The sequence below is a fragment of the Kitasatospora sp. NPDC058492 genome (genome assembly GCF_042720685.1).
GTDB lineage: Bacteria > Actinomycetota > Actinomycetes > Streptomycetales > Streptomycetaceae > Kitasatospora.
Genome location: NZ_JBHXMU010000063.1, coordinates 1 through 50,820, shown reverse-complemented (window position 1 = coordinate 50,820; position 50,820 = coordinate 1). Strand labels below are relative to the sequence as shown.

Annotated in this window: 49 protein-coding genes; 30 read left to right on the top strand and 19 right to left on the bottom strand. The window is 73.4% G+C overall.

Annotation, left to right across the window (positions count from 1 at the left end):
• Positions 1-123: 123 nt before the first annotated feature.
• The 3 genes from ACFWPI_RS31970 to ACFWPI_RS31960 all read right to left on the bottom strand — a co-directional run bounded on the left by ACFWPI_RS31970 (position 124) and on the right by ACFWPI_RS31960 (position 3,314).
• Positions 124-1,227, bottom strand: a complete 1,104-nt coding sequence (locus tag ACFWPI_RS31970) for an SCO1860 family LAETG-anchored protein (RefSeq protein ID WP_380378122.1) — start codon at positions 1,225-1,227, stop codon at positions 124-126.
• 184 nt (positions 1,228-1,411) lie between these two features.
• The gene (locus ACFWPI_RS31965) at positions 1,412-2,089 is read right to left on the bottom strand and encodes a uracil-DNA glycosylase (RefSeq protein ID WP_063349566.1); all 678 of its coding nucleotides are present in this window, start codon (positions 2,087-2,089) and stop codon (positions 1,412-1,414) included.
• Between the two features lie 133 nt (positions 2,090-2,222).
• Complete coding sequence (locus ACFWPI_RS31960) at positions 2,223-3,314, bottom strand: amidohydrolase family protein (protein ID WP_063349565.1); 1,092 nt, start codon at positions 3,312-3,314, stop codon at positions 2,223-2,225.
• Positions 3,315-3,411: 97 nt separating this feature from the next.
• Between ACFWPI_RS31960 and ACFWPI_RS31955 the strand changes: the two genes are divergently transcribed.
• Both ACFWPI_RS31955 and ACFWPI_RS31950 read left to right on the top strand, forming a co-directional pair.
• Positions 3,412-4,497 (top strand): pyridoxal-phosphate-dependent aminotransferase family protein, encoded by a 1,086-nt coding sequence (locus ACFWPI_RS31955; protein WP_380378119.1) that lies wholly within the window; start codon positions 3,412-3,414, stop codon positions 4,495-4,497.
• A 253-nt stretch (positions 4,498-4,750) separates the two neighbouring features.
• Entirely contained in the window at positions 4,751-6,331 is a 1,581-nt protein-coding gene (locus ACFWPI_RS31950) for a phosphonate degradation HD-domain oxygenase (protein ID WP_380378118.1), read from the top strand.
• 36 nt (positions 6,332-6,367) lie between these two features.
• Here the strand turns inward: ACFWPI_RS31950 and ACFWPI_RS31945 are convergent, their stop codons facing one another.
• Positions 6,368-7,147 (bottom strand): GntR family transcriptional regulator, encoded by a 780-nt coding sequence (locus ACFWPI_RS31945; RefSeq protein ID WP_063349562.1) that lies wholly within the window; start codon positions 7,145-7,147, stop codon positions 6,368-6,370.
• Between the two features lie 369 nt (positions 7,148-7,516).
• On the opposite strand from ACFWPI_RS31945, the gene ACFWPI_RS31940 reads away from it, so the two are divergent.
• The 15 genes from ACFWPI_RS31940 to ACFWPI_RS31870 all read left to right on the top strand — a co-directional run bounded on the left by ACFWPI_RS31940 (position 7,517) and on the right by ACFWPI_RS31870 (position 19,845).
• Complete coding sequence (locus ACFWPI_RS31940) at positions 7,517-8,683, top strand: ABC transporter substrate-binding protein (RefSeq protein WP_063349561.1); 1,167 nt, start codon at positions 7,517-7,519, stop codon at positions 8,681-8,683.
• A 7-nt stretch (positions 8,684-8,690) separates the two neighbouring features.
• Entirely contained in the window at positions 8,691-9,740 is a 1,050-nt protein-coding gene (locus tag ACFWPI_RS31935) for an ABC transporter permease (RefSeq protein WP_380378116.1), read from the top strand.
• Positions 9,740-10,549 carry an ABC transporter permease subunit gene (locus ACFWPI_RS31930; protein WP_063351452.1) on the top strand — a complete coding sequence of 270 codons (810 nt, stop codon included), beginning with the start codon at positions 9,740-9,742 and terminating at the stop codon, positions 10,547-10,549. The genes ACFWPI_RS31935 and ACFWPI_RS31930 overlap by 1 nt, the downstream gene beginning before the upstream one ends.
• A gap of 78 nt (positions 10,550-10,627) precedes the next feature.
• Positions 10,628-11,713 carry an ABC transporter ATP-binding protein gene (locus ACFWPI_RS31925; protein ID WP_380378114.1) on the top strand — a complete coding sequence of 362 codons (1,086 nt, stop codon included), beginning with the start codon at positions 10,628-10,630 and terminating at the stop codon, positions 11,711-11,713.
• Between the two features lie 55 nt (positions 11,714-11,768).
• Complete coding sequence (locus ACFWPI_RS31920) at positions 11,769-12,524, top strand: HAD family hydrolase (protein WP_380378112.1); 756 nt, start codon at positions 11,769-11,771, stop codon at positions 12,522-12,524.
• Between the two features lie 5 nt (positions 12,525-12,529).
• On the top strand, positions 12,530-12,850 hold the full coding sequence (locus ACFWPI_RS31915; protein ID WP_063349558.1) for a multidrug efflux SMR transporter: 321 nt from the start codon (positions 12,530-12,532) through the stop codon (positions 12,848-12,850).
• A 102-nt stretch (positions 12,851-12,952) separates the two neighbouring features.
• Positions 12,953-13,441, top strand: a complete 489-nt coding sequence (locus tag ACFWPI_RS31910; protein WP_380378109.1) for a hypothetical protein — start codon at positions 12,953-12,955, stop codon at positions 13,439-13,441.
• 165 nt (positions 13,442-13,606) lie between these two features.
• Positions 13,607-13,903 (top strand): hypothetical protein, encoded by a 297-nt coding sequence (locus tag ACFWPI_RS31905; RefSeq protein WP_063349556.1) that lies wholly within the window; start codon positions 13,607-13,609, stop codon positions 13,901-13,903.
• Positions 13,900-15,219 carry a putative T7SS-secreted protein gene (locus tag ACFWPI_RS31900; protein ID WP_380378107.1) on the top strand — a complete coding sequence of 440 codons (1,320 nt, stop codon included), beginning with the start codon at positions 13,900-13,902 and terminating at the stop codon, positions 15,217-15,219. The genes ACFWPI_RS31905 and ACFWPI_RS31900 overlap by 4 nt, the downstream gene beginning before the upstream one ends.
• Positions 15,209-15,889 (top strand): hypothetical protein, encoded by a 681-nt coding sequence (locus tag ACFWPI_RS31895; RefSeq protein ID WP_380378105.1) that lies wholly within the window; start codon positions 15,209-15,211, stop codon positions 15,887-15,889. Before ACFWPI_RS31900 ends, ACFWPI_RS31895 begins: the two co-directional genes overlap by 11 nt.
• Entirely contained in the window at positions 15,886-16,545 is a 660-nt protein-coding gene (locus ACFWPI_RS31890) for a hypothetical protein (protein WP_380378103.1), read from the top strand. Before ACFWPI_RS31895 ends, ACFWPI_RS31890 begins: the two co-directional genes overlap by 4 nt.
• A 95-nt stretch (positions 16,546-16,640) precedes the next feature.
• Entirely contained in the window at positions 16,641-16,973 is a 333-nt protein-coding gene (locus tag ACFWPI_RS31885) for a WXG100 family type VII secretion target (protein WP_380378101.1), read from the top strand.
• 135 nt (positions 16,974-17,108) lie between these two features.
• Positions 17,109-18,500: a hypothetical protein gene (locus tag ACFWPI_RS31880; RefSeq protein WP_380378099.1), complete on the top strand. Its 1,392-nt coding sequence runs from the start codon at positions 17,109-17,111 to the stop codon at positions 18,498-18,500.
• A complete protein-coding gene (locus ACFWPI_RS31875) occupies positions 18,500-18,967 on the top strand; it encodes a hypothetical protein (protein WP_380378098.1) in 468 nt (155 codons plus the stop codon). Before ACFWPI_RS31880 ends, ACFWPI_RS31875 begins: the two co-directional genes overlap by 1 nt.
• A gap of 263 nt (positions 18,968-19,230) precedes the next feature.
• On the top strand, positions 19,231-19,845 hold the full coding sequence (locus ACFWPI_RS31870) for a hypothetical protein (protein ID WP_063349552.1): 615 nt from the start codon (positions 19,231-19,233) through the stop codon (positions 19,843-19,845).
• A 57-nt stretch (positions 19,846-19,902) separates the two neighbouring features.
• On the opposite strand, the gene ACFWPI_RS31865 is transcribed toward ACFWPI_RS31870, so the two are convergent.
• The 5 genes from ACFWPI_RS31865 to ACFWPI_RS31845 all read right to left on the bottom strand — a co-directional run bounded on the left by ACFWPI_RS31865 (position 19,903) and on the right by ACFWPI_RS31845 (position 23,910).
• The gene (locus ACFWPI_RS31865; RefSeq protein WP_380378095.1) at positions 19,903-20,577 is read right to left on the bottom strand and encodes a phosphonatase-like hydrolase; all 675 of its coding nucleotides are present in this window, start codon (positions 20,575-20,577) and stop codon (positions 19,903-19,905) included.
• Positions 20,578-20,588: 11 nt separating this feature from the next.
• Positions 20,589-21,710: a TIGR03364 family FAD-dependent oxidoreductase gene (locus tag ACFWPI_RS31860; RefSeq protein WP_380378093.1), complete on the bottom strand. Its 1,122-nt coding sequence runs from the start codon at positions 21,708-21,710 to the stop codon at positions 20,589-20,591.
• Positions 21,711-21,814: 104 nt separating this feature from the next.
• Complete coding sequence (locus tag ACFWPI_RS31855; RefSeq protein WP_063349549.1) at positions 21,815-22,330, bottom strand: pyridoxamine 5'-phosphate oxidase family protein; 516 nt, start codon at positions 22,328-22,330, stop codon at positions 21,815-21,817.
• Positions 22,331-22,573: 243 nt separating this feature from the next.
• A complete protein-coding gene (locus tag ACFWPI_RS31850) occupies positions 22,574-23,245 on the bottom strand; it encodes a phosphatase PAP2 family protein (protein ID WP_380378090.1) in 672 nt (223 codons plus the stop codon).
• Positions 23,242-23,910 carry a DedA family protein gene (locus ACFWPI_RS31845; RefSeq protein WP_380378088.1) on the bottom strand — a complete coding sequence of 223 codons (669 nt, stop codon included), beginning with the start codon at positions 23,908-23,910 and terminating at the stop codon, positions 23,242-23,244. The genes ACFWPI_RS31850 and ACFWPI_RS31845 overlap by 4 nt, the downstream gene beginning before the upstream one ends.
• Before the next feature lie 115 nt (positions 23,911-24,025).
• Between ACFWPI_RS31845 and ACFWPI_RS31840 the strand changes: the two genes are divergently transcribed.
• The 3 genes from ACFWPI_RS31840 to ACFWPI_RS31830 all read left to right on the top strand — a co-directional run bounded on the left by ACFWPI_RS31840 (position 24,026) and on the right by ACFWPI_RS31830 (position 27,410).
• Positions 24,026-24,505: a BlaI/MecI/CopY family transcriptional regulator gene (locus ACFWPI_RS31840; protein WP_063349546.1), complete on the top strand. Its 480-nt coding sequence runs from the start codon at positions 24,026-24,028 to the stop codon at positions 24,503-24,505.
• Positions 24,505-25,599, top strand: a complete 1,095-nt coding sequence (locus ACFWPI_RS31835; protein ID WP_380378085.1) for a M56 family metallopeptidase — start codon at positions 24,505-24,507, stop codon at positions 25,597-25,599. The genes ACFWPI_RS31840 and ACFWPI_RS31835 overlap by 1 nt, the downstream gene beginning before the upstream one ends.
• 287 nt (positions 25,600-25,886) lie before the next feature.
• Positions 25,887-27,410 (top strand): GAF domain-containing protein, encoded by a 1,524-nt coding sequence (locus ACFWPI_RS31830; RefSeq protein ID WP_380378083.1) that lies wholly within the window; start codon positions 25,887-25,889, stop codon positions 27,408-27,410.
• Here ACFWPI_RS31830 and ACFWPI_RS31825 read toward each other — a convergent pair.
• Positions 27,329-27,829, bottom strand: a complete 501-nt coding sequence (locus ACFWPI_RS31825; protein ID WP_380336124.1) for an SsgA family sporulation/cell division regulator — start codon at positions 27,827-27,829, stop codon at positions 27,329-27,331. The genes ACFWPI_RS31830 and ACFWPI_RS31825 overlap by 82 nt on opposite strands.
• A gap of 339 nt (positions 27,830-28,168) precedes the next feature.
• On the opposite strand from ACFWPI_RS31825, the gene ACFWPI_RS31820 reads away from it, so the two are divergent.
• The 4 genes from ACFWPI_RS31820 (at position 28,169) to ACFWPI_RS31805 (ending at position 32,710) form a co-directional block, all read left to right on the top strand.
• Complete coding sequence (locus ACFWPI_RS31820) at positions 28,169-29,503, top strand: hypothetical protein (protein ID WP_380378080.1); 1,335 nt, start codon at positions 28,169-28,171, stop codon at positions 29,501-29,503.
• Positions 29,504-29,742: 239 nt separating this feature from the next.
• Entirely contained in the window at positions 29,743-30,984 is a 1,242-nt protein-coding gene (locus ACFWPI_RS31815; RefSeq protein ID WP_380378123.1) for a TerD family protein, read from the top strand.
• Positions 30,985-31,159: 175 nt separating this feature from the next.
• Positions 31,160-32,122 carry an SGNH/GDSL hydrolase family protein gene (locus ACFWPI_RS31810; RefSeq protein ID WP_380378078.1) on the top strand — a complete coding sequence of 321 codons (963 nt, stop codon included), beginning with the start codon at positions 31,160-31,162 and terminating at the stop codon, positions 32,120-32,122.
• Between the two features lie 99 nt (positions 32,123-32,221).
• The gene (locus ACFWPI_RS31805; protein ID WP_380378076.1) at positions 32,222-32,710 is read left to right on the top strand and encodes a GNAT family N-acetyltransferase; all 489 of its coding nucleotides are present in this window, start codon (positions 32,222-32,224) and stop codon (positions 32,708-32,710) included.
• 9 nt (positions 32,711-32,719) lie between these two features.
• On the opposite strand, the gene ACFWPI_RS31800 is transcribed toward ACFWPI_RS31805, so the two are convergent.
• Positions 32,720-33,412 (bottom strand): RraA family protein, encoded by a 693-nt coding sequence (locus ACFWPI_RS31800; protein ID WP_063349539.1) that lies wholly within the window; start codon positions 33,410-33,412, stop codon positions 32,720-32,722.
• 149 nt (positions 33,413-33,561) lie between these two features.
• Between ACFWPI_RS31800 and ACFWPI_RS31795 the strand changes: the two genes are divergently transcribed.
• A complete protein-coding gene (locus tag ACFWPI_RS31795) occupies positions 33,562-34,155 on the top strand; it encodes a Uma2 family endonuclease (RefSeq protein WP_380378074.1) in 594 nt (197 codons plus the stop codon).
• A gap of 79 nt (positions 34,156-34,234) precedes the next feature.
• Here ACFWPI_RS31795 and ACFWPI_RS31790 read toward each other — a convergent pair whose 3' ends face one another.
• The 4 genes from ACFWPI_RS31790 to ACFWPI_RS31775 all read right to left on the bottom strand — a co-directional run bounded on the left by ACFWPI_RS31790 (position 34,235) and on the right by ACFWPI_RS31775 (position 39,010).
• Positions 34,235-35,164 (bottom strand): proline dehydrogenase family protein, encoded by a 930-nt coding sequence (locus tag ACFWPI_RS31790; RefSeq protein WP_063349537.1) that lies wholly within the window; start codon positions 35,162-35,164, stop codon positions 34,235-34,237.
• A 197-nt stretch (positions 35,165-35,361) separates the two neighbouring features.
• Positions 35,362-36,990 (bottom strand): L-glutamate gamma-semialdehyde dehydrogenase, encoded by a 1,629-nt coding sequence (gene pruA / locus ACFWPI_RS31785; protein WP_380375138.1) that lies wholly within the window; start codon positions 36,988-36,990, stop codon positions 35,362-35,364.
• 161 nt (positions 36,991-37,151) lie between these two features.
• Positions 37,152-38,417 (bottom strand): FAD-dependent oxidoreductase, encoded by a 1,266-nt coding sequence (locus tag ACFWPI_RS31780; RefSeq protein ID WP_380375139.1) that lies wholly within the window; start codon positions 38,415-38,417, stop codon positions 37,152-37,154.
• Positions 38,414-39,010 (bottom strand): PadR family transcriptional regulator, encoded by a 597-nt coding sequence (locus ACFWPI_RS31775; protein WP_063349534.1) that lies wholly within the window; start codon positions 39,008-39,010, stop codon positions 38,414-38,416. Before ACFWPI_RS31775 ends, ACFWPI_RS31780 begins: the two co-directional genes overlap by 4 nt.
• A gap of 142 nt (positions 39,011-39,152) precedes the next feature.
• Between ACFWPI_RS31775 and ACFWPI_RS31770 the strand changes: the two genes are divergently transcribed.
• Positions 39,153-40,790, top strand: coding sequence for a PucR family transcriptional regulator (locus tag ACFWPI_RS31770; protein ID WP_380375142.1), 1,638 nt, complete (start codon positions 39,153-39,155; stop codon positions 40,788-40,790).
• A 30-nt stretch (positions 40,791-40,820) separates the two neighbouring features.
• On the opposite strand, the gene ACFWPI_RS31765 is transcribed toward ACFWPI_RS31770, so the two are convergent.
• Together ACFWPI_RS31765 and ACFWPI_RS31760 are read right to left on the bottom strand one after the other, a co-directional pair.
• Complete coding sequence (locus ACFWPI_RS31765) at positions 40,821-42,311, bottom strand: alkaline phosphatase PhoX (RefSeq protein WP_363368945.1); 1,491 nt, start codon at positions 42,309-42,311, stop codon at positions 40,821-40,823.
• Between the two features lie 264 nt (positions 42,312-42,575).
• Positions 42,576-43,664, bottom strand: coding sequence for a hypothetical protein (locus tag ACFWPI_RS31760; protein WP_380375144.1), 1,089 nt, complete (start codon positions 43,662-43,664; stop codon positions 42,576-42,578).
• A 320-nt stretch (positions 43,665-43,984) separates the two neighbouring features.
• Here ACFWPI_RS31760 and ACFWPI_RS31755 point away from each other — a divergent pair, with 320 nt between their 5' ends.
• Positions 43,985-44,428 (top strand): VOC family protein, encoded by a 444-nt coding sequence (locus ACFWPI_RS31755; RefSeq protein WP_380375146.1) that lies wholly within the window; start codon positions 43,985-43,987, stop codon positions 44,426-44,428.
• A gap of 46 nt (positions 44,429-44,474) precedes the next feature.
• Here the strand turns inward: ACFWPI_RS31755 and ACFWPI_RS31750 are convergent, their stop codons facing one another.
• Entirely contained in the window at positions 44,475-46,124 is a 1,650-nt protein-coding gene (locus tag ACFWPI_RS31750; RefSeq protein WP_380375147.1) for a hypothetical protein, read from the bottom strand.
• A gap of 345 nt (positions 46,125-46,469) precedes the next feature.
• Here ACFWPI_RS31750 and ACFWPI_RS31745 point away from each other — a divergent pair, with 345 nt between their 5' ends.
• Positions 46,470-47,801 carry an MFS transporter gene (locus tag ACFWPI_RS31745; RefSeq protein ID WP_380375149.1) on the top strand — a complete coding sequence of 444 codons (1,332 nt, stop codon included), beginning with the start codon at positions 46,470-46,472 and terminating at the stop codon, positions 47,799-47,801.
• A 60-nt stretch (positions 47,802-47,861) separates the two neighbouring features.
• On the opposite strand, the gene ACFWPI_RS31740 is transcribed toward ACFWPI_RS31745, so the two are convergent.
• On the bottom strand, positions 47,862-48,536 hold the full coding sequence (locus tag ACFWPI_RS31740; protein ID WP_380375151.1) for a Uma2 family endonuclease: 675 nt from the start codon (positions 48,534-48,536) through the stop codon (positions 47,862-47,864).
• Positions 48,537-48,669: 133 nt separating this feature from the next.
• Here ACFWPI_RS31740 and ACFWPI_RS31735 point away from each other — a divergent pair, with 133 nt between their 5' ends.
• Entirely contained in the window at positions 48,670-49,875 is a 1,206-nt protein-coding gene (locus ACFWPI_RS31735) for a helix-turn-helix domain-containing protein (RefSeq protein ID WP_380375153.1), read from the top strand.
• Between the two features lie 98 nt (positions 49,876-49,973).
• Entirely contained in the window at positions 49,974-50,408 is a 435-nt protein-coding gene (locus ACFWPI_RS31730) for an ATP-binding protein (protein ID WP_380375154.1), read from the top strand.
• Positions 50,409-50,820: the final 412 nt, after the last annotated feature.

The window sequence follows — 50,820 nt, the reverse complement described above, 5'->3', positions numbered from 1 at the left end:
GTCGCCCCGGCCGCCGACGTGCACACCGGGCGGGGCGCGTGTCTCGGGCGGGTGGTTTGTGCTGGCCCCCGGGTCGGGGGGAGGGGCCGGGGGGGCCGCCCCCCCACCGCGAGGGGCCGGGACTCAGCTCCGGCGGGCGTGCGCGGCCCGGCGGCGCCGGGTGGCCCACAGGGCGCCGGCCCCGCCGGCGACGAGGGCCGCGGCCCCGGCGGCCAGCGGGCCGGTGGCGCTGCTGCCGCCGGTCGCGGCGAGGCCGGCGGTCGGCTTCTCCGACGGGCCGGGCTTCTCGGTCGCGGCCTGCGGGACGACGGCGCGGGTGGTGGTGTCGGCGACCGGCTGGGCGGTGGCGGCGGTGCCGGTCGGCGCGGGCGACGTCGGGGCCTGGGTCGCCTGGGTCGGGGTCGCACTGGCGGCCGGCGCGGAGGGCTTCTCACAGCTCACCGAGGCCACGGTGATCTTGCCGGTGACCTTGGCGACGTTCAGGTTCAACGGGTTCACCTCCACCTGCACCTCCAGGGCGGAGGCGGCCGCGGTGGTCGAGGTGGTGCTCTTCTTGGAGAGCTCCACCGACACGCTGCCGATCAGCGGCACGTCCACCTTGGTCGGCCCGTACAGGCCGATGGTGACGGGCTTGCCGAGCACCGTCAGCTTGGCGGGCGCGACGACGTCGGCGGTCGGCTGCCCGTCGACGGGGCAGGTCGCCTCGGCGCTCATCGCCTCCAGGCCGATCAGCGTGGTGGCGGGCAGGCCGGGGGCGTGCACGTCGGCGTTGACCAGCTTGACGGAGGCGGCGGTGCCCTTGGCGTCGATGCGGGTCACGGCCGTGCCGATGTCGGCCTTGACCAGGGTGACCGGGCCCTGCTGGTCGACGCCGTCGACCTTGGCGGTGAGCAGCGAGCCCTCGCGCTGGGCCGGCGTCTCCACCTTGTTGAGCGCGAGGTCCACCGGGACGTCGACCGTCTTGTTCAACAGGCTGACGTCCAGGGCGAGTTCGGCGGTGACGGCGCGTGCCTTGCCGGGCGAGGCGGCGGACGGCTGCGAGGACGACGCAGTGCCCGCCGGGGTGGCCGCCGGCGCGGCCGGGGCGGCGTACGCGGGCGGGACGGTGAGCAGCGTGCAGGCCGCGACCACGGCGGCGGCGGAAGCGGCTCGGCGGACGGAACGAGCGGAACGGGTGGAATGGGCGGAGCTGGTGGAACTGGCCGAACGGGTGGAACGAGAAGACATGGCGGTACCCCCACAGGTGCTGTTGATCCGGAGCGCGCCCAGACGTCACCCGCGACAGGCGGGGAGGGGCCGGCGTTCCGAACGGTGAGCCGCCAGTCTTCTCGAACAGTCCGTCACAGGAGCCACACAGAACGTCATTTCACTCGTTGGAGTGAGATTGACGTCTGCCGCTGACTCCGGTCTGCTACGGCAGTCGCCAGTCCACCGGCTGCGCCCCCTGCCGCGCCAGCAGCTCGTTCGCCCGGCTGAACGGCCGCGAGCCGAAGAAGCCGCCGCTCGCCGAGTACGGGCTCGGGTGCGCCGACTCGATCGCCGGGATCTCCCCGAGCAGCGGCCGCAGGTTGCGGGCGTCGCGCCCCCACAGGATCGCCACCAGCGGGCCGCCGCGCGCCACCAGCGCCCGGATCGCCTGCTCGGTGACCTCCTCCCAGCCCTTGCCCCGGTGCGCGGCGGGCTTGCGCGGCGCGGTGGTCAGCGCGCGGTTGAGCAGCAGGACGCCCTGCTGCGTCCACGGGGTGAGGTCGCCGTTGGACGGCTGGGGCAGGCCGAGGTCGCTGCCGTACTCCTGGAAGATGTTGATCAGGCTGGCCGGGATCGGCCGGGTCTCCGGCGCCACCGAGAAGCTGAGCCCGACGGCGTGGCCCGGGGTCGGGTACGGGTCCTGTCCGACGATCAGCACCCGCACGTCGGCGAAGGGCTGTTGGAAGGCCCGCAGCACGTTCGGCCCGGACGGCAGGTAGGTACGGCCGGCGGCCAGTTCGGCGCGCAGGAAGTCGCCCATGGCGGCGACCTGCCCGCCGACGGGCTCCAGGGCGGTGGCCCAACCGGGCTCGACGATCTCGTTCAGTGGACGCGGTGCCATGGTGGCCACCCTATCGGCCTACGCCGACAGCGCGTTCAGCGGATGATCATGCATGCGAACCCGGGGCCGACTGGCCCACCAGCCACGCACCCCACGGCCGCCCACGACGGGTCGCCCGCCACCGGCCACCCGCTCACCCCACCGGCCGGCCGCGCAGCACCACCAGCCGCGGGTCGGCGAGCACCCGGACGTCCGCCCGCGGGTCCTCCCCGTACACCACGAAGTCGGCCGACTCCCCCTCCTCCAGCCCCGGCCGCCCCAGCCACTCCCGCGCACCCCAACTGGCCGCCGACAGCGCCTGCGCCGGGCTCAGCCCCGCCTTCACCAGCTCCGCCACCTCCTCCGCGACCAGCCCGTGCGCCAGCGAGCCGCCCGCGTCCGTGCCGACGAACACCGGGATGCCGGCGTCGTGCGCGGCGCCGACGGTGGCGTAGCGGCGCTCGTGCAGCCGCCGCATGTGGGCCGCCCAGGCCGGGAACCTGCCCTCGCCGCCGGCCGCCAGGCCCGGGAAGGTGGCGATGTTGACCAGCGTCGGGACGATCGCCACGCCGCGCTCGGCGAAGGCCGGGATCAGCTCCTCGGTCAGCCCGGTGGCGTGCTCGATGCAGTCGATGCCGGCCGCCAGCAGGTCCGGCAGCGACTCGGCGGCGAAGCAGTGCGCGGTGACCCGCGCGCCTTCCTCGTGCGCCGCCGCGATCGCCTCGGCCAGTGCGTCGCCGGGCCAGCAGGCGGCGAGGTCGCCGCGCTCGCGGTCGATCCAGTCGCCGACCAGCTTCACCCAGCCGTCGCCGCGCCGGGCCTCCGCACGGACGTACGCGGCGAGGTCGCCGGGCTCGATCTCGTGCGCGTAGTTGCGGATGTAGCGGCGGGTGCGGGCGATGTGCCGCCCGGCGCGGATGATCCGGGGCAGGTCCTCGCGCTCGTCGATCCACCGGGTGTCGGCGGCCGAGCCGGCGTCGCGGATCAGCAGGGTGCCGGCGTCACGGTCGGTGAGCGCCTGCTTCTCGCTGGTCTCCGCGTCGACGGCGCCGTGCGCGTCCAGGCCGACGTGGCAGTGCGCGTCCACCAGACCGGGCAGCACCCAGCCGGTCACCGTCCGGACGTCCTCGGCGCCGGGCGGGCGGGTGAAGCTCACCCGGCCGTCCACGACCCAGAGTTCGTCCCGGACGTCCTCCGGACCGACCAGCACCCGACCCCGGACGTGCAGCACCGCGCCATCGCTCATGGCCCGCACTCTACCGACGGGCGTGTTCCCTGTAAGCAGCAAGAATGCGGCAGACTCGTGCCGACACCCATCACCTCATGCCCGAAAGGCCGCCACCGTGAGCCCCTTCCTCGACCTCCCCCCGCTCAGCGCCGCCGAGTTCGCGGCGATCGAGGACCAGGTGGCCGCACTGCTGCACACCACCGCGGACGTCATCGTCACCCAGGGTGAGGCGCTGCTGCCACTGGAGGCCGCGATCCGCGGCGCCGCGCACCCCGGCTCCACCGCGCTCAACATCGTCACCGGCCCGTACGGCCAGACCTTCGGCAACTGGCTGCGCTCCTGCGGGGTCGAGGTCGTGGACCTGGCCGTCCCCTTCGACAGCGCGGTCAGCGCGCAGCAGGTCGCCGACGCCCTCGCCGCCCACCCGGCCGTCGACTTCGTCTCCCTCGTCCACGCCGAGGCCGCCACCGGCAACACCAACCCCGTCGCCGGAATCGCCGCCGCCGTCCGCGAGCACGGCGCCCTGCTGATGCTCGACGCGGTCGCCTCCGTCGCCGCCGAGCCGCTGCTCACCGACGAGTGGGGCGTCGACCTGTGCGTCATCGGCGGCCAGAAGGCCATGGGCGGCCCCGCCGGGGTCTCCGCCGTCTCCGTCTCCCAGCGCGCCTGGGAGCGGATCGCCGCCAACCCGGCCGCCCCGCGCCGCTCCTACCTGTCCCTGCTCGACTGGAAGGAGCGCTGGACGGACGCCGGGCGCACCGTGCTCCCGCACGCCCCCGCCCAGTTGGAGATGCTGGCCCTCGGCGCCTGCCTCGACCGGATCGCCGCCGACGGCCTGCCCGCCGTCATCGCCCGCCACCGCGCCGCCTCCGCCGCCACCCGCGCGGGCGCCCGCGCGCTCGGCACCCTCGCCCCGTTCGTCACCAAGGACGCCCACGCGGCCCCCGTCGCCACCACCCTGCGCACCCCGGCCGGCGTGCACGCGGCCGAGCTCGCCGCCCGCCTCGACCCCGCCCTCCCCGTCCAGCCCGGCGGCGGCCCCCTCGCCGCGTCGATGCTCCGCGTCAACCACTACGGCCCCGCCGCCGCCCTGCCCACCGTCCACGCCTGCCTCACCGCCCTCGCCACCGCGACGGACGCGGACCCGGCCCCGGCCCTGGCCGCCGCGGAGGCGGCCTGGACGGCAGCCGTCCAGGGCTGACACCACGGCGCCGTCGAGGCCCGATCACGCGGAGCGGCCCCCGGGACACCCGGTCCCGGGGGCCGCTCCGTCTCACCCTCGGACAGGACCTGGTCCCACGCGGCGCGGCGGGTTTCGGCCATCGGCTCCCGGCACAGTTCCCGCAGCGTTCATCTGCGCGGCACGCCGATCTCACCGGGGGCAGGCAGGCTCCGGCCAGGGGTGAAGTTGGCTATACAACTTCACCCGGGACGCCGCCGAGGAGGAGACCACCGTGACCGAGCTGCCGCCGTACTGGCTGCGCGACAACTGCCCGTGCGCCGAGTGCCGGGACCCCAGGAACGGGCAGAAGCTGTTCCAGATCGACGACCTGCCGCAGGACCTGGCGGTCGCCGCGAGCACGGAGACCGACGGGGGCCTGGAGGTGCTCTGGTCGGACGGGCACCGCTCGCGGTACCCGCTGGAGTGGCTCGGCGCCGAGCGGGACGGCGACGGGCGGACGGAGGAGGGCAAGCGGCTCTGGGTGGCGGCGGACTTCGCACACGGGATCCCCGAGGCGCGGTGGGAGGCGTACCTGGCCGACCCCGCCGAGCAGGCCGCCGTCCTCACCGCCGTGCGCCGCAGCGGCTTCGCGGTGCTGCGCGGGGTGCCGACGGTGGAGCGGCAGGTCCTCGCGGTGGCCGAGAGCTTCGGCTACGTCCGGGTCACCAACTACGGGGAGCTGTTCGACGTCCGGGTCGAGCCGGATCCGAACAACCTGGCGTTCACCAGCGTCGCGATCGCGCCGCACACCGACAACCCGTACCGGGACCCGGTGCCGACGCTCCAGCTCCTGCACTGCCTGGAGAACTCCGCGACCGGCGGCGACTCCGGCCTGGTGGACGGGTTCCGGGCCGCGGCGCTCCTCCGGGAGGAGGCGCCGGCGGACTTCGAGACGCTCACCCGCACGCCCGTCCCGTTCGTCTTCCGCGACCGCCGCACCGAACTGCGCGCCGACCGCCCGCTGATCGAGGTGAACGCCCTCGGCCGGATCCGCGAGGTGCGGTTCAACAACCGCTCGATCGGCACCCTGCGCGGAAGCTCCGGCGAACTGACGGCCTTCTACGCCGCGTACCGCCGCTTCGCCGCGATCACCCTGCGCCCCGAGCTCCAGCTCGCCTTCCGCCTCGACCGCGGCGACTGCCTGGTCTTCGACAACACCCGGCTGCTGCACGCCCGTACGGCCTTCCAGCAGGACGGCCACCGCCACCTCCAGGGCTGCTACGCCGACCTGGACACGCTGGGCAGCACCCTCGCCGTGCTGCACCGGCGCGCCGCCGCGCTGGACGCGATCGCCGGGCTGTTCGCGGGCGAGGGCGCCGGGGAGTACCTGGGCGAGGAGGTCACCATGGCCGAGCACATGCTCCAGGCCGCCGCTGCCGCCGAGGCGGCCGGGGCGCCGGACCACCTCGTCGCCGCCGCACTGCTGCACGACGTCGGACACTTCCATGGCGCGCTGCACGGACGCGACTTGATGGAGGGTCAGGACAACCGGCACAGCGACACCGGCGCCGACTGGCTGGCGCGGTGGTTCGGCCCGGAGGTGACCGAGCCGGTCCGGCTGCACGTGGCCGCCAAGCGCTACCTGTGCGCGGTGGAACCGGACTACCGGCAGCGGCTGTCCGAGGCCTCGGAGTACACCCTCACCGTCCAGGGCGGCCCGATGGACGAGCGGCGGGCCGCCGCGTTCGCCGAACTCCCGGGCGCCGCCGACGCGGTGGCCGTCCGCCGCTGGGACGAGCAGGCGAAGACGGCCGGGGCGCCGACACCCGGATTCGAGCACTACCGCCCGCTGCTCGCCGCGCTCATGCGCTGATGGCGCCGGCCGGCACGCCCGGGAAGAGGGCCAGGCTCAGTCACCCTCCCGGGCGTGCCGCGAAAGCGCCGACGCGGCCAGCGAGTTGTGGATGCTGAACGCCACCGTCCCGGGCAGGTAGCGGTCCTGGGACCACTCCACCGGAGTGCCGGTCGGGTCCGTCGTGCGCCGCCGTTCGCGCAGCAGCGGGCCGCCGCGGCGGCAGCCGAGGAGCCGGGCGTCCTCGGCGTTGGCGGCCACGATGTCGATGGTGTGGTCGGCGTCGGTGAACAGGATGCCGTGCTCGCGCAGGACTTCGGTGTGCGAGACGACGTCCGCCGGCAGCTCGGCGACGATCTCGCCGACCCGCGGCGGGTAGATGGTCCGCTCGACCATCACGGGCGTGCCGGAGAGGGTGCGCAGCCGGACGGTCACGTACACCTCGGCGCCCGGCTCCAGGCGCAGTTGCTCGCGTTCGGCGGTGTCGGCGGGGCGGCGGACCAGCGAGTCCAGGATGCCGCCGGGCTCCTCGCCCATCGAGTACGCCCAGTGCGTGAAGCTGAGCAGTTCGGAGAAGCTCTGCACCCGGGCGCCCCCGAGCACGACGCGCCGGGTGCCGCGGCGGGAGGTGACCAGCCCGTCGGAGCGCAGGACGGCGAGCGCCTGGCGGACGGTGCCGCGGGAGACGCCGTACTGCTCGGCGAGCGCGCCCTCGGCGGGCAGCCGGCCGGCCTCGCCGTACGCGCCGGTGGTGATGGCCTCGCGCAGGTCGGCGGCGACCTTCCGGTACAGGGCGCCGGGAGCGCGCTCGGCGGGGCGCCCGGGCTCAAGTGCCACGTCAGTCAATGTCCCTCCTGGGGCGGTGTCCTGCGCAGCCGTACCGGCACGGACAGCCCGACCTTATCCCGCTGCGCCTTTGAAGCATCGCACCGAACGGATCACGCTCCGATGGCCGGATTCGACCGTTCCCGCAGCCGACCCCGGTTCTGGGCCGTCCGTTCACCTTCCCGTCATCGGACTCCGGCGTACTTACGTCCGTCAGCGAAGTTGGCTAGTCAACTCGGACGGCCTCGAACGGCTCCGGGCGGCTCCGAACGGCACCGGGCACCTCAGAACGGCTCCGAACGGCCACTCGCACGATCCCCCGATCAGACAACCCCACCGCAGCTCACCCCCTTGCAGTACACCCGATCAGGAGACTGACCCGTGTCCGTGCACCGCGCCCGTTCCGCCGCCTTCGCAGCGGTCCTGACCGCCGCCGCGCTGTCCCTCACCGCCTGCGGCTCCGCCGGCTCCTCCACCGCGAAGTCCGGCGACGCCGCGGGCGGCAAGAGCGCCAAGACCGCCACCTCGGTCGCCGACTTCGGCGGGATGGACGGCCTGATCGCCGCCGCCAAGAAGGAGGGGAAGCTGCACGCCATCACGCTGCCGCGCGACTGGGCGAACTACGGCAAGCTGATGGACGACTTCAAGGCGAAGTACGGCATCGAGATCGAGGACGAGAACCCCGACGGCGCCAGCCAGGACGAGATCAACGCGATCACCTCCCGCAAGGGCCAGGACCGCGCCCCCGACGTCGTCGACCTCGGCTCGGCCTTCGCGCTCAGCGCCGCCAAGCAGGGCCTGCTGGCCCCGTACAAGGTCACCGACTTCGACAAGATCCCGGCCACCATGAAGAACGCCGACGGCCTGCACTACAACGACTACGGCGGCTACATGTCGATCGCGTGCGACGCCAAGAAGGTGTCCGCCTGCCCGAAGACCTTCGCCGACCTGCTGAAGCCCGAGTACAAGGGCATGGTCGCCCTGAACGGCAACCCGACCAAGGCCGGTGCCGCGTTCGGCGCCGTCTACGCGGCCGCGCTCGCCAACGGCGGCTCGCTGGACAACATCCAGCCCGGCATCGACTTCTTCGCCAAGGTCAAGCAGGCCGGCAACTTCAACCCGGTCGAGGTCACCCCGGCGACCATCGAGAAGGGCGAGACCCCGATCAGCATCGACTGGTCGTACCTGAACGCCGGCTACGCCGACAAGTTCAGGAGCAAGGGCATCGACTGGCAGGTGACCATCCCCTCGGACGGCTCCTACGCGCAGTACTACAACCAGGCGATCAACAAGGACGCGCCGCACCCGGCCGCCGCCCGCCTGTGGGAGGAGTACCTGTACAGCGCCGAGGGCCAGAACGGCTTCCTGGGCGGCTACGCCACCCCGGCCCTGTTCGACGCCATGAAGACGGCCGGCACCCTGGACGCCGCGGGCGCCGCCAAGCTCCCGCCGGTCGAGAAGCCCTTCACCACCTTCCCGACCCAGGAGCAGACGGACACGGCCAAGAAGACCGTGACCGAGAACTGGGCCAAGGCGATCGCGGGCTGACCTGACGATGACCACGGCTCCCACCCCGGTGCCGGCCCCCGCCTCCGCCGCCCAGAGCGGCGGGGGCGCCCCCGGCCCCGCAGCAACCACCCCCGCCACCGCCGACGCCACAACGGCCAAGGCCACCGACACCGCGGACACCACGGCCACCACGGCCAAGAGCACCGAGACCGCCGAGACCGCCAGGGCCCCCCGCCCCGGCAAGCCCCGGGCCGGCCGCGGCCGCGCCTGGCTGGCCGCCCTCCCCCTGCTCCTGTTCTTCCTGGTCGGCTTCGGCCTGCCCGCCGTCGCGATCGCCATCGGCGCGTTCACCACCTCGCCCGACGCCCCCGACGGCGGCGGCACCTTCACCACCGACAACCTCACCGGCTCGCTGCAGGGCGCCTACTGGACCGCCCTGTGGGGCAGCGTCAAGCTCTCCCTGCTGACCGCGCTGATCGCCACCGTGGTCGGCCTGCCGCTGGCCCAGGCCGTGGCCACCTCCCGGTTCCGGGTGTTCCGCGAGGCGGTGCTCTCCGCCTCCGGCGTGCTCGCCAACTTCGGCGGCGTGCCGCTCGCCTTCATGTTCGTCGCCACCCTCGGCAACGCCGGCGAGGTCACCAAGAAGTTCGGCCTCACCAGCCACGGCTGGAACCTCTACACCTTCACCGGCCTCTCCGTGGTCTACCTGTACTTCCTGGTGCCGCTGATGGTCATCACCATCACCCCGGCCCTGGAGGGCCTGCGCACCCAGTGGCGCGAGGCCGCGTACAACAACGGCGCCACCGTCGTGCAGTACTGGCGGCACGTGGCCCTGCCGGTCCTGGTGCCCTCGCTGCTCGGCGGCTTCGTGCTGCTGTTCGGCGCCTCCTTCGCCGCGTACGCCACCGCCGAGGCCATGGTGGGCAGTTCGGTGCCGCTGATCTCGATGCAGATCGGCGACGCGCTGTCCGGCAACGTCCTGGTCGGCCAGGGCAACCTCGCCCTCGCCCTCGGCCTCGACATGATCGTGGTCGCCTGCCTGGTGATGGCCGTGTACCTGCCCCTTCAGCGCCGGAGTGCCAAGTGGCTCGCCTGATCAATCGCATCCGTTTCGGCCGCGGCCTCGTCCTGCTGCTCTGCGGCGTCTACTTCGCCGTACCGCTGGCCTCCTCGGTGATCTTCAGCGTCGACGACAACAAGGGCGGCACCACCTTCCGGGCCTACACCGAGCTGCTGAACGCGCCCGGCTTCCTGGACAGCCTGGTGCTGAGCCTGGAGCTGGCCGGCGTCACGGTGGCGGTGCTGCTGCTCCTGCTCGTCCCGGCGATGCTCGCCGCCCGGCTCGGTGCGCCGAAGCTGCGCCCGGTGATCGAGGTGATGTGCTCGATGCCGCTGGTCGTCCCCGTGGTCGCGCTCACCACCGGCATCATCGGCGTGCTGCGCTGGGGCCCGGACTACCTCCAGGACACCCCGCTGTTCCAGACCATCGTGGCCATCCAGGACCCGAAGTTCCCGATCGTCCTGGTCATCGCCTACGTGCTGATGGCGCTGCCGTTCGCCTACCGGGCGCTGGACGCCGGGCTGCGCGGCGTGGACGTCGCCACCCTGGTCGAGGCCGCCCGCAACTGCGGGGCCGGCTGGCTGCGCGCGGTGTTCACCGTCGTCCTGCCGAACCTGCGCAGCGCGCTGCTGAACGCGGCCGTCCTCACCGTCGCCCTGGTGCTCGGCGAGTTCACCACCGCCTCCATCCTCGGCTTCGCCCCCTTCTCGGTGTGGATCAACTCCAACGGCAAGAGCGACGGCCAGATGTCCGTCGCCGTCTCGATGCTCAGCCTGCTGATCGTCTGGCTCGTCCTGCTGCTGATGTCCGCCGTCGGCCGCGGCCGCAAGGGCGCGCGGGCCTGAGACACCCCGCCGCGCGGCCGTCCCGCGCCCTGGCCGCACGGTCCTGAACCACCCCACGCTTTCCAGGAGTCACCAGCCATGACCACGGTTTCCGCCCCCGTCGCCGGTGCCGCGCTCGCCCCCGGCGGCGCCACCGTCGAGTTCCGCTCGCTGCGCCGCTCGTTCGGCGCCACCACCGCCCTCGACGGCCTGGACCTGACCGTCCACCCGGGCGAACTGCTCGCCCTGCTCGGCCCGTCCGGCTGCGGCAAGACCACCGCGCTGCGCATCCTGGCCGGCTTCGAGCAGCACGACTCCGGCGAGGTCCTGGTCGACGGGCAGGACATCACCGCGATCCCCGCCCACAAGCGCGACGCGGGCATGGTGTTCCAGTCGTACAGCCTCTTCCCGCACCTGAGCGCGCTGGACAACGTCGCCTTCGGGCTGCGGATGCGCGGCGCCGGCAAGGCCGAGCGCCGCAAGCGCGCCCAGGAGCTGCTGGAGCTGGTCGGCCTGCCGCACCGCGCCGAGCACTACCCGCACCAGATGTCCGGCGGCCAGCAGCAGCGCATCGCGCTCGCCCGGGCGCTCGCCCTGCAGCCGCGCGTGCTGCTGCTCGACGAGCCGCTGTCCGCGCTGGACGCCAAGGTCCGCCTCCAGCTGCGCGAGGAGATCCGCCGGCTCCAGCAGGAACTGGGGATCACGACCCTGTTCGTCACCCACGACCAGGAGGAGGCGCTGTCGATGGCCGACCGGGTCGCGGTGCTGCGCGCGGGCCGGCTGGAGCAGTGCGCCACCCCGTCCGAGCTGTACGGCCGCCCGGCCACCGCGTTCGTCGCCGAGTTCGTCGGCACCATGAGCCGCATCCCGTGCACCCGCACGTCCGACGGCGTCGAGGTGCTCGGCCGCCGGCACGCGGTGGACGGCGACCTGCCCGCCGACGGCGAGCTCCAGGTGCTGGTCCGCCCGGAGAACGTCACTCTGACCCCGTCCGAGACCGGCCCGGCCCTGGTGATCACCGCGTCCTTCCTGGGCGCCGTCACCCGGCTCACCGTCCGCCTCGACGACGGCACCGAGGTCAAGGCCGACCTGCCGACCGAGGCCGCCGCCGCGCTGCCGGCCGGCTCGCGCGCCGAGCTCCTGCTGCCGGAGCGTCCGGTGCTGGTGGACCGCCGCACCGTCTGAGAGCCTCGAACCCCATCTGCGTAGCACCATCTGATGAACCACCGAAGGTACCGCCATGCCTGAAGCCCTGACGCCCGACTCCGCTCTGACGCCCAAATCCTCCGTGACGCCCGACCCCCTGGCCCCCGGCGCCCCGGCGCCCGAGGCCCCCCGCCCCGCCGCCGTCCTGTTCGACATGGACGGCACCCTGGTCGACACCGAGCAGCTCTGGTGGCAGGCCGCCGCCGAACTCGCCGACGAGCTCCACCACGCGCTCACCGACCAGGACGCCCCCGAAGTGCTCGGCCAGGCCGTCGAGCACACCGCCGCCCACCTGCACAAGGTCAGCGGCACCACCCTCACCGAGGCCGAACTCGCCGCCCGGCTCGGCGAGTCCTTCGCCGCCAAGGTCGCCGCCGAGACCGTCCCGCGCCCCGGCGCGCTCGCCCTGCTGGCCTCCCTGCGGGACGCGCAGGTGCCCACCGCCCTGGTCTCCGCCTCCCCGCGCCAGGTGGTCGACCTGGTCCTCGCCGCCATCGGCCGGGACTGGTTCGCCGTCACCCTGGCCGCCGAGGACACCCCGCGCACCAAGCCCGCACCGGACCCGTACCTCGCCGCCGCCGAACGGCTCGGCCTGGACCCGGCCACCTGCGTCGCCGTCGAGGACACCCCGACCGGAGTCGCCTCCGCCGCCGCGGCCGGCTGCGCCGTGCTCGCCGTGCCGTCCACCGCGACGCCGATGCCCGACGGCGGCCGGATCACCCTGCTCGCCAGCCTGGAACAGGCCGACCTCGCCCTGCTGGGGAAGCTCGGCGCCGCCCGGGCCGTTTGACCGGCATGCCCTATCTCCTGCTCTCCCTCGCCATCCTGAGCGAGGTCTGCGCGACCAGCTGCCTCAAGCTCACCGAGGGGTTCACCCGTCTCTGGCCGAGCCTGGGGGTCGCGGTCGGCTACGTGCTGTCCTTCGTGCTGCTCGGGCGCGCGCTCAAGCACATCCCGGTCTCGGTCGCCTACGCCGTCTGGTCGGGGGCCGGGACGGCGGCGGTCGCCGGAATAGGCGTGGTCGCCTTCGGCGAATCGCTGGGACGCCTCCAGTGGCTGGGGATCGCCCTGGTGATCGTCGGAGTGGTCGTGCTCAACCTCAAGAACAGTCACTGACGGGCCGCCACCCCGGCCCACGGTGCTGGTCAACTGCCCTTTCGGAGCGGGAAGTCGGATGTGCCGACCGCCCGCTCCGAGCGGTTCGCTACCGTGGGCCCCATGAGCGACCCACGGCCCCACCACTACCGCTTCGTCCACCGCGAGCTCGCCCGCCAGGTCCTCGAATTCGGCCCTCGGCTGACCGTCCCGGACGCCGGCGGCAGCCTCCTGCCCGTCCTCACCGGCATCTGGGACGACCTCGGCCAGACCCTCCCGCCCGAGGACCGGCTGCCCAGCCACGGCCTGGACTGCCGGCACCTGCGGGCCGACGGCCACCCCCTGCTGCTCGTCACCCTCCCCACCCCGACCGGCGCCACCGAGGCCCACTTCGTCGCCGCCGTCCACCCCCAGGGCGCCAAGACCGTCCGCTACGTGACCCTGGAGCACGCGCTCAACCCCTTCGACGGCAGCCCCGGCACCGTCCTCGGCGAGTGGTCCTCCGAAGGCCACCTCAACCACGGCGAGGGCCCCTCCCCCGTCGCCGAACTCTTCGTCGCCGCGGTGGCGAAGCTCGTCGCCCCGAAGAAGCGCGGCTTCTGGCGCCGCTGACCCCGACGGCGCCCGGCCGCCTCCCGGCCGCCGCCGACGCCGCCGCGCGCTGGCGCATCGTCAAGATCCCGTCACCGCAACGTGAAGCACCCGTCACAACAGATCGCCCGCGCACCGACTGCGGCTATGCTCGGCCGGTCACGCCATCGACACATCGGGGGAGCAGTGGCCGACTTCACGGTCAGCACCGAGTTCCTCGCCAAGCTGGCCAAGGACCTCAAAGGCTGCGGCGACGAACTCGACCAAGGACTCAAGGCGCTCAAGGAAGCGAGTCGCAGCGGACTGGGCTACGACTTCCTCGACGAGGCCTGCGGACACTTCCAGGGCACGTGGGAGTACGGGCTGAAGAAGGTCCGCGAGTGCGTCAAGATCCTTGACGACGGCCTGGAGCAGGTGCAACAGGGCTACGACAGCACCGAACAGGACACCACCAAGGCCCTCACCCCCCAGGGGCGGTCGTGACCGCCCCCACGCCGGACTGGTCCGGCCTCGGCTTCAACCCGACCCCCGGCGACACCGCCGCGGTCACCGGCCTCAGCGGCAGCCTGCGCCGGGTGGGCCAGCACCTGACCGACGTCCACACCACGCTCTCGCAGCTCTCCGCCAACCAGGGCCAGTGGACCGGCGAGGCCGCCAAGGCCTTCGCCGGCCAGTTCGGCAAGCTCCCCAAGTACCTCCAGGACGCCGCCGAATCGATCACCGCCGCCTACCAGGCCCTCGACGTCTGGTACACGGCACTGACCGAACACCAGCCCAAGGCCGCCGAGTTGGCCCGCGCCGCGGTCGCCGCCAAGCAGCAGAAGGAGCAGGCCGAACAGGCGCACACCGCCGCGGCCGCCGCCCCCGACCTCAAACTCGCCGGCCAGACCTTCCCCGACGACGCCGGCCTCGCCGCCGCCGAGCAGCGCTACGCCAAGGCGAAGGACCACCTGGACGCGGCCGCCGCACTCGTCGGCAGCGCCGCCAACGACCTCACCGAGCTCCAGAAGCAGGCCCACGAACTCGCCGGGGGCCACAAGTCCGACGCCCACAAGACCGCGGCCGCCATCCGCAAGGCCGCCGACAGCAAGGCGCCGCCGGAGCCCGGCTGGCTCAGCAAGGTCGGCAACTGGCTCAAGAACCACGGCGCCGACATGCTCACCGTCGCCGCCGGCCTCTGCGGCGTCGCGGCGATCTTCTTCCCCGCCTTCGCGCTGCCGGCCCTCCTGCTGAGCGCCGCCGCCGCAGGCACGCACGCGACCAAGTACGCCCTTGAGGGCAAGCTGTGGCCGCCGCAGAAGAACATCGGCAACTGGCTGACGCTGGGCGGCGACGTGATCGGCGCGATCCCCGGGGTGGGCGTCGCGGCCAAGGGCCTGAACGCCACCCGGGGGGCGCGCGCCGCCGGTGGGAGCGTACGCGGCGCCATGAGCGCCGGTACGACCGAGGTCCGGGCCGCCGCCCGCGCCGTCGACCCGGCCAACCCGATCTTCACCACCGCGATCGAGAAGCCCGCCATCAAGCTCGGGGTCTCCAAGGCCACCGCGATGAACGTCTCCGACGGCGTCCAGGCCGCCACCACCTTCGGGCTCAACGTCCCGACGGCGTACGCCCTCAGCCAGGACAATCCGAGCGGCGGCCTCACCGACGCCGTCAACTACACCACCGGCGGCAACAACGTCATCGGGTCCGTCGGCGTCGGCACCGCCGGCGGCAAGGGGTCCGCCGTCATCGGCACCGTGTCCGCCGTCGGCAACCTGCTCGGCATGGGCGGATGGGCGGCCGGCTATGGCCGTTGAGACCACCGGGATTCCGCCGCTCTGGCTCACCCTGCCCGCGGGCTTCACCCCCCTCGACCTCGACGAGGACCTCGGCGACCGGATGGCCCGCACGGCGGAGGGCCTGGACGCGGCCTTCCCCGACGCCCGGCCCGAACAGAAGCTCGGCACCGTGATCGCCGCCGAGACCGCGCTGCAGACCCAACTGCGCGAGGGCGCGGTCCACGTCTCCAGCTGCCTCGTCCGGGCCGAGGACGGCGAGCCCATCCACGGCATGCTCACCGTCTTCGTCCGCCCGCAGGACCTCGGCGCGCCCGGCAGCTACCCCGCCCGAATCGCCGAACAGCTGGCCGAGGCCTGGCCGGACGCCGACGTCGGCGTGGTGGACCTGCCGACCGGCCGCGCCGCGCTCGCCGCCCGCGACCTGGCCGTCCCGGTGCCCGGCGCGGTGTTCGGCGTGCCCGAGTCCACCGTCAACACGGTGCGCCAGCTCGAACTGCTGATCCCGCACCCGTGGAGCCCGCACGTGGTCGCCGCCGTCTTCACCACCGAGGACCTCGACCACTGGGACGAGTGGCTGCCGCTCCTGGCCACCGCGTTCCGCGGCATCTCCTTCCACCCACCCCGGGACGAGAGCGCCGACGCGCTGCCACCCGACCAGTGGGACAACATCCGAAAGGCCTTCGGATGACGACCCTCCCACACGGCCAGGACACCCGCGACGGGCTCCGCCGCCTCCGCGGCACACTGGCCCTCATCGCCCTCTCCACCGCCATCCTCATCGGCGTCACGGCACTGAACGTGTACGTCAACTCGTTCGTCGCCACCATCGTGGGCTTCGCCTACCCCGTGGTCATGCTGCTCGCCCTCGCCCTACGACGCGACGCCGACAGCAACCCCGCGTTCCAGCGCAAGGCGTTCGCCTGGGGCGCAGGCATCGCCGCCGTCGCCTTCGTCGCCTACCTGTCGGGCTCCGTCGCCTGGACCAACCTGATCCTGGACTCGGGCCGGACGGTGCAGGCCGTAGTCCTCAACGAGAAGACGACCGACTCACTCCACGGCTCCGGACGGGCCTACGCCCTCGCCTCGACCGACCCGGCCGGCGAGATCCCCGGCGGCGACCTCGAAGAGAGCTCCACCCGGTTCAAACCCGGCGACGTCATCACCGTCCGCATCGACCCGGCCGGCCAGGTCGCCCCCAAACTCCCCGGCGAAGTCGACTCCACCGCCTACCTGTTGACATTCCTCGCCTGCAACGCCCTGATCGGCGGCACCCTGCTCTGGTCCGCACGCAGACCCACACCGCCACACGCCCCCTCCGACCCCGCGACCCGGATCGGTCCGTGACCCAGATCACTCCGTAGCCCGCAACCCCGCCGCTCCTCCGCGCATCTCTCCCTTCGCTCCTTCTCAACGCACGGACAGCACGGGGGGATGACGCCATGGCGGATGACGGACCGAAAGCCGGCGGCCCGGAGTTCAAGATCCGGCCGGGGGACCTGAAAGCGGCCGCGCCGACCTTCGAAGCCCAGAGCAAGGCACTCAAGGACGCCCTCGACACGCTCAAGCACACCCTCGCCGGCGCCGGCAGCCCGTGGGGCGACGACAAGCAGGGCAAGGAGTTCGCCCAGGCCTACAACGGCCCGCACGACCACGTGCTCTCCGCGCTGGACGTCCTGGTCAAAGGCCTCACCAGCATCCACGACGGGCTGAACGCCCACGCCGACAACCACACCGACGCCGACAACCACGTCCGCAAGGACCTCACGCCGTGATCGGCCGCCCGCCGCGGAGGGAGCCGGCGCGTGGGTGAGTCCGCGGCCGAGAAGATCGTCCGCAAGGTCACCGGTCTGTGGTGGCCCGACGCCGACCCGGACGAGCTCCGCACGGTCGCCGCCGCCTGGGACACGATGGCCACCGCCATCGACAACGTCACCGCGCCCACCCACCAGGCCGCCGCCGCCATCGTCGCCAACAACCACGGCCCCGCCATCGACGCCTTCGGCAAGTTCTGGGGCCAGTACTACGCAGGCAAGGGCAAGGGCTGGCTCCCCGATGTCGCCGCCGCCTGCCGCAACCTCGCCAAGGCCCTGCGCGCCTTCGCCGACGAGGTCGACAAAGCGCTCAAAAAACTCAAGGAAGAGGCCGCGATCGTCGGCGCGACCCTGGTCGCCGGCACCGCCCTCGCCATCTTCACCGCAGGCATCTCCGAAGCCGCCGCCGGCACCGCCGCCGCAGGCATCATCGCCACCGCCGCGGGCCTCGGCGTCGCCGTCTCCGAAACCATCGCCACCATCGCCGCCACCATCCTCACCGGCGTCGTCTTCGGCTCCGTCGAGGCCATCGCCGTCGACCTCGCCGTCGCCCAGCCGATCCGGGTCGAATTCTTCGACGACGGCGGCTACAGCCTCCAGGAAGCCGTCGACTCCGCCGAGACCGGCGGCGTGATGGGCGGCGCCGGCGGCGGCCTCGGCGCCGGCGGCCGCGTCGCCGCCAACGCCGCCGAGGGCGCCGAGAACGCCTCCGTCGCCCTCGCCGGCCTCGCCAAGGTCGCGGGCGCCGCCGACACCCTCCCCGGCCGCATGCTCACCGGCGCCGGCCTCACCTACGGCTACGACGCCACCTTCAAAACCGGCCCGGTCATGCCCCTCGACCTCATCCTCGGCGCCATCGGCACCGCGGCTGCTCCCAAAGGCGGCGGCCGCCGTCCGGGCGAGGCGCCCGACGGGTATCTCCCGAGAACCGGAGGGTCGGAGTACATCGACGGGGCGCAATCGAAACAGGCCGCGCAAGCGTACGAAAGGATTCGCAACACCACTGGCGACACGGATCGCATCGCCGCGAACACCGGTATCAGCCCGAACGTCCTCAACAGAGTCAAGGAGCACATCTTCGAGACGGTCCACAAGGACGTACCAGTACCCCCAGACGGGAAACCGATGACGGGCCGGTTCGCACCCTTCGACCACATCGCCGAAATGTGGACCAAAGCGGAATCCGGAACCCTATCCCCGGAGGAGGCCACGAAGTTCTATCGATGGGCCGCCCACGAAGGCGTCGAGAGTATACTCATGGCCCCGCCCCACAACATCCCGTATCGAGAGGGCAGGTGGGAAGAAGGGGTCAACTGGGCGACCGAGAACAGTTACGGCGCACATGATGTCGCACCGCATGAGAGCCACGCCGACCCATTCATAGCCTGGCCCAGACGCGGTCTTGAGAAGCCCGACTTCCCGCTGGCCGACGACCTGTCCAACCTTGACGAAATCGCCGCCCTGATCCTCGCGAAGAAGAAGAACTGATGGACATCGCAGACACTTTGGCCAACCGACTGCTCAACGTCGACTGGTCCCCTCTGGACACAGACCCTCGCCTGCGCATCTCACTCATGCGGGAATTCCTGTGGCGCTCGGCGCTGTGGGCTCACCAGCTCGGCTCTGATGCATGGCCGTTCTTCGATGTGGCCGCGCTGATCGACCCGTCAGTGCGCGCCGATCCCGACCTGGTCGAACAGGTCTCGAAGAGCTGCGCCCTTCAGTATCCGGCCGTTCAACAGGCCTGCGTAGGGGCGCTGCACTTCGCCGCTCTCCAGGGAGCATCCAAAGTCCCGTTCCAGTTGCCCAACCCGTTCGAACCGATCGTCTCCCTCTTCGAGAACGGTGGCGGCTTTACCCTCGACGGAACCGGGATGATCGACATCGATATCGACGCGAGCATGAGCAAAGGCAAGATGGAGGACTGGCTGGGGCGCACCTCGCCTGCGGCATGACGGACTTCAGCACCCGTAAGAGGCACCACGAAGCCTGAACTCGCCATATTCATCCATCGATATCTCGACATCGAAGTGGCTGTGAGAACGCCTGGATCGAATTCGAGACCACCGACGGCATGTAGGCCTACCTGACGAAGGTCCGCGCCGGCCTCTTCCTCCACCCCGAGGAAGTCCCCCTCCCGCCCGGCCAGCCCCCGTGGCCGGGGGCGAGGGGACGCGTCGTACTCTTCCAGCCCGATCGGACGCACGCGGGGAGAGTCATGGGTACGACCAGGGACCGTAGCCGGGCCACCGTGCTGAGCGCTGTCCTGGTCCTGGGCGTCCCCGTGGGGACGTTCGGGCTGGTGCTCGCGGGCACCTACCTCGGCGGGGGCGCCGCGTCGCTGCTCGGGCTGGTGCTGGTGGTGGCCTGGGTGGTGGGTCTGGTGCGGCTGCTGGGGCGGTGGGTGGGCTGTTGGGTGGCGCTGTTCGCCGTTCTCCTCGCGGGCCTGGCGACGGGGGCCGTGGCCATGGCGCGGGACGACGTGATCCTGCGGCTGTCCGGCGAGACGGTGACGGCCCGGGTCACCGGGGAGACGGACCGTCTCGCCGGGAAGCACCCGTCCTCGATGTACGACCTCGCGGCCGAGGACGGCACTGCGTTGCCCGGCGGCGAGTTGTCGACGGGGCTGCGCGCGCTCGCGGTCGGCGACCGGGTGACGGTCCGTTTCGATCCGGCCGGCCGCGCCGACCCGCAGCGCCCGGGGGACATCAGTCTTCCCCGGGATCTCGGGCTCGCCGTCGGGCTGACGGCCGCCCTGATGCTCGCCGTCGCCTGGCTGGGCCGCGAGTCGGCCCGGCGGCGAGGCGGCGGAGCGGCCGGGCCGGTGTCCTGACCTGACCTCGGGGAGCAGGAAGTCGGCCGGGCCGACTTCCTGCTCCGGGGGGATCGTTCAGCCCAGCAGTCCGGGCAGTTCCGCGACCGAGCCGAGGACGTGCGTCGCCCCGTCGGCCCGCAGCCGGGCCTCGTCGTGGGCGCCGGTGAGCACGCCGGCGACGACGGACGCTCCGGCCCGTACGCCGGTCAGCATGTCGTAGCCGGTGTCGCCGGCGACGGCGATCTGCCGCACCGACTCGACTCCGGTCCGCAGCAGCGCGGTGAGCGCGAGGTCCGGGTAGGGGCGGCCGCGGCCGGCCTCGGCGGGGCTGAGGGTGAGGTCGGCGACGGACTGCCAGCCGAGGGCGGTGAGGATGCGGTCCTGGGTGGCCCGGGAGAAGCCGGTGGTGAGGGCGACCTTCCGGCCCTGGCCGCGCAGTTCGGCGATGGCTTCGGCGGCGCCGGGCAGGGCGGCGCAGTGCCCGGCGTCGACGAGGTCGTGGTAGGCGGCCTCGAAGGCGGTGTTGGCCCGCTGGGCCTTGTCCTCGTCCCCGAAGAGGTGCCGGAAGACGGAGATCTTGGATTCGCCCATGGTGGCGCGGACGTGGTCCAGCATGGGGCCGAAGCCCGGGCTGCCGGCCTCGACGCCGAGCGTCCGGGCGGCGGCGGTGAAGGCCTGTTCGACGAGGCCGTCGTCGGCCACGGTGGTGCCGGCCATGTCGAGGACGACCAGGCGGATATCAAAGGACATGTCAACTACCCTTACAGGTTTGCGAGTTCGGCGGTGGTTTCGGCGATGGCCGGGGAGCAGGTCATGCCGCGGCCGCCGGGGCCGGTGACGAGCCAGACGCCGTCGCGGAGTCGTTCGCGGTGGACGACCCGGGTGGTGTCGACGCACTGCGCGTACACCCCGGCCCAGCGGCGGCGGACGCGCGGCAGGGGGCGGCCGAGCAGGTCCTCGGCCACGCCGACCAGGTGGTCGTACGGGTCCTCGACGACGTCGAAGCCGAACGGCTGGTCGTACTCGTGGGTGTCGCCGATGGTGAGGCCGCCGTCGCGCCGCTGGACCATGAGCAGCTGCATCTTGTGTTCGGCGGCGACGTCGGGCTGCGGCTGGGTGTCCCGGAGGCGGTCCAGGGCGGTGCCGGCGAAGGCCGGGTAGTAGCGGAAGCTGTCGCCGTCGGCGACGGAGGTGGTGAGGGTCTCGCCGAGCGGGTCGGTCTGCATCATCTGCAGCCGGACCTTGCGCACGGGCAGTGAAGGGGCGAGTTCGCGGACGAGGCCGCCGAGCCAGGCACCGGTGCAGAGGATGACGAGGTCACCGGTGTGGACGTCGCCGTGGTCGTCGCGGACGGCGTTCTCGCCGATCACGTCGCGGACCTCGCGGCCGGGCAGGAAGGTGTAGCGGCCGGTGGCCTGGAGGGCGGCGCGCAGCGCGGGCTGGGCGGTGCGGGGTTCGACGGCGGCGTCGCGCTCGCACCACAGGGCGCCGAGGAGTTCGCCGCGCAGGGCGGGGTTGGCGGCCCTGGTCTGGTCGGCGTCGAGCAGCCGGTAGCCGCGGGCTGCGGCGTCGGGCAGGGTGAGTGCCTGTTCGGCGACGGCGAGTTCGGCCTGGGTGCGGATCGCGGTGAGCGATCCGTTGGCGCGGAAGCCGAGGTCGGGGACGCGGGCGCCGATGCCTTCCCACAGTTCGCGGGCGCGCAGCGCGGTGTCCAGTTCCTCGCCCTGCGCGCGGCCGCTGACCCAGACCAGGCCGAAGTTGCGCACGGAGGCGCCGCGCGCCTCGGTCTCGCGCTCCAGGTGGACGACCTCGTGGCCGCGTTCGACGGCCTGCCAGGCGTGCATGGTGCCGAGCACGCCTGCTCCTACGACGATGACTCTCATGCGGCCAGGCTGGTGCGCCCAGGTGTCCTGGGGGCGTCCCGGTAGCGTCCCGCAGATGAATCACCCGAAAAGTTGTACAGACAACCCTGGGGACCGGGTAGGGCCTACGGCCGCAGCACCCGCGCCCGCAGGTAGTTGCGCCGCCCGAAGTTCGGCTCGTCCACCGCCGTCAGCTCCTCCACCTGGAACCGGTACAGCGCCGCCGCCCCGCCCCCGGTGAGGAACTGCCGCCGCACCTGCTCGTCCTGCGCGAAGGACGGGTACCGCCCCTGGTAGGCGGCCAGCGCCGCCTCGGCCTGCCGCCCCCAGGCCTCGCTCGCGCCGCCGGTCAGTTGCAGGCCGCGCAGCTGCTCGCCGAAGACCGGCGGCGGCAGGAAGACGGTGGCGGCGGCCCGGGCCTCCTCGGCTAGGTGGTGGCTGTGCCGGGTGGAGCGCTCGCTGACGAAGTACAGGACGAGGTCGTCGTCGTACGCGAAGAAGGCCAGGTTGGCGTGCGGGCCGTGCTCGTGGCCGGCGGTGGCGAGGGTGAGCACCATGGCCTCGGCGAGCAGGCCCTCGACGCCCTTGTGCGGCGACTCGCCCGGCCAGTCCCCCTGCGTGATGTCGAGTCGGTACGGCATTGGCACTCCCTCCGCTGGCACGCCCGGCGCTCCCGCGCCCCGGCACGACTGAGCCGGGCGGGTTCCCCGCGAAGGGGCCCCACGCCCGGCTCACATGCTCTACCCGCCACCCCGGCCAGACAAGGGTCGGACGGGCTACGGGGAGGCTACGGAATCAGCGCTGTCGGGTCTCGCCGCCAGTACTGCCGGCACCCGCCGTTCAGCGCTGCCGGCACCCGCCGCCAGTACTGTCGGCCGTCGCCGTCAGTGCTGACGCGTCCCGTACGCCGCGTGGCGGCCCGCCGTCGCCGGCACCGCGCCCGGACCGAGCAGCGGGCGCAGCGCACCCGCCCGCATCCGGTCCACCAGCGGCCCGCAGCGGCCGGCGAGCGGCGCCAGCACCACCGCGACCAGGAGGCCGACCAGCGCGCCGACGGCCACGTCGTGCGGGTAGTGCACGCCGACCCAGACCCGGGAGGCTCCCATCAGCACCGCGAAGATCCCGGCGATCCAGCCGAGCCGCCGGTCGGCGAACCAGAGTGCGGTGGCGGCGGCGAAGGCGATCACGGTGTGGTTGCTGGGGAAGGACCAGTCACCGGCGCCGGGGCAGGTCTCCAGCGAGATGCTGCCGGGGATCTGGGCGCACGGCCGGACTTCTTCGACCATGCCCTTGAGCACCGAGTTGACGCCGTACGCGACGACCACGATCACCGGCGAGGCGAGCACCTTGGCCATCACGGCCGAGTCGGCGCCGCGCGCCCGCCACCAGGCGTAGAGCATGAAGACCGCGAACAGGCCGAGGCCGAGCGCCGACCAGACCTTGATCAGCTCGTCCAGCCAGTGCGGGGCGGCTTGCGCCCACCCGTTCACCCGGGTGTAGAGGCTGCCGTCGATGCCGCTGCCGTCGTAGACGGCGAGAGCCCGGGAGGACGTCACTTGTCACCTCCGTGACGGTGCGCCTTACGGGCGCGGAACAGTTCGAGAACAATGGGGAGCACGGAGACAACTACTACCAGACCGATGATCGGGAGCAGATATCTGTCGATGCTGGGGATCGACGATCCGAGCCCGTACCCGGCGAGCACGACGCCGACCGTCCAGAGGGCGCCGCCGGTCACCTGCCAGAAGGTGAACGAGCGGACCGGCACTTCGAGCACGCCGCAGAGCGGGTTCAGCACCGTTCGGACCACGGGGATGAAGCGGGCGAGCACGATCGCCTTGCCGTGGCCGTACTTGCCCAGCAGTTCCTCGGCCCGCTCGACGCCCTGCAGCAGGCTCCTGCGCTCGGTGCGGCGCAGCAGCGCGCGGCCGCCGCGCTTGCCGATCAGATAGCCGACCTGGGCGCCGGCCAGCGCGCCGACCAGGGCGGCGGGCAGCACCTGGTAGAGCTCCAGCTGCGGGCCCTTGGTGGCGCCGGGCACGCACAGCAGGCCGGCGGTGAACAGCAGCGAGTCTCCGGGCAGGAAGAAGCCCACCAGCAGGCCGGTCTCGGCGAAGAGCACGACGGCGATGCCGAGTGCGCCGAAGGCGGCGAGCAGCGAGGACGCGTCCAGCGGGTTCACCGCGAGGTGAGCGGCCGGATCGGCGAGGAACTGAAGCAAGGCTGGCGGACCTCCCGTACGTTGGGGGGCGGTTCACAGCGGAACCCGCCCCGACCGTCTACAGTGACGTAGACGGTCTACATGACTGTAGACGAAACCTGGAGGAAGCGCCGCCATGTCCGACGTACCGTCCGCCCGCCGGCCTGCCGGGGAGCTGGAGGCCGAGGTGCTGGCCGCGCTCTGGTCGGCCCGGCAGCCGATGACCCCGCAGGACGTCCAGTCGGCACTCGGCGGGGACCTCGCCCGCACCACCATCGCCACGATCCTCGCCCGCCTGCACGACAAGGGCACCGTGGAGCGCACCCGGGCCGGCCGCGCCTACGCCTACATCCCGACCGTCCAGGACACCGCGGGCCTCGCCGCCCGCCGGATGCACACCGAGCTCGGCCGCGAGGCCGACCGCTCCACCGTGCTCGCCCGCTTCGTCTCCGACCTCTCCGCCGAGGACGAGCAGCTGCTGCGCGACCTGCTCGGCGACGGCGCCCCGGGCCTCGGCTCCGCCCCGGGCACCGACGGCGGCACCCCCGGTCTCGGCCCCCTCCCGGGCACCGCCCCCGCCCCCGGCCACCGCACCCCCGGGGCGGCCGGATCGTGATGATCGCCGTCTGGGCCCCGCTGCTGCTGCCGTTCCTGGCCGCCCCGCTGGCCCGCCGCCTCGCCGACGCGCTGCCGCCCCGGGCCGCCGCCTGGATGCTCGCCGGGACGTCCGCCGTGCTGGCCGGCGGCACCCTCTGCTCGCTCGGCCTGCTCGCCGCCGCCGGGCTGCTCCAGCTGCCGCCGGTCGCCGCGATCGGCCACCTGTCGCTGCCCTGGCTCACCGCCGCCGCACCCGACGCACCGGTGGCGGCCGCCGCGGCCGGCCTGGTGCTCGCCGCGCTGACCGCCCAGGCCGTCCGCACCGCCCGCCGCCACCGGCTGGAACTGCGCGAGGCCCGGGCCGCCCTCCCGGCCTGCGCCGCGACGGCCTGCCCCGCGCCGGCCGAGGGCCGGCATCCGGACGCGCGCCCCGGGCACGCCACCATGCGCCGGGCACGCACCCCGCAGGCCGTCCTGGCCGGCGCCCGCACCCTGCTCCAGCCGGGCGAGCACCCGCTCGCCGTCCTCGACGACGAGCGCGCCGACGCCTTCGCCCTGCCGGGGCGCCTGCCCCTCCCCGGCCGGCCCGGCGAGCCCGGCCGGATCGTGGTCACCTCCGGCATGCTGCGCATCCTCACCGGGCCCGAGCGGGCCGCCCTGCTCGCCCACGAACGCGCCCACCTGACCGCCCGCCACCACGTCTTCCTCGCCCTCGCCGAGCACGCCGCCGACCTCCACCCGGCGCTGCGGCCGCTGCGCGCGCCCCTCGGGTACCACCTGGAGCGCTGGGCCGACGAGGTGGCGGCCGCCCGGGTCGGCGACCGCACCGTGACCGCCCGCGCGGTCGGCCGGGCCGCCCTGGCCGCCAGCCGCTCCCCGTGGCCGGCCCGGCCCCGACTCGTCCCCGCCGCCCACTCCGGGCCGGTCCCGCGCCGGGTCGCCGCCCTGCTCCAGCCCCGCCCGGCGGCCACCACCACCGGCACCCGCCTGCGCGCGGTGGCGATCGCGCTGGCCGCCTGCCTGGCGCTGAGCACCGCCGCCTCCCTGGAGGCCACCGCCGACCTGCACCACACCGTCGAGGCGGCCCAGCGCGGCACCGGCGCGGAACGCTGACCGCCGAGCCTGCACCAGGCCCACATCAGGCCTCGCACCAGCACCGCACCAGGCCCACGCAAGGCCCGCATCAGGTCCCGCACCAGGCCTCGCACCAGGCCCGCGTCGGGCTCACACCAGGCCCACACCAGGACCCCCGCTAGTCATCACACCTCGGCATGTCCACGGTCATACCGTCCGGTATGCCGAGTTGGCAGACCCCGTCCCCAGACCCTCACCGCCCCCGTACGCTTTCGTCAGCGCGTCGACCCCGGCGCGGCCTCGAACGGCGGCGAGGAGCAACGCGAGTGCGGCAGACCGGACGGCAGTCCCGACGACCAGAACGCCGCACCGCGCCGAGCGCGGCCGAGCTGGCCAGGGTCCACGACCGCACCCTCGCCGAAGCCGCCGCCCGCGAACTCGTCCAGCCCCCCTACCCCGACCCCGGCTCCCCCGGCCGGCTCGAACCCCGCCCCGAGATCGGCGACTCCTGGGCCCGGCTGCGCCGCCTCGGGCTCGACCCCGACGCCGGCGCCGCCGCCGTCCACCTCGGCCCCGCCGAGATCGAGCAGCGCCGCCGCACCAGCGGCCTGGACGCGGTCCTGTCGGTGCTGCGCGACACCCTGCTCCAGCCGGTCGGCCAGAGTCCGCTGATCCTCGCCATCGCCGACGCCGAGGGCCACGTGCTGTGGCAGGAGGGCGAGCGCGCCCTGCGCCGCAGCGCCGACCGGATCGGCTTCCTCACCGGCGCCCGCTGGATCGAGGAGAGCGTCGGCACCAACGGCATCGCCGTCGCACTGCGCGCCCAGCGCCCGATGCACGTCCACTCCGCCGAGCACTACCTGCGCAGCCACCACTCCTGGACCTGCGTCGCCGCCCCCGTGCACGACCCGGGCACCGGGCGGCTGGTCGGCGCGATCAACCTCAGCGGCCCGGCCCGCAACGTCCGCCCGTACCTGCTGCAGCTCACCGCTACCGCCGCCCGGCTCGCCGAGACCGAGCTGCGCGCCCACCGGCTGGAGGCGCTGCACCAACTACGTACCCTGGCCGCCCCGATGCTCGCCCGGGTGGCCGGCCCGGCCCTGGTGGTGGACTCCGCCGGGTGGACCGCCGCCGCGGCCGGGCTGCCGCCGCCCGGCCGGCTGCGGGTGCCGGTCGGCGGCTGGGGAACCGCCGCCGTGCACTGGGTGCCGGGCCTCGGCGAGTGCGCCCTGGAACCGCTCGCGGACGGCTGGCTGGTGCGACCGGTCCGGCCGCCCGAGGCGGACGGCTCCGGCACGGTGACGGCCGAACAGGCCGAGCAGGCCGAGGGCGCCCGGCTCCGGCTCGACCTGCGCCGCCAGGACCGCCCGGAGCTGACCGTCCGGGGCGCGGCCGGCAGCTGGTCGCACCCGCTCAGCCCGCGCCACGCCGAACTGCTGCTCCTGCTCGCCACCGGACGCGAGGGCAGCACGGCCGCGCAGCTCGCGGAGGCGCTGTTCGGCGACCCGGGCCGGACGGTGACGGTCCGCGCCGAGCTGTCCCGGCTGCGCCGCTACCTGGGCGGCCTGCTGGCCCACCGGCCGTACCGCATCGCCGAGTCGGTGCTGGTCACGGTGGACGGGCCGGACGACCCGTACGACCTGCTGCCGGCCTCCTCGGCCCCGGCCGTCCGGCGGCTGCGGGCCGGGCTGGCCGCGGGGACGGTGCGGCTGCCGAGCGCGGCGCCCGTCCCGCCGCCGCGCGGGCCCGCCGGTGCCCCGACCGGGCCTCAGCCGCCGGCGAGCAGCGCGGCCAGCTGGGCGTCGGTCGGGCCGCAGACGCGCTCCGCCTCGGCGGAGACCAGCGCGTAGGTACGGTCCAGCCACGCCTGCACCCGGGGCTTGGAGGCCTCCAGCAGGGCGCTGCCGTGCGGTGATTCGAGCGCCAGGTGCAGCGTCGAGCCGTGGCACGGGCAGTACGCCGGCCACAGTTTGACGTCGCCCTGGCCGCTCAGCGCCTGCAGGCCGTCGCGCAGCAGCTCGCGCGAGAACACCCAGTCGGCCTCGTCCGGCCGCCCCAGATGGAAGGTCAGCAGCACCTCGTACGGGCGCGCGGCCTCGAACCGGAACCGGGTGCGCACCTCGCCGACCACCTCCTCGCCCAGCGAGATCCGCAGCATCAGCACCTCCTCCACCGCCGCCGGAGCGGCGGTGGAGCCGTCCCCATCGCCGCCCGTGGGGGTGGCGGCGAGGGGTGCACTGGAGGCTGCGGACAGCGGGTCGGGCGGCATGACGGTCTCTCCGGGACGGCGTGGGATGACCTCAGCCTGGGCCACTTCCGGCCGGGCGGGCAAGGGTTGCAAGGAGGTTGCATTAATCCCTGTCCGGGCAGCCCGGCCGCCATCGCCGACTTATCAGACGGATCGTCAACTTCCTTCCGTCGAACGGGTGTCCACGAAATGGATCAAAACCGTCCAGGCCACGACGAGCCGCTGGTACGCTCTCCCCCTCCCGGCGCGGGCCCCACCCGGACCCCGGCCGACCGACCCCGGGCGGCCGATGCCGGCCCGGTGGCAGCGCATGGGAGAATACCGCGACCGCGACGGCGACTTCGGGGAGGGAGGGGTCCGGTGGCTGCGCGCGAGGACACTGCGCGGGACGTTCGGCACGAGCCCGAACGGCACGGCCGGCACGGGCGGCCACGCCCGTTCGGCGGCCGGTTCCGGCTGCCCACCCTGCGCTTCTCCGGTGCCGCGATGGCGATGTCCACCGTCGTCGGCATCAGCATCGCCACCACCCTCCTGCTCAACGAGCAGCAGGGCGTGGGCCGGCGGGCCGGGGTCGCACGCGTCGGCACCACCCCGCCGCCCACCCCCGCCGCGGGCGACCAGGCCGAGGCCGCCGCCGACCGGGCCCCGACCGCGCCGAACCCGACCGCGCCGAACCCCGCCGACCTCCCGGCCACCGGCCGGCCGCCCGTACCGAGCCCCTCGGCGCACCACCCCGGGGCGGCGGAGGACACGGCCGCCACAGCCGCCTCGCCCAGCGCCTCTCCCCACGCGCCCGGCACCCGGTCGGCGCTCCCGGAGCCCACCGGCGGACAGGCCGCGGCCGAACCCATGGCCGACCACGGCCCCGGCGCCCGGCCGGCTGGCACCGGCGAGCCCGCCACGCCGGCCGACGCCGCCGCGCCCTCGCCGTCGGCCCAGCCCGTCGCGCCCGTCGCCGAGCAGCCGGCCGACCCCTCTTCGCCCTCCCCCTCGCCGACCACGCCGCACGCACCCGGACCCCGCCCGGCCGCCCCGGCCCAGCCCGCACCGCCGCCGCCGCCCGGCGCAGTTGCCCCGGGCACCGACGGCCCGACCGCCGGCGCCCCTGGCCCGGACACCGAGCCGGACACCGACCAGGCCCTGACCGGCGTCGCCACGGTCACACCGCTCGGCCGGGACGGCCTCCGGCACCAGCTCGACCTCGCCGTCACCGAGCCGCTCACCGCACTTCAGACCGAATTCCGGCTTGCCCCAGGCGAGTTGGCCCCCGGCAGCGGCACCGCCTGGACCGACCTGCCCGGCGCGGTCGTCACCGCCCAACAGGAGCGCGGCACCCTGGTCTACCGCTTCACCACCCCGGCCGGCACCGACGTCCCGCCCGGCCACTACGCCTTCGGCGTGCGCGGCACCCGCCCCGCCGCCGAACCCTCGGGGCCCACCGGCCCGTCCGGCCCCTCACTCCCGTCCGGTCGGCCCGCTTCGTCCGGCCCGGTCCGCAAGGCCGCCGCGGCGGAGAGCTGGAGCGCCGCCGCCTTCGGCATCGACCGGCCCCGGGCGGTCGCCGCCCTCGGCGCCTTCGGCCCGGTCGCACCGCAGCCCGTCGCGCCGCCGCCGGTCGCGCCGCCGCCGGTCGTGCCCGAGGCACCCGGGCTCCCGCCGCGCCCCAGCACGCCGACCGCCTTCGCGCCCCGCTGACCTCCGGCCGCGTTGTCCCGCCGCCTTGCCACCGTGCGGCCTTGCCGGGGCCTGCCACTCAACCCCGCCACCCAACCCCGCCGCCCGGCCGTACCGTCCGACGATCCGACAGGTCACCGCCCCGGCCGGGCTCATCCCGACGCGCCCGTTCGTTACTGTGGGCAGCACCCGGCCCGGCGGTCCCAGCGGCCCCGGCCGGCCGCCGTTCCGCACCCGAGGAGGAGTCCGTGTCCACCGTCCTGACCCAAGGCGGCAACGCCCCGCTGACCGCCGCGCGGGTGACTGTCGAGGTCACCGCGCCCAAGGCGCTGGACGTCTCCGGCCTGCTGCTGACCGACGCCGGAAAGGTGCGCTCGGACGACGACTTCGTCTTCTTCAACGCCCCGCACGGCCCCGGCGTCAGCCACCGCCCGGCCGCCGCCGGAGCGCCGGACGCGATCACCGTCGACACCCTGGCCGTCCCGGCCGGCATCACCAAGATCGTGGTGACCGCCAGCCCCGCCGACCAGTCCTCCACCTTCGCCGGGATGGAGCCGACCGCCACCGTCCGCGACGCCGACACCGGGCAGGCCCTGGTCACCTTCACCCCGCCGCAGCTGGGCCAGGAGACCGCGCTCATCGTGGTCGAGGTCTACCAGCGCGGCGGCGCCTGGAAGGTGCGCGCGGTCGGCCAGGGCTACGCCAACGGCCTGGCGGGCATCGCCACCGACTTCGGCGTCTCCGTCGACGACTCCCCGGCCGCGACCCCGGCCCCGGCCGCCCAGGCCCCCGCCCCCGCCACTCCCCCCGCGGCCCCTCCGGTCGCTCCCCCGGCTCCCCCCGTCGACCCGCGGATCGCCCTCGCCGCCACCCCGCCCGCGCCCCCCGCGCCCCCGGTCGCCCCGCCGGCCCCGTCCGCCCCCGCCAAGATCACCCTGGACAAGGGCCGGGTCAACCTGGTCAAGGGCAGTTCGGTCTCCCTGGTGAAGAACGGCCGTCCGTTCCTCTCCTCGGTCCGGATGGCGCTCGGCTGGGAGCCCGCCGGCCGCGGCCGCAGCGTCGACCTGGACGCCTCCTGCCTCGCCTTCGACGCCCAGCGCAAGAAGCTGGAGACGGCCTGGTTCATGAAGCTGACCGTCTTCAAGGGCGCGATCGCCCACTCCGGCGACAACCTCACCGGCGGCGGAGCCGGCGACGACGAGTCGATCACCGTCCACCTGGACGGCCTGCCGGCCGAGGTCACCGGCCTGGTCTTCGTCGTCAACTCCTTCTCCGGCCAGCGGTTCACCGAGGTCAAGAACGCCTACTGCCGCCTGCTGGACGCCCGGACGGAGGAGGAACTGGTCCGCTTCGACCTCACCCACTCCGAGCCGCACACCGGCGTGGTGATGTGCAAGCTGGTCCGACAGTCGTCCGGCGAGTGGGTGATGACCGCGATCGGCGAGTACGTCGACGCCAAGACCGCCCGGGCGATGGTCGATCCGTCCGCCGCCCTGCTCTGAACCGTCTCGCCACACCCCTCGCCGGCCCGCCCCGACGCCCAGGGCCGATCGGCCCAACGTCACGGCCGCACACGCGAATTCACCCTCCTGAGGGATCAAGTCGTCCACCCGCCGACTCGATCTACCTCTAGGGGGGTGAATCGCGCTCTCCCGCGCACTCGTTGAGGGAGAGACCGTGCCACGCTTCCTGTCCCGCCTCGCCGTCGCCGGCACCGCCGTCGCGCTCACCGCCGGCCTGATCACCCCGTCCGCCGCCCAGGCCGCCGCCGAACCGGCCGGCCGCGTCCGGACGCTCGCCTGGGCCGCACTGGGCGACTCCTACACGGCCGGCTTCGTCGAGGCCGCCGGCGCCGAGACCGAACCCCGCGACGGCTGCGCCCGCACCACCGGCTCCTACCCCGAGCTGATCCGCCGCGGCCTCGGCCCCCTGGTCGAGCTGCGCAACGTCAGCTGTGCCGGCGCCACCGTCAAGGACGTCTACCAGACCAAGGAAGCCCCGCCCGGCCGCCCGCTCCCGCCGCTCGGGACCAACCCCGGCGCCCCCTTCCCACCGGTCCCGTCGCAGATCGACGCCGTCTCCCCGGGCGCCGACGTGATCACCGTCGAGATCGGCGGCAACACCCTCGGCTTCGCCGAGATCCTCAAGGGCTGCATCGAACTCGGCGCCGCGGTCCTCGGCCAGGGCACGCCCTGCAAGGACAAGTTCGACGCGAGCCTGCCCGACCGCTTCAACCAACTGCGCGGCGACTTCGACCAGATGCTCGGCGCCCTGCACGCCAAGGCCCCGTCCGCGCGGCTGCTGGCCGTCGGCTACCCCCACCTCGTCCCCGAGGACGCCACCCGCTGCACCTACGGCAACCTGGAGCAGTTCGCCACCTTCACCACCGGCGACCTCGCCTGGGCGCGGACGGCCATCCTGGAACCGCTCAACGCGATCATCGCCCAGCGGACCGCCGCCCGCGGCGACGCCTTCGTCGACCTCTACCCCTCCACCACCGGCCACAGCGTGTGCGACCAGGACCACTGGCTGGACGGCGTGCTGACCAGCATCATCCCGCTGCGCTACGCCCTGGTGCACCCCAACGCCAAGGGCCAGGCCCACGCGGCCGCCCTGGTCGAGGACGCCGTCCTGAGCTGACCAGCCGCACCGGAAGCGGCCGCACCGCAAACGGTCGCGCACCGAGAACCAGTCGAAAACCAGTGGCAGGCCCCTCCCGCCGCGGATCATGCTGAGCGGATGCTCATCCGCGAAGCCACCCCCGAGGACTGGCCTGCCGTCTGGCCCTTCTTCCACACCGTCATCGCCGCCGGCGAGACGTTCCCCTACCCCCTCGACCTCTCCTCCGACCTCGGCCGGGAGTGGTGGATGCTCACCGCGCCCCATCGCACGGTGGTCGCGGTGGACGAGGCCGGCACGGTCGTCGGCACCGCCAACATGACCCGCAACCGCCCCGGCAACGGCGCGCACGTGGCCAGCGCCAGCTACCTGGTCGACCCGGCGCACCACGGCCGCGGCATCGGGCGGGCCCTGGTCGAGTACACCCTCGACTGGGCCCGCACCAACGGCTACCGCGCCATGCAGTTCAACGCCGTGGTCGCCAACAACCACCACGCCGTGAAGCTCTACCAATCCCTCGGCTTCGACATCGTCGGCACCGTCCCCGAAGCCTTCCACCACCCCGTCGACGGCTACGTCGGCCTGCACGTCATGCACCGGTCGCTGTAAGGGAGTTCGCTACTCCTCGATCGCCCCGCCGACCCGCCGCAGGTGCTGCCGGAAGCTGTACGAAGGATCGGCGGCGCGGCGCTCCAGGTACTCGTCGAAGGCGGTCTGCCGGCGCAGCGTGTCACCGGAGGCGATCCGCCCGGCCTGCGCACGCTCGGTCCCGGCGATCGCGGCGGCCGCCTCCAGCACCTCCCCGGCCCGGTCGGCCGGGACGAACAGCACCCCGTCCGCGTCGCCGAACACCACGTCCCCGGCGCCCACCAGGTGCGGCCCGACCCGCGCCGTCACCAGCGCCTCCGGCTCCCGCCCGTCCAGCCGAACCGGCCCCAGCGGCAGCGCGCCGTAACTGAACACCGGCAGCCCGATCTCCACCAGTTCGGGGGTGTCCCGGTGCAGCCCCCACACCACGATCCCGGCGATCCCGGCGGCCCGCGCCTCCAGCACCGCGAGGTCCCCGATGCAGGCCTCGTCGGTCCGCCCGCCGTTGTCGATCACCAGCACGTCGCCGTCCCGGGCCGCCCCGTACGCCTCCAGGAACACGTCCACGCTCCCGTAGTGCCGCACCGGCAGCACCCGCCCCGCGACCCGCCCCCCGGCCACCACCGCCGCCACCCCCACCGGCGCCGCCCTGAGCCCCACCCCCAACCGCACACACGCATCCGCCACCAACGGCGTCGACAGCCCCGCGAACTCCTTCAGCATCCCCAACTCCTCCCGCCAAAGCCCCAGTTCATCAGCATCGGGATGCTATGCCAGGCCTCAAACTCACACCATCGAGTGAAAACCAACCGTGCACGGCATAACTCCGTCGAGCACCGAATAGCGTGACGCATATCTGAAGGAGGGGCATCATGAGTGCTGTGGCGCATGAGCAACCGATCACGGACTCCCCATCGCAGGCTGACATCCTGCTGGAGAGCTTCCTGAGCCTGCACTCCCCCGAAGGCTTCCGAGCCGAGCTCATCGAGGGAGAGATCATCGTGGCACCACCGCCGGACGGCAACCACGAGGACTACATCGACCTGCTGATCGACCAGGTGAAAGCAAAGTCCCAGGTCCACATGCAGGCATCGGGCCATAAGGGCCTCCGTCTGGTGAGCGGCGGCCTCTGCCCGAAGAACCACGTCATTCCGGACACGACCTTCGCTCCAAGGGAACTCCGCCTCTTCCGCGACGCGCCGCCCTGGATGGAGCCCGACGGCGTCGCGATGGTCGCGGAGGTCACCTCCAGCAAGCCCGACCAGGACCGCATCGCCAAACGCCACTGCTACGCCCGCGCCGCGATCCCGCTGTACCTCCTGATCGACCGCGAGCGGGCCCAGGTCAGTCTCTTCAGCAATCCCCACCGCGACGAGTACACCGAGGTGCACCTGGCAGCCTTCGGCGAACCGCTCGCCCTCCCCGCCCCGTTCGAGTTCGAGTTGGACACCAAGGACTTCCTCTAGAAGTCCCGGGAACGCGACAAACGGCCCGCACCCCCCTTCCACCGGGGGTGCGGGCCGTCGTCGTGCGGGTGCGCGCGGGTCAGCCGCGGGTGGCCATGGCGCGCAGGAAGAAGGTGAGGTTGGCCGGGCGCTCGGCGAGGCGGCGCATGAAGTAGCCGTACCACTCCTGGCCGTAGGGCAGGTACACGCGCATGGTGTTGCCCTCGCCGGCGAGGCGCAGCTGCTCCTCGGGGCGGATGCCGAACAGCATCTGGTACTCGAAGGAGTCGCGCTTGCGGCCGTTCCACTGGGCGAGCTGGCCGGCGATCTTGATCATGTTGGGGTCGTGCGAGGCGATCATCGGGTAGCCCTCGCCGGCCATCAGGACCTTGAGCGCGCGGACGTACGCGAGGTCGACGTCGTGCTTGCCCTGGAAGGCGACCGACTCGGGCTCCTTGTAGGCGCCCTTGCACAGGCGCACGCGCGAGCCGGGGCCGGAGAACTCGCGGCAGTCGGCCTCGGTGCGGCGCAGGTAGGCCTGGAGCACGACGCCCAGCCAGGGGAAGTCGGCCCGCAGCTCGCGCGCGATGGCGAGGGTGGAGTCGGTGGTGGTGTGGTCCTCCATGTCGAGGGTCACCGTGGTGCCGGCGTCGGCGGCGGCCTCGCAGATGCGGCGGGCGTTCTCCAGCGCGATCTTCTCGCCGTCCACCGGGAGGAACTGGCCGACGGCCGACAGCTTGACCGACACCTCGGCGCCGGCCGCGAGGCCGGTCTCCTTGAGCGCCGTGAGCAGGTGCTCGTAGGCCTCGGCGGTGCCGGCGGCCTGGGCGGCGTCCTGGGTGTCCTCGCCGAGGTGGTCGAGGGTGACCTTGCGGCCGGTGGCGATCAGGTCATCGGTGGCGGTGACGGCGTCGTCGAGGACGTCACCGGCGACGAAGCGCTCGACTATCGCGTGGGTCGGCGGGAACTTCTCGACCACGGTGCGGACCTGCGGCGACCGGGAGGCCGCGAGAAGGGCGGAACGGAGCATCGTGACTCCTGGAGCTGGTGCTTCTAAGGGTGGCAGAAGGGGGGCCGGGGCGGCGGGCGGCGGGTACGTGGCACCGCCGCCCCGGCGGGCGACGCCCGGCTGCGGGGCCGGGCGTCGCGGGTGACCGGAATGGTCAGGCGACCGGAGCGGTCGGGTGACCGCAGTGGTCAGGCGACCGGAACGGTCGGGAGGGGCACTCAGCCCATGTGCGGGTAGCGGTAGTCCGTCGGCGGGACGAAGGTCTCCTTGACCGAGCGGGTCGAGGTCCACCGCGCCAGGTTCTGCTTGGCACCGGCCTTGTCGTTGGTGCCGGAGGCCCGGCCGCCGCCGAAGGGCTGCTGGCCGACGACGGCGCCGGTCGGCTTGTCGTTGATGTAGAAGTTGCCGGCCGCGAAGCGCAGCTTGTGCATGGCGTCCTGGGCGGCCGCGCGGTCCTGGGCGATGATCGCGCCGGTCAGGCCGTAGGCGGAGGCCGACTCCATCTGGGCCAGCATCTCGTCGTACTTGTCGTCCTGGTAGACGTGCACGGCGAGGATCGGGCCGAAGTACTCCTCGCGGAAGTACTCGGACGCCGGGTCCTCGCAGACGAGGACGGTCGGGCGGACGAAGTAGCCGACCGAGTCGTCGTAGGTGCCGCCGGCCAGGACCTCGACCGCGGGGTCGGCCTGGGCGCGGTCGATGGCGGCCTTGTTCTTGGCGAAGGCGCGGTCGTCGATGACGGCGGACATGAAGTTCGCCAGGTCGGTGACGTCGCCCATGGTGAGGCCGTCGACCTCGGCGGCGAACTCGTCCTTGAGGCCGGCCCAGATCGAGGCCGGGACGTAGGCGCGGGAGAGCGCCGAGCACTTCTGGCCCTGGAACTCGAAGGCGCCGCGGGTCATCGCGGTCTTCAGCACGGCCGGGTCGGCGGACGGGTGGGCGACCAGGAAGTCCTTGCCGCCGGTCTCGCCGACGATCCGCGGGTAGGTGCGGTAGCCGGCGATGTTCTCGCCGACGGAGCGCCACAGGTGCTGGAAGGTGGCGGTGGAGCCGGTGAAGTGGATGCCGGCCAGCGCCGGGTGCTTGAGCGCCACGGCGGAGACGTCCAGGCCGTCGCCGGTCACCATGTTGATGACGCCCTTGGGCAGGCCGGCCTCCTCCAGCAGCTGCATCAGCAGGTGCGCGGAGTACTGCTGGGTCGGGGACGGCTTCCAGAGCACCACGTTGCCCATCAGCGCGGGCGCGGTCGGCAGGTTGCCGGCGATCGCGGTGAAGTTGAACGGGGTGATCGCGTAGACGAAGCCCTCCAGCGGGCGGTGGTCGCTGCGGTTCCACACGCCGTCCGAGGAGATCGGCTGCTCGGCCATGATCTGGCGGGCGAAGTGCACGTTGAAGCGCAGGAAGTCGACCAGCTCGCAGGGCGTGTCGATCTCGGCCTGCTGGGCGGTCTTGGACTGGCCGAGCATGGTGGCGGCGGCCAGGGTCTCGCGCCAGGGGCCGGCCAGCAGGTCGGCGGCCTTGAGGAAGATCGCGGCGCGGGAGTCGAAGGAGAGCGCCTGCCAGGCCGGGGCCGCGGCCAGGGCAGTGTCGATGGCCTCCTGCGCGTCGGCCTGGGTGGCGTTGCGCAGGGTGCCGAGCCTCGCCGCGTGGTTGTGCGGCTGGACGACGTGGATCTCGGCGCCGCCGCCCATGCGGTGCTCACCGTTGATCGTCATGGTCAGCTGGACCGGCTCCTGGCCGCCCAGCTCCTTCAGCTTGGCCTCCAGGCGGGCCCGTTCCGGGCTGCCCGGGGCGTAGCTGTGGACCGGCTCGTTCACCGGCGCGGGGACCTGGGTCACAGCGTCCATAGAGCGCACGCTCTCCTTCGTTGATGCGGGGGGATGCCGGCGTGGGTCGCACGTCGGCCACAGCACGAACGCTATTCCTGCCCCTGGGGCCACTTGATTGGCCGGGCGGCTAAATTCCCCCGTACGGCGTTGTCCGGCCCGACGAAGGGGTCACGGCGCAGTCACGGCGCGGTCACGGCGCGCCGTTGACGGCCCGTCGCGCCGGAGGCCACCGGGAGCACCGGCCGGTCCCAGTCGATCCGGTGGCCGTGCACCGGGCGGAGCATCTTCTCCGGGCTCAGGAAGGTCCGCATCGCGATCGGCGCGAGCAGCCGGAACAGCGCCCGGCCGACCGGCCCGGAGGACTTCTGGTTGTTGGTGCGCGCCGCGTTGGCGGCGATCTTCTCGACCCGGGGCCGGCGCAGCGCCTCGTAGGCGGCGAAGGCGGCGGTGTGGTCGGGCAGGTCCCGCAGGCAGCGGGCGAGTTCGACGGCGCTCTCGACGGCCAGCGAGACGCCCTGGCCGGAGCTGTTGGAGGGGGCGTGCGCGCTGTCGCCGACCAGCACCATCCGGCCGCGGTACCAGTGCGGGACGGACGGCATGATCTCCAGCCGCGGGAAGACCTCGACGGTGTCGGCGGCGGCCTCGCGCAGCACGTCCCGGGCGGGCAGGTCGTCGGCGTGCAGGTCGCGGACCCGGCGCAGCCACTCCTCCGGGCTGACGGCGCGGACCTGCTCGGCGGTCAGCTGTTCGGGCTGCGGGATGTTGCTGAACCAGGCCGTCCCGGCGCCGTCCGGCAGCCCCCAGTAGCCGAAGAAGGCGCGGGCGCCGTTGGCGAAGTGCATGGTCTCGCCGCGTCCGGCCCGGCCGGGCAGCCGGTGCGGGCTGTAGCCGCCGACGCCGAGCAGGCCGGTGTACTGCGCGCCGGGTGCGGCCGGGTCGATCAGGGTGCGGACGGTGGAGCGGGTGCCGTCGGTGCCGATCAGCAGGTCGCCGGTGGCGGTGTCGCCGTCGGCGAAGCGGGCGGTGACGCCGTCGGCGCCCTCCTCGGCGCCGACCAGCCGTTTGCCGTAGCGGACTTCGATGCCGCTCTCGCGCAGCCGCCGCTGGAGCACCTCGTACAGTTCGGCGCGGCGCATGACCCGGCCGGGCGGCAGGTCGGGGAGGCCGGCGAACTCGGCCAGCACGCCGCCCCGGCCGTCCTCGATCAGCATCGGGCCGATCGGCTGTCCGATCGCGCCGACCTCCGCCCCGAGCCCGACGGTCGCCAGGGCGTCGAGCCCGTTGGGGGCGATCATGAAGGTGCCGCCGATGCCCTCGGCGGAGGACTCGTAGGCCTCGAAGACGACGGCTTCGACGCCGGCCTTGCGCAGGGCCAGTGCCGTCACCGGCCCGGCGATGCCGCCGCCGATGACGAGGGCCCTCTTCTCCCCGTTGCTCGTACTCATTCCAGACTCCCGAAGATCTCGTGCCAGGTCCGGATGAACTCCGGCTCCTTGAGTCGACCGACGAGGTGCTCGACGAAGCGGCCCTCGGCCTCCAGCGCGCCGACCCGGTGTTCCTCCTCGATCAGGAAGATCCAGGCCACGCCGTCGTCCGAGGCCTTCCGCAGGGCCGCCCGGATGCCCGCCACCTCGGCGGCCAGCGCGGCCCGCCGCTGTTCCAGCAGTTCCACGGCCTCGGCCGGCGGGACCACCATGAGCAGCGACAGCGCGACCCCGAACGCGGGGTACTCGTGCTGCGGTTCGGCGACGAGTTCGCGCATCCAGTCGGTGAGCTCCGCCCGGCCCTCGGGGGTGACGGCGTAGACGGTGCGCTCCGGTCGCTGGGTGTCGCGGACGGTCTCCTGTTCGGCGACGAACCCGGCCTTCCGCAGTTGCTCCACGACCATGTACAGCGAGCTGCGGTTGTACTTGATGTTGCGGTCCTTGCCGTGCTCCTTGAGCCGGCGCCCCATCTCGTACGGGTGCATCGGCCCGGCCACGAGTTCGGCCAGGACCGCGAGGGCCAGCGGGTTCGACACCTTGCGTCGCTTCGCCACGAGACGTCCTCATCTCTTGGTCAGTACTGACTATCCACTCCTGAATAGTCAGAGTCAACTATTTACGAAAGCCGGGCCGCGACTCTGTCCGCCCGGCTAAAATCAACCACACGGCATTGTCCGAGCGGATGAAGGAGGCCCGATGACGACCCCCGGCCTCCCAGGCTCCCCCGGACTCCCGCCCACCTCCGGCCTCCCGCTCCGCCGGCTGCTGATGTCCCTCGGCGAACCCCTGGTCGAACTCCAGGCCGCCCCGCAGGGCCTGGACGTCCCGGTCCGCGACGTCGCGATCCTCGACCCGGAGGACCCGCCGACCGCCGCCCCCGGCGAACTCGTCCTCGCGATCGGCGCCCGCGGCCGCGCCGCCCTCCCCGCCCTGCGCGCCGCCGGACGGGCCGGCGCCGCGGCGGTCGCGGTCAAGCTGGACGGCCCCGGCCAGGCGGACGCACTGCGCGAGGCCGCCACCGAGGCGGGCGTCGCCCTGCTCTCGGTGCGCCGCGAGACCCGCTGGGAGCACCTCGACTCACTGGCCCGCGCGATCATCGCCGGCCCGGACGCCCCGGACACCCCCGGCGCCCCCGAACCCAACGCGGGCGACCTCTTCTCCCTCGCCCAGACCGTCGCCGTGCTCACCAACGGCATCGTCTCGATCGAGGACACCTCCAGCCGGGTGCTGGCGTACTCCCGCTCCTCCGACTCGGACGAGGTCGACGACCTGCGCCGGCTCTCCATCCTCGGCTGGCAGGGCCCCGAGCCGTACCTGTCCAAGCTCCGCGAGTGGGGCATCTTCCAGCACCTGCGCACCTCGGACGCCCCGATCGCGGTCGAACCGCACCCCGAACTCGGCCTGCGCCGCCGCCTGGCGATCGGCATCCGGGCCGGGGCGCAGCCGCTCGGCACCATCTGGGTGCAGGAGGGGGCGCAGCCGCTGGCGCCGCTCGCCGATCAGGCCCTGGTCGGCGCCGCCCGGGTGGCCGCCGCCCAACTGGTGCGCCGCCGACGCGAGTTGTCCGCCGACATGCGGCTCACCCGGACGCTGCTCACCGGCCTGCTGGAGGGCTCCACCGGCCCGCAGTCGCTCGCCACCCACCTGGGTCTGGACCTGCGCCGCCCGGCCACCGTGCTCGCCTACGGCGCGCACACCACCGAGGCGCTGCACCGCTCCGACGTCACCGGCCTGATCTCGGTGCACACCGCCGCCCGGCACCGCACCGCCCTGCTCGCCCCGATCGAGTCCCGGGTGTACGTGCTGCTGCCCGAGCTCCCGCCCGGCCTGCCGATGGCCACCGTGCGCGGCTGGGCGGACGAGGTGGTGGCTGCCGCCCGGGAGCACCTCGGCGTCCCGCTGCGCGCCGCGATCGGCTCGACCGTGGACGGCCTGGCCCAGGTGCCGGACTCCCGCGCGCAGGCGGACCGCATCCTGGACGCGATGAGCCGCGGCGGGGTGGACCTCGACGTGGCGGCGCTGATCGACGTCCAGGCCGAGGTGCTGGTCAGCGAGATGCTCGCGCTGCTCCAGGAGCGCTCCGGCCTGCGCGACCCCCGGCTCACCGCGCTCGCCGCGTACGACCGCCGGCACGGCACCCGGCTCGCCGAGTCGGTGCTGGCCTGGCTGGACGCGCTCGGCGAGGTCCGGGTCGCCGCGGACGCCCTGCACATCCACCCCAACACCCTGCGCTACCGGGTGCGCCGTGCCGAGCAGTTGACCGGCATCGACCTCGCCCAGCCGCAGCAGCGCCTGCTGGCGATGCTGCAACTGAGGCTGCCCGCGGACGGATGACCGCGGGCAGCCCCTTCGACACCCGCTACGTCACTCGCCGTAGCCCTGGCCGCGCTTGTGCTCGTTCAGCCGGTGCCACGGGCCGGTGATGGCCAGCTGGATGCCCGGGGTCTGGATGTTGGCGAAGAGGGTCTTGCCGTCGTCCGAGAAGGTCACCCCGGTGAACTCGCTGAACTCCGGCTTCTCGGCGGTGCCGATGTTCAGCTCGTTGCGGGCGATGGAGTAGGTCAGCCCGTCCTCGGTGGCGCCGAACAGGTGCGACACGCCCTCGCCGTCCTCGGCGATCACGATGCCGCCGTACGGCGAGACGGTGATGTTGTCCGGGCCGTCGAAGTTGTCGTGGTCGCCCCAGACGTCGGTGTTGACGCCGAGCAGCACCTTCAGGGTGATGGTGCGGCGGGTCGGGTTGTAGAACCAGACCTGGCCGTCGTGCTGCACCGGGCTCTCCGAGCGGGCGAAGCTGGAGACGAAGTAGAAGCCGCCGTCACCCCACCACATGCCCTCCAGCTTGCGGGCGCGGGTGACCTCGCCGTCCTTGAACTGCTTGCGGATCGAGACGGTCCTGGCGTCGCGGTCCTGGACCTTGACCCAGTCCGCGCCGTAGGTGGTGCCGACCTTGGTGGCGCGGGAGAGGTCGTCGACGAACTTGCCCTGGGCGTCGAAGACCTTGAAGGCCTCCAGCACGCCCGCGTCGGCGGCCAGCTTGCGCAGCTGGTAGCGGCCGTGCTTGAAGCCGGCCGGCGGGGTCCAGCGGAACAGCAGGCCGTTGGGGTTCGAGGCGTCCTCGGTCAGGTAGACGTGGCCGCGCTTCGGGTCCACCACGACGGCCTCGTGCGCGTACCGGCCGAAGGCCTTCACCGGCTGCGGGTCGCGGTTGTAGTCGTCGTCGAACGGGTCGACCTCGAAGATGTACCCGTGGTCCTTGGTGAAGCCGTTCTTGCCGGCCTTGTCCTCGGTCTCCTCGCCGGACAGCCAGGTGCCCCACGGGGTCACGCCGCCCGCGCAGTTGGTGGAGGTGCCGGCGATGCCGACCCACTGCTCGACCGAGCCGTTCCGCTTGGCGTGCACGATGGTGCAGCCGCCGGCCGCGCCCGGGTCGTAGACGTGGCCCTCGGTCAGCGGCACCGGGTACGGCCAGTTGGCGCGGGCACCGGACAGCTCGTGGTTGACGACCATCAGGTTGCCGCCGCGCTCGTCCTCGAAGGCGGAGGTGCCGTCGTGGTTGCTCGGGGTGAACTCGCCGGTGCGCAGCCGGGTGACGCCGGCTCGGTTGACGACCTTGTACGCGAAGCCCTTGGGCAGCGACAGCAGCCCGGCCGGGTCCTGCACCAGCGGGCCGTAGCCGATGGCGGCGCGCACCGCACCGGTGTCACCCGCCGCGGACGCGGCCGGCAGCTCGCCGCCGGCCGGGGCGGCGATCGCGCCCGGGGCGCTGGCCAGCGCCTCCGCGCTGCCGGCGATCAGCACGCCGGCCCCGACGAGGGTGGAACGGTTGACGAAGTCCCGGCGGGACAGCGGCATGGCAGCAACTCCTGAGGAATCGGCCGCCGGACCGGGGGCGGGCCCGGTGCCCGGCGGGCGGGGCGTCGAGACGGGGTGTCGACGCCCAGCAGACTCCGCCGCGGGGATGAACCAGGCATGACGCCCACCTCACGCCCAGGCGGCCATTTGCCAACCGATGACCGACACATGACCTCCGCTTTGCCTGAGACGCCCCGCCGAGGGCCACCCCGACCCACGGCGCCCTGCCGAGGGCCACCCCGACCCACGACGCCCCGCCGAGGGTCACCCCGACCGCGTCGTCCGCCACTGCTCCCAGGCCGACAGCCACAGCTGCTCGGCGAGCCGGTGCTCCTCCCAGACCTCTGGCCCGCCGCCCCGCCGCTCCCGCCAGAGCTGCTCCCAGGCCCGCTGCGCCGGCAGGCTCGCCACCTCACTGGCGAACACCGTGTACCGGACGACCTCCTCGACGGCCGCCCCGCCCTCCGGCGTGCCGATCAGCCAATGCGTGTGCCGGGCAAGCCGGTTGAGGTGGTTGACCATCGCGGTCAGCGCCGTCACCGCCTCCTCCCGGTTCTCGGTGGCGAGCCGCATCTGCTGGCGCACCGCCACCTCCCAGCGCACCTCGTAGGCGTCCCCGCGCGGGCGCCGCGGCGTCCGCCCGGCCCGGACCTGCGCCTCGACGGCGGCAGACGCGGCGACGCTCTGCGCGATCAGCTCCCGGTGCGCCTCCAGCCCGACGGCGGGCGGCAGTTCACGCTCCTGCACCGGGACCTGCCGGGCCCGCCGGGCGGCCAGCTCGCCCAGCAGCTCGGCCCGGCCGCGCAGGTACGGCTCGAAGTCCGCGATCCCGCCGAGCTCCACGCCGCCGGGCGGCACCCCGCGCCCGCACACCGTCACGGTCAGCCCGCCGATCCGCAGCCGCCCGGCCCAGACCGGTGCGGCCCCGTCGGCGGCCGACGCACCGGGCCAGAGCACCGGACGGTCCTCGTGCACCTCCACCGGGTACGGCTCGCCGTCCACGGTGATCCACTCGCGCAACGCCCGCACCCGGCCCGGCCCGTCGCCCTCGTCGACCCCCAGGTGGTCATAGACCCGGTCCCGTTCGTCCTCGACCACGTCCTCCAGCTCGGGCAGGTCCTCGCCGCGCTCCGCGTCCGGCCGGTAGGTGCGCACGCTGACGTACGGGCCGGCCACCGAGCTCCAGTCGCCGGACTGCACCTCGACCCAGGCGAGTTCGCCGCCGGAGGTCTCGAAGGCGGCCAGCGCCTCGCCCCAGCCGCCCGTCCCGCCGCCCCCGCGCGACAGCCCCGCGACCACGCCGTACACCGGGAAGTCGGCCGCGGCCACCGTCCGGCGGGAGAAGTCCTCCACCGCGGCGAGACGCTCCTCCTTGCTCCTCGGGTCCGGGACGCGCGCAGGGTCCGTCCGCCCGACGTTCCATTCCGGGGGCCTGCCGCCACTCTCCCGCATCATCCTGTGCCGCACCCCCGAGTCCTCGCGCCCGCACCGCCGACGCCACCTTAGTGCCCGGGACCTGCCGGGTCATCAGCTCGGGTGCCGGGCACCGGCGCAGGCCGCGTCGGGACGCCCGGCCGCCGACGGGCCCGGGCCGTGTCAGGACTGCTGGTTGCCGGCCGGCACGGGCCGTGTCAGGACGCGCGGTTGTCAGCCGCCCTCCCTACCCTGGCGGCATGACAGCAGACAGCAGCTTCCCGCCCCGGATCAGCATCGTCACCCTCGGGGTCTCCGACCTCGACCGCAGCGCCCGCTTCTACGAGGACCTGGGCTGGCGGCGGTCCTCCGCCTCCAGTCCGGAGATCGTCTGGTTCCGCACCGCCGACTCGGCGCTCGGCCTCTTCCCCACCGAGGAGCTGGCCGCGGACGCGGGCGTGCCCGCCACCGGTGAGCCCGCCTTCCGCGGCGTCACCCTCGCGGTGAACCTGGAGTCCCCCGCGCTGGTGGACGCCGCGTTGAAGACGGCGGTCGAGGCCGGCGCCGTGGTGGTCAAGCCGCCGGTCCCGACCAGCTGGGGCGGCTACTCCGGCTACTTCGAGGACCCGGACGGCCACCTCTGGGAGCTGGCCCACAACCCGTTCTTCCCCTTCGCCGAGGACGGCTCCCTCGATCTCCCCTGACCCGCCGGCCCATCAGCCCGCCGAAGCCCCCCCCCCCGTCGGCCCGTCAGCCCTTGGACCGCGCCTTGAAGGCCGCCTTGCGCGCCTCCTTGGCCACCGCCCGGTCCAGGTGCAGCTCCCCGACGGCCTCCAGGACGTCCGCCGTGTACGGGTGGTCGACCCGCCAGAGCTCGCCGAAGTAGGACGCAGGGTTGCCGGTCACCGGCAGGTCCGCGATCAGCTCGCGCAGCAGTTCGGCGTCGCCGCCGCTGTCCAGCAGCTGGGCGGCGAAGGTGTCGACCACCGTCCACAGCGCCATCGTCCGCTCCGGTACCGGCACGTCCGTCGCTCCCTTCGAGGTCAGCCAGGCCCGGGCGGCGCCGCCCAGCTCGGGGTCGTCCAGCACGTCCCGCACGGCAGGCTCGGCGGCCGCGCCCAGCATGTTCAGCGCCGAGACGCCGAGCATCCGCCGCATCGGGGCGTACGCGTCGTCGCCGCGCGCCGCCGCCAGCAGCTCGCGCGCCGCCGCCACCGGCTCCCGGCCGGTGATCCAGACCCGCAGCTCCTCGTCCGGCAGCACGTTGGCGGCCTCGCACACCGCGCGCAGCAGCTCGGCCGCGTCGCCCTGGGCCAGCTCGCCGACCAGCGGCGCGTCGTAGCCGTCCTCCAGCAGCCACTGCCGGATGCCGTACTGGCCGAGCGGGGTGAGCCGGACGAGCCCGAAGCGCGCCGACTCCTCATCGTCCAGCGGCGCCTCGCCGACGAGGGCGGGCTCCTCGCCCTCCGGGCCCTCCTCCTCGTCGAACAGCTCCGGGTCGATCGGCCGGTACTCCAGCAGGCCCAGCTCGGCCAGGTCGCCCAGCATCGGGTCCAGTGCGACCATCACATCGGTGATGTCGCCCAGCAGCTCCTCGCTCGGCTCCTCGCCCTCCGGCACCACCAGCAGCGCGGCCAGCACGCCCAGCGGCACGGTCTCGTTGCCCGGATCGGCGAAGGCGGTGGTCTCGTACAGCACCTGCAACGCCTCGTCCAACAGCTCGGCGGCGGCGTCCCGGGCCTCCTCGACCTCGCTCAGGGCGTCCTCGTCCTCCTCACCGCCCTCCACGGCCTCCCCGGCCTCCCCGCCCTCGGCGGCCCGCACGGCCTCCTCCTCCGGCAGCGAGTCGGCCTCCACGGCCAGCTCCCGGACGATCCCGGCAGCGGTCAGCCACAGCTCCAGGACGGTCTCCGGGTCACCCTCCTCGGCGGGCTCCAGATCCGGGCCCGGCACGGCGACGTGCTCACCGGCCGCCGTCGTCCCGATCTCCACCAGGTCCAGGTCGCAGGCCAGCGACCAGGCCCGCATCGCCTCGACCTCCGCCTCCTCCGGCACCTCCCCCTCGGCGGGGGTCAGGCCCAGCAGCTGCGCCGCCGGCGCCCGGTCCTCCTCCACCAGGTCGCCGAACTCGTCCACCACCCGGTGCGGGGCGGCCCAGCGGGCCAGCGCCAGCGCGTACCCGAACATCGGCACGGCCTTCGCCAGGGCGGCCAGCTCCTCCTCGGCGGGCAGCTTCACCGGCGGTACCAGGACCGCCGCGTCGTCCAGGTCCTCGTCGTCCAGCCCGTGCGCGGCGAACGCCCCGTAGAGGTCCTGAAGCTCCAGGTCGGCGGGCAGAACCGGCTCGACCGCACTCTCTCCCGGCGAAGCCCCGGCGTTCTTCCGACGTCGTCCGGCCATCGTTGTGCGTTCTCCCTCAGCCAGCGGTCCGCCTATCAGCTCAGCGTCCCGATCCACCACCTCAGCGTATAGGCCGGGCACCCCCGATGCCCGGCCTCAAGGGGCGCGCGCCGCAACCGTGCGCCCACCCTTTATCCTTCGCATTGGCACCGTGCACACCCCGCGCGGGCCACCGGGCAATGAAGCCCTTCGCCCTCCCCGCCCGACACCGGGCAGGAGGGGCCCACTCAGCTCACCCGCTCCACCAGGGAGCCCCGCACCTCGGCCACCACCACAGCGCCTCAGGACGGGCGCGCCGGCACACCCCGCCGACCCGGTGGTGCCCTGCCACAGGAGATCCCTTACATGGCGGACCTCTCCCCCGCCGGCTCCGGCCTGCGCACCGCGCAGCTCGACGGACGCCGACTCTCGGAGGCCCTGCTTCCCCTGGAGCTCGCGCCCCGCGCCCAGCTCCAGCTCGCCGCGGTCAGCCGCTGGAACGCGCTGCGCGGTGTCCGCGTCGGCCTGGTCGCCGCCGCCCTGCTGCTGATGCTGATCGGTGCCAACCTGGCGACGCCGATCTACCCGCTCCTCCAGCAGCGCCTCGGCCTCGGCCCGCTCGACACCACGATCCTCTTCACGATCTACGTGTTCGCGCTGGTCCCCGTGCTCGCCGTGGTCGGCCACTGGTCCGACCACCTCGGCCGCCGCGCCCTGATCCTGCCCGCCGTCGCCCTGGCCGCCGCCGGCGACGTCGTGTTCGCCACCTCGGGCAGCTTCTGGCAGCTCGCCGCCGGCCGGGCCGTCCAGGGCATCGCCGTCGGCCTGTCCACCGGCGCCGCCGGGGCCGCCCTCGGCGACCTGCTGCCCGACCACCCGACGCTCGCCGCCAAGCTCACCCTGGCCTGCTCCGCCGGCGGCGTCGCGCTCGGCCCGGTGGTCGGCGCCCTGCTCGCCAACGGCACGGACCCGCTGCTGACGCCCTTCCTGCTGCACGCCATCGCCCTGCTGGCGCTCTGCGTGCCGCTGGCCCTCGTCCACCCGCGGATGCCCGGCCGCAACCGCCCGCCGGCCACCCCGCCCCGCATCACCACCCCGGCCCACCTGCGCCCGCGCCGGCTCGCCCTGCCCCGCACCGGCCGCCGCGAGTTCCTGCTCGCCGCCTCGGCCGGCTTCATCTCGTACGCGGTGTTCGGCGTCTACCTGGCGCTCGCCCCGGCCTTCTCCGCCAAGCTGCTGCACACCTCCTCGCACCTGACCGGCGCGATCGTGGCCGCCCTGCTGCTCGGCTCGTCCGCACTGGCCCAGCTCCTCGTCCCGCCCACCTCCGACCGCCTGGTCATCGCCCTCGGCATGGGCGGCCTCGCCGCCGGCCTCGCCCTGGTCGTCGCCGCCCAGTACACCGAGACCCCGGCGCTGCTGTTCATCGGCAGCGTCCTCGGCGGCATCTGCCAGGGTGTGGCCTTCCGCTCCCTCTTCACCACCGCCGTCGCCGCGATGAACCCGGAACGCCGGGGCTCCGAGCTCAGCTCCCTGTGGATCATCGTCTACCTCGGCAGCTCCCTCCCCATCGTCGCCGTCGGCGCCCTGGTCCAGCACTACGGCCTCCTCCCCGCCGTCAGCGGCTTCGCCGCCATCGCCGCCGCCCTCTGCACGGCCCTCGCGATAGCCGTCGCCCGCAAACCCAAGCAGTCCTGACCACCCCAAGAACACCGCCGCCCGGGACGACCATTCGTCCCGGGCGGCGTTCGTACAGGGCTACTCAGCCCAGGGAGTCCATCTCGCGGTGTCGAGTTCGAACCCGAACTCCTCGGGCCACTCCACAGAGGCACCGAACTCCCACCGACCGAGCACCCGGTAACCGCCCGCACTACTGTCCGGCTCACCGAACAGCGTGACACCCGGCTGCCGTGGGTCGCGGTCCACCAATAGGTAGTACGGCACACCGGCGCGCGCATACCCCCGCCGTTTGGCACGACGGTCGTTGTACGCGCTGAAAGGCGCGGTGACCTCGGCCACCAGACTGACCTCGCCCGCGCGGAGATAGCGGTCCTCCCCTGACATGGCCGCCGAGTCCACCTCCGAGGTCACTACGACGAGGTCCGGAATGTAGCCGTCCCCGATCTCCGCAAGATCGAGGCCGACCGTCTGTACCGCCCGCCATCGACAACACGGCTTCGCAAACTCGGCGCGGAACACCGCCTCTTGAATGTCCGAGATGATCACGGCATGGGCGACGCTCGGCACCGGCGCCACCACGAACTCCCCGCCGATCACCTCAACGCGAAGGACTTCAGGCAGCCGCAAGTGCTCGTCGAGCTCGCCACGGGCCCACAACGCATACGGCGATTCGGGCAAGACCCACTGCCCGGAAGCAACGACCGATGACATGCCCCCAGCCTGGCCGCCCGCCGGCAGATACACCTCTGCCACACAAACCTTTCCCCCGAAGGAGAGGCTTGCGCGGCAGCGGGTTGACGAAGGCCTGGCGGAGCCGAAGCTTGTCCGCCCGCCCATGGGAGCGGGTACCTTCCGAGTACGGCCGTGTACCCGGAAGGGGACCAGGATGACGCAGTGGACCGACTACACCACTGGCGAGCGCATCAAGCTTCTGCGCGGACCGGACATGACGCAGGAACAGCTTGCGGAGGCATCGGGCCTGTCGGTGGCGACGATCCGCAAGGCGGAACGCAACCTCGGCGGCAGCCTCCAGACGCTGCTGCGCATCTCGGCCGCGCTGCACGCCGACGTCTCGGTGGTCCTCGGCCAACAGGCCCCCCGCCGCGCGATGCACGGCGCCGACCGGGCGATGATGCGCGAGTTGTCCCGTGCCGTTCACGACACCGCCGCCGGGGTCGGCGTCGACGTGCAGCCCCCGTCCCCGGCCGAACTCGCGGCCGGGCTCACCGCCGCGTGGAAGGCCTATCGCTCCGGCGACTTCATGGGCGCCGGAGTGCGCGTCGCCCCAGTCCTGCGCGAAGCCGCCGCTGCACTGAAGGCCGCACCGGTCGACCTGGGGAGTACGGCGGCGGGCGTCCTCGCGGACGCCTACCGGCTAGCCGCCTACGTGGCGAACCAGTTCGGCGCCCGGGATCTCGCGTACGCCGGGATCGGGCACGCACAGCACCAGGCCGACCGCGCCGGGGACACCGTCCGCTCGGCCATGGTCGCGTCCGGTCGGTCATGGATCTACCTGCGGGATGCCCGGCTCGACCAGGCGGAGGAGACCGCCCGCACGTCGTACGAGTCCATCGAGCCCAGGTACGGGGATCGAGATCTCGGAATGCTCGCCACCTACGGATGGCACGTGACCTTCGCGGCCGTCGTCGCCGCCCGCCGAGGAGACGTGGACGGAGCCGACAATCTGCTGTCACAGGGGCGTGCGGTCGCGGCCCGGATGGGCCGGGACGTCATGGTGAACGGCACGGCGTTCGGGCCCGCGACGGTCGCCGCACAGGCGATCGGCATCTCCGTCTCGACCAGTCGGCCAGGGAGGGCGCTCAGCCTGTTCGAGTCGATCGCCGACATGAGCTCGCTCACCCCGTCGGCGCGCAACCGGATGATGCTGGACGTGGCGCTCGCACAGGCCGAGACCCGGCAGTCCGACACCGCCCTGGACACCCTGCTCGAGGTGTGCTCGGCCGCCCCTGGTTGGGCTCGCCATCAGGGGCTGCCCGGGGTGATCGCACAGAAGGCGAGCGCGGGCAGCGCGACCACGGCCAAGCTGCGCAAGCTCTCATCGATCCTCGGAACATCCGTGATCATCAACTGAGGAGTGATACGAAACGTATCACTCGGCGCCGGTACTACTTCGGGAAGTGATACACGCCATCCGTTCACTGATGGCAACAACTCGGCGACATTGAGCGCATGCTGACGTTCCATCACCAGCGCCCCGCGCTCGCTCCCGTTCCGCCGAGCCCCGCCACCCTCCGGCTGCCTTACACCACGGCATCGGCCCTCGCCGCCCGCCGGATGGTCCGCGCCAAGCTCACCGAGTGGAACCTGCCCCACCTGATCGACGACGCCGAGCTGATCATGTCCGAGCTGGTGGGCAACGCGGCGAAGACCGGCTGCCAGACGTCCATGATGGTCGGCATTCGGCGTGCGACCAGCGACACGGTGCGGCTACTGGTCTCGGACGGGTCAGCATCCCTGCCAGTCCTGATCGACGCCGGACCGGACGCCGAATCCGGCCGAGGGCTCGCCTTGGTCGATCAGCTCACTCACCAGCGGTGGGGCGTGACCGCGTGGCCGCGTGGCAAGCTCGTGCACGCCACCCTCGCCGCTTCCACCGGCGCCTGACGACACCCTCGAACACGACATCGCAGGCCGAGGGCGCGGCCGCCCCGATCGGCAGGCATATCTGGTCAACGGCCAGCACCCGCCGATGTGGTGCTGTCCGTCGGCTGCCTGCCCCCTGCACTCCTTCCCCGGCATCGACGGCACACCGGCCCGGGACGGGTCCAGGCGGCTCCGGGTGAACCCCCGCAGTCGTAGCCGTCCCTCTTCGCCGGCCTCGGCACCCCGCCAGGTCGGAAACCCGTCACGCCGAAGGGAGATTCGCCGTGCCGCAAACCGCCGTCCCGATCTTGGAGGCCCCCCAGCCTCCCCCGCCCCCGCCGCCTCCGCCCCCGGCCCCGCCGATCCCGCAGCCACCGTACCCGGGCCGCTAGCCCGATCCGGCCCTCGGCCGGGCGCCCTCGCGGCGTCCGGC

Excerpts from the sequence above, each read along its gene's own strand:
- ACFWPI_RS31860 (WP_380378093.1), bottom strand. The coding sequence starts at position 21,710 with ATGAGAGTCATCGTCGTAGGAGCAGGCGTGCTCGGCACCATGCACGCC.
- ACFWPI_RS31780 (WP_380375139.1), bottom strand. The coding sequence starts at position 38,417 with ATGAGTACGAGCAACGGGGAGAAGAGGGCCCTCGTCATCGGCGGCGGC.
- ACFWPI_RS31840 (WP_063349546.1), top strand. The coding sequence starts at position 24,026 with ATGTCCGACGTACCGTCCGCCCGCCGGCCTGCCGGGGAGCTGGAGGCC.
- pruA (WP_380375138.1), bottom strand. The coding sequence starts at position 36,990 with ATGGACGCTGTGACCCAGGTCCCCGCGCCGGTGAACGAGCCGGTCCAC.
- ACFWPI_RS31800 (WP_063349539.1), bottom strand. The coding sequence starts at position 33,412 with ATGCTGAAGGAGTTCGCGGGGCTGTCGACGCCGTTGGTGGCGGATGCG.
- ACFWPI_RS31865 (WP_380378095.1), bottom strand. The coding sequence starts at position 20,577 with ATGTCCTTTGATATCCGCCTGGTCGTCCTCGACATGGCCGGCACCACC.
- ACFWPI_RS31755 (WP_380375146.1), top strand. The coding sequence starts at position 43,985 with ATGACAGCAGACAGCAGCTTCCCGCCCCGGATCAGCATCGTCACCCTC.
- ACFWPI_RS31880 (WP_380378099.1), top strand. The coding sequence starts at position 17,109 with ATGGCCACCGCCATCGACAACGTCACCGCGCCCACCCACCAGGCCGCC.
- ACFWPI_RS31770 (WP_380375142.1), top strand. The coding sequence starts at position 39,153 with ATGACGACCCCCGGCCTCCCAGGCTCCCCCGGACTCCCGCCCACCTCC.
- ACFWPI_RS31825 (WP_380336124.1), bottom strand. The coding sequence starts at position 27,829 with ATGCCGCCCGACCCGCTGTCCGCAGCCTCCAGTGCACCCCTCGCCGCC.
- ACFWPI_RS31895 (WP_380378105.1), top strand. The coding sequence starts at position 15,209 with ATGGCCGTTGAGACCACCGGGATTCCGCCGCTCTGGCTCACCCTGCCC.
- ACFWPI_RS31870 (WP_063349552.1), top strand. The coding sequence starts at position 19,231 with ATGGGTACGACCAGGGACCGTAGCCGGGCCACCGTGCTGAGCGCTGTC.
- ACFWPI_RS31795 (WP_380378074.1), top strand. The coding sequence starts at position 33,562 with ATGAGTGCTGTGGCGCATGAGCAACCGATCACGGACTCCCCATCGCAG.
- ACFWPI_RS31915 (WP_063349558.1), top strand. The coding sequence starts at position 12,530 with ATGCCCTATCTCCTGCTCTCCCTCGCCATCCTGAGCGAGGTCTGCGCG.
- ACFWPI_RS31885 (WP_380378101.1), top strand. The coding sequence starts at position 16,641 with ATGGCGGATGACGGACCGAAAGCCGGCGGCCCGGAGTTCAAGATCCGG.
- ACFWPI_RS31935 (WP_380378116.1), top strand. The coding sequence starts at position 8,691 with ATGACCACGGCTCCCACCCCGGTGCCGGCCCCCGCCTCCGCCGCCCAG.
- ACFWPI_RS31765 (WP_363368945.1), bottom strand. The coding sequence starts at position 42,311 with ATGCCGCTGTCCCGCCGGGACTTCGTCAACCGTTCCACCCTCGTCGGG.
- ACFWPI_RS31750 (WP_380375147.1), bottom strand. The coding sequence starts at position 46,124 with ATGGCCGGACGACGTCGGAAGAACGCCGGGGCTTCGCCGGGAGAGAGT.
- ACFWPI_RS31835 (WP_380378085.1), top strand. The coding sequence starts at position 24,505 with ATGATCGCCGTCTGGGCCCCGCTGCTGCTGCCGTTCCTGGCCGCCCCG.
- ACFWPI_RS31805 (WP_380378076.1), top strand. The coding sequence starts at position 32,222 with ATGCTCATCCGCGAAGCCACCCCCGAGGACTGGCCTGCCGTCTGGCCC.
- ACFWPI_RS31890 (WP_380378103.1), top strand. The coding sequence starts at position 15,886 with ATGACGACCCTCCCACACGGCCAGGACACCCGCGACGGGCTCCGCCGC.
- ACFWPI_RS31730 (WP_380375154.1), top strand. The coding sequence starts at position 49,974 with ATGCTGACGTTCCATCACCAGCGCCCCGCGCTCGCTCCCGTTCCGCCG.
- ACFWPI_RS31910 (WP_380378109.1), top strand. The coding sequence starts at position 12,953 with ATGAGCGACCCACGGCCCCACCACTACCGCTTCGTCCACCGCGAGCTC.
- ACFWPI_RS31790 (WP_063349537.1), bottom strand. The coding sequence starts at position 35,164 with ATGCTCCGTTCCGCCCTTCTCGCGGCCTCCCGGTCGCCGCAGGTCCGC.
- ACFWPI_RS31875 (WP_380378098.1), top strand. The coding sequence starts at position 18,500 with ATGGACATCGCAGACACTTTGGCCAACCGACTGCTCAACGTCGACTGG.
- ACFWPI_RS31855 (WP_063349549.1), bottom strand. The coding sequence starts at position 22,330 with ATGCCGTACCGACTCGACATCACGCAGGGGGACTGGCCGGGCGAGTCG.
- ACFWPI_RS31920 (WP_380378112.1), top strand. The coding sequence starts at position 11,769 with ATGCCTGAAGCCCTGACGCCCGACTCCGCTCTGACGCCCAAATCCTCC.
- ACFWPI_RS31970 (WP_380378122.1), bottom strand. The coding sequence starts at position 1,227 with ATGTCTTCTCGTTCCACCCGTTCGGCCAGTTCCACCAGCTCCGCCCAT.
- ACFWPI_RS31735 (WP_380375153.1), top strand. The coding sequence starts at position 48,670 with ATGACGCAGTGGACCGACTACACCACTGGCGAGCGCATCAAGCTTCTG.
- ACFWPI_RS31965 (WP_063349566.1), bottom strand. The coding sequence starts at position 2,089 with ATGGCACCGCGTCCACTGAACGAGATCGTCGAGCCCGGTTGGGCCACC.
- ACFWPI_RS31960 (WP_063349565.1), bottom strand. The coding sequence starts at position 3,314 with ATGAGCGATGGCGCGGTGCTGCACGTCCGGGGTCGGGTGCTGGTCGGT.
- ACFWPI_RS31925 (WP_380378114.1), top strand. The coding sequence starts at position 10,628 with ATGACCACGGTTTCCGCCCCCGTCGCCGGTGCCGCGCTCGCCCCCGGC.
- ACFWPI_RS31745 (WP_380375149.1), top strand. The coding sequence starts at position 46,470 with ATGGCGGACCTCTCCCCCGCCGGCTCCGGCCTGCGCACCGCGCAGCTC.